Source organism: Geobacillus sp. B4113_201601 (genome assembly GCF_001587475.1).
GTDB lineage: Bacteria > Bacillota > Bacilli > Bacillales > Anoxybacillaceae > Geobacillus > Geobacillus icigianus.
On the sequence record NZ_LQYX01000111.1, the window covers coordinates 1325 to 57344 of the forward strand.

The following is a 56020-nucleotide window of genomic DNA, read 5'->3' on the forward strand; positions in this document are numbered from 1 at the left end:
CAGTTAGAAAAGCCTAGCGAAATCAGCCTTCTTTTTTGGCGATATGTCGCTGATTTGCTCGTGGCAGCCGTTTTTCACCGGCCCTTTAGATGTTCTTGAATTAGGCCCTGAGGAAAGTCCGGCGGATGCGTTGTTATACAATTCTTATACCATTATTTGGCTACCTCTTTCAATGAAATGGGCAATATGGGGAGAAAGAAGTTATGGGATTTGTGTTTTAGGGCTTCAAAATAAGAACAATGGTGCGGATTTATTGCCGATTTTAAAAACTTGGCGTTTTATTGATCAAACAGTTCTATCATGGGTGGCACTCAATTTTGTAAATCAACAAATTCCACAAGAAATTGCTAATACGTTGTTCCTAAATTATTCTAACGGCATCAAGTAATGTGTAACGCGGAGCGATGGGGGAAGCTGGATGTAGACGGGCGGTGACGAAAGGGCACATCATGCTCTCGAGCATCGTTTCTTAAATCGAAAAGCTTTGTAGCATTGGGATCGCTTTTCATACGTTCTTCCCATCGATCAAGGGAAATTGCCGTTTTTCACCGGCCTCTTAGATATATAAAGGCGATGAAACGATCACGCACAATGTGAACGGCAACCGCTTCCAAGACGGCCAGTATCGGTATGAACGGAGCGCCGCTGATCCGCTTGTCGCGATCACCCGAGAAGGCGAAAGCGCACCGTTTGTGACGTACCAATACGATGAAGACGGCCGCCGCTATTTTTTGCAAGCCAAAAACAACCTGAGACAAGAAAAAGCGGCGGAGGAGAGAGAAATTGTTTGGAGAAGACAACCATGATTGAAGTTTCAAGAGGCTGTCTCCAAAGGGCGTAAGGCGATCTTTGGAGGTCAGCCCCTTCTTTTTTGCCGCACCCGACCGTCAGTCAATGCTGCACAGCTCGGGCGGGCAGCCTTCGCAGGCGATCTCATCGCGCAAGTATTGCAAATGGTGGACAAGAATTTTTCCTTTTTGCACGGAGATGACGCCTTTTTTCCGCAAGTCGCCGAGCATGCGGTTGACGACTTCACGGGCGGTGCCGCAAAAGTTGGCAAGCTCTTGGTTCGTAAGAGGCAGGTCGATCAAAATGCCGTCTTCTTTCATCACGCCGTAGCTGTTGCAAAGGCGGATGAGCGTGGAATAGAGCGCCCCTTTTTTGCCATGCAAAATCAAATCGCGGAATTTCGTTTGCGTTTTGCGGAAATGGAGGCTCATCCATTTCATGAACTCGATGGCCAGCTTCGGGTTGTTGGCGAGCTCTTGTTCGAGCGTCTCGCGCTTAATGGCGGAAACGACGCCGTCTTCCAGCACTTTCGCCGTCAACATGTAGCGGGCGCCGGGGCAAAAGAGCGTCAGCTCGCCGATCAAATCGCCCTCGCTGCAAATGCGCAGCGTCAGCTCTCGCCCGTCCATGTCCATTTTGCTGATTTGGATTTTCCCCGATTGAATATAGTAAATCTCGTCTGCCTTTTCCCCTTCTTGAAACAAGTACGTTCCTTTCTCAAGGCGAAGATCATGTCCAAGTGATGGAAGCCATTTCTGCCATTCACGAGATTCAACCTCGTTCATCGGATCACAACCTTGCGTAGAATGTGTCGCTATATAACAGTGTACAGGAAAAAAGAGGGAAGTCAATATAAGGATAGTGGAAAGATTGAAAACTTGTTGAACATTGGTTGAATCTTTCGTGATCGTCTGTACGCTGGAGTCAATGGGGGATGGATAAAAGAATGGATTCTATCAGTGCAGTTAGGGCAGGTTTGGCCGCTCCGTTGGGAGGTGAATGAGAAAGAAAAAAATTCCTCAAAAATTATTAAATATACATTTGATTTTATTTTTATACAGTATTATAATGGGTACTACATGAGGCACATACGGGTGAGGGGGAACGTCATGAAAGTGGCCATCATCGGGGCGACGGGATACAGCGGTGCGGAGCTGTTTCGCTTGTTGCACGGGCATCCGCACGTTGACCGCTGTGACGTCTATTCGTCGTCGCAAGATGGGATTCATTTGTCGGAAAGCTTCCCGCACATCGGTGATATCGATGATGTGGTGTTGCATAAACTGGACATTGAGGCGCTCGCCAAGTATGACGCGGTCTTTTTCGCCACGCCGCCCGGGGTGTCGGGGGAGTGGGCGCCGGCGCTTGTTGACCGTGGAGTGAAAGTGATTGACTTATCGGGTGATTTCCGTTTGAAAGACGGCGCGCTGTACGCACAATGGTACGGGCGTGAGGCGGCGCCGGCCGCGTATTTGGAGCGGGCGGTGTACGGATTGACCGAGTGGAACCGGGAAGCGATCCGCGAGGCCGAGCTTTTATCCAACCCGGGCTGCTATCCGACGGCGACGCTGCTTGGTCTGGCTCCGCTTGTCAGAGAAGGATGGGTCAGCGAAGACTCGGTCATCGTTGATGCGAAGTCGGGCGTGTCGGGCGCGGGACGGAAAGCAGGGCTCGGGACGCATTTTTCCGAAGTCAACGAAAACGTGAAAATTTATAAAGTGAATACCCATCAGCACATTCCGGAAATTGAACAAATGCTCGGAACATGGAACGAGGCGATGGAGCCGATCACGTTCAGCACCCATTTGATCCCGATGACAAGAGGCATTATGGCGACGATGTACGCGAAGGCGAAACAGCCGCTTTCCCTTAGCGATTTACTAGATTTATATAAAACAAGTTACGAAGATTCGCCGTTTGTCCGCATTCGCAAGCCGGGGCAGTTTCCGGCAACGAAAGAAGTGTACGGCTCGAACTATTGCGACATCGGCCTCGCCTATGATGAGCGGACGGGACGGGTGACGGTCGTGGCGGTGATCGATAACTTGATGAAAGGGGCTGCCGGGCAGGCGGTGCAAAACTTCAATTTGATGATGGGGTGGGATGAGGCGGAGGGCCTCCCATCCTTGCCGATCTATCCGTGAGGAAGGAGAACGAACGATGACAATGACGAAACAAACGGCGCAAGTGACGGCGCTTGCCGATGGAACGATCGTCACGCCGAAAGGATTTCAAGCGGCCGGAGTGCAAGCCGGGCTGCGCTATTCGAAAAACGATTTAGGAGTCATTATCTGCGACGTGCCAGCTTCGGCCGCCGCGGTGTATACCCAAAGCCATTTTCAGGCCGCGCCGCTGAAAGTGACGCAGGAAAGCCTTGCGGTCGAGCAAACATTGCAGGCGGTCATCGTCAACAGCGCCTGCGCGAACGCCTGCACCGGTGCGCGAGGGCTTCGCGACGCGTATGAAATGCGCGACCTGTGCGCGAAACAATTCGGCCTCGCGCCGCATCGTGTGGCCGTCGCTTCAACGGGCGTGATCGGGGAATATTTGCCGATGGAGAAAATCCGCGCCGGCATCGAAACGCTTGTCCCGGGAGCGGCGATGGCGGATGCCGAAGCGTTTCAAACCGCCATTTTAACGACCGATACGGTGATGAAGCGCGCTTGTTACCAAACGACGGTGGACGGCAAAACGGTGACGATCGGCGGGGCGGCGAAAGGGTCGGGGATGATTCACCCGAACATGGCGACGATGCTTGCGTTCATTACGACCGATGCCAATATTTCGCCGCCGGTGCTGCAGGCGGCGCTGCGAGCGGCTACGGACGTTTCGTTTAACCAAATTACGGTCGACGGTGATACGTCGACGAACGATATGGTCATCGTCATGGCAAGCGGCTTGGCTGGGAATCACGAGCTGACGCCCGATCATCCGGATTGGGGGAACTTTTACGAAGCGCTGCGAAAAACGTGCGAGGACTTGGCCAAACAAATTGCGAGAGACGGCGAGGGAGCGACAAAGCTTATTGAAGTGCGCGTGCGCGGCGCGAAAACGGATGACGAAGCGAAAAAAATCGCCAAGCAAATCGTCGGCTCCAACTTGGTGAAAACGGCCGTTTACGGCGCAGACGCCAACTGGGGGCGAATCATCGGCGCGATCGGCTATGCGGATGCCGACGTGAACCCGGACAACGTCGATGTTGCCATCGGGCCGATCGTGATGTTGAAAGGGAGCGAGCCGCAGCCGTTTTCCGAAGAGGAAGCGGCCGCCTACCTGAAAAACGACATGATCGTCATTGACGTCGATCTTCATATCGGCGATGGCGTTGGGATCGCTTGGGGCTGCGACTTGACGTACGATTACGTGAAAATTAACGCCAGCTACCGGACATAAGGGGAGAGAGAAATGGGGAACACGGTCGTGATCAAATGCGGCGGCAGCGTGCTTGATGAGCTGTCTCCCGCCTTTTTTGCCAGCGTGAAAACGATGCGCGAACAAGGGATGAATGTCGTCATCGTCCACGGCGGCGGCCCGGAAATAGGGCGAATGTTGAAAAAACTGGCGGTGCCGAGCGAGTTTGTCAACGGCTTGCGGAAAACGACCAAAGACGTGCTTGCCGTTGTAGAAATGGTGCTCTCGGGCCAAGTGAACAAACAGCTCGTCGCCATGCTCACCCAGCGCGGCTTGCCGGCTGTCGGCGTTTCGGGCGTGGACGGGGGGCTGCTCGAAGCGGAACCGATTGACTTGAATCAACTTGGCTATGTCGGCCGGGTGAAAACGGTTCGTTCCCGTCTTTTGCGCACGATGCTTGAAGCGGGCTACATCCCGGTTATTTCCCCGCTTGGCATCGACCAAAGCGGGCAAACGTACAACATTAACGCCGACACGGCGGCCGGGGCGGTGGCAGCAGCCATCGGCGCGAGCCAGCTCGCCTTTGTGACGAACGTGCCTGGCATTTTGCAAGACGGCGCGCTCGTCGAGGAAGCGACAGCGGAGATGGTCGAGCAGTTGCTCGAAGCCGGCGTCATCACCGGCGGGATGATCCCGAAAGTGAAGGCAGCGCTCTCCGCCTTGTCCGATGCGCTGCCGGAAGTGGTGATCGTCAGCGGCAAAACGCCGTTTTATGAGCAAGGGACATGGCACGGGACAACGATTCGAAAAGAAAACGAAGTGGGGGTCTACTCATCATGAGCGCGCTGTTTCCGACATACAACCGCTGGAAGATTGCTGTGCAATCGGCGGAAGGCACGGTGGTGACCGATGTCAACGGAAAACGATATCTCGATTTTGTCTCCGGTATTGCTGTTTGCAACCTCGGCCATCGTCATCCGCACGTCCAACAGGCGATTGAAAAGCAACTCAATCAATATTGGCACGTATCGAATCTGTTTACGATCCCGATTCAGGAAGAAGTCGCTTCCTTGCTTGTCGCTCATAGCGCCGGAGATTGCGTCTTTTTCTGCAACAGCGGGGCCGAGGCGAACGAAGCGGCGTTAAAGCTGGCGCGCAAACATACGGGAAGGCACAAAGTGATTACGTTCCAGCAATCGTTTCACGGCCGGACGTTTGCGACGATGGCCGCGACCGGGCAGGAGAAAGTGCATAGCGGATTCGGACCGCTCCTTCCGGAATTTATCCATTTGCCGTTCAATGATGTGGCTGCGCTGAAAGAAGCCATGAGCGATGAGATCGCGGCGGTGATGCTTGAGGTCGTCCAAGGCGAAGGGGGCGTCCGCCCGGTGGACCCGGCGTTTTTGCAAACGGCGGCCGAGCTGTGTCAAACATACGGCGCGCTCCTGATCATTGACGAAGTGCAAACCGGCATCGGCCGGACCGGGAAGCCGTTTGCTTACCAGCATTTTGGCATTGAGCCGGATATCATGACGGTCGCCAAAGGACTTGGCAGCGGCATTCCGGTGGGGGCGATGATCGGCAAAGCGTTTTTGCAGGAGTCGTTCGGTCTTGGGGTGCACGGATCGACGTTTGGCGGCAACCCGATCGCGATGGCCGCCGCTAAGGCGACGCTTGAGGTCGTGTTCGATCCGGCGTTTTTGCAAGAGGTGCAAGAAAAGGGGAGCTACTTGCTCGGACGGTTAAACGAGGCGCTCTCCCCGCTTGACATCGTCACGGACGTGCGCGGGCTCGGACTGCTGGTCGGTGTGGAATGTCAAATGGATGTCGGGCCGCTGTTGCCTTTGATTCATGAAAGCGGCTTGCTCGTTTTGCCGGCCGGACCGAAGGTGATCCGCCTGCTGCCGCCGCTTGTCGTCACGAAAGCGGAAATCGATCGAGCGGTCGAGATGTTGGCAGCGGTGTTGAAAAACGCGGAGGCGTCGGCCGTGTTGTCACCTGATGGTTGAAGGGGCTCGTTTTTATTCCTGTTCATGCATAAAAATTCCCTAACGGTTATAAAAATCAAACGATGAGGTGGCGCCAATGAAAGCGTACTTGCATCTGGCCAGCGGAAAAACGTTCAGCGGCGAGCTCGCCGTTCCGCTGGCGGAAAAGGTGAGCGGGGAGATCGTCTTTTTCACCGGCATGACCGGGTACCAAGAGGTGCTGACCGATCCGTCGTATAAAAATCAAATGATCGTCTTTACGTATCCGCTCATCGGCAATTATGGCATCAATGAAGAAGACTTTGAAAGCAAGCGCCCGCATGTGGAGGCGGTCATCGTCTACGAGGCGAGCCGTGAAGGGTTTCATTACGGGGCGAAATACAGCCTGGCAGAATATTTGCGGCATTGGAACATTCCGCTGCTCACCCACGTCGATACGCGCGCCCTTGTCAAAGAAATCCGCACCGAAGGGACGATGATGACGGAGTTAAGCTTGTCGTCCGTTCCCTCTGTCTTCCGTGAAGAAGCAGCGTTCCCGGTGCGCGCTGTGTCGACGAAACGAATGGAGACGTATGGCCGCGGGGGGCCGCATATTGTGCTTCTCGATTTCGGCTATAAAAAATCGATTTTGCGCTCGCTCGTTGCGCGCGGCTGCCAGGTGACGGTCGTGCCGCACGATACGACGCCGGAAGCGATTGAGGCGCTCAAGCCGGATGGGCTTGTCCTCTCCAACGGCCCTGGCGATCCGAAACAGCTGCGCCATCAACTTCCCGTTATTCGCCAGCTGATCGATCGGTATCCGACGCTCGCCATCTGCCTTGGCCATCAGCTTGTCGCCCTGGCGTACGGGGCGGATACGGAAAAGCTCCGCTTCGGTCATCGCGGAGCGAATCAGCCGGTGTGGGACGCGGTGAAACAAAACGTCGTCATGACGTCGCAAAACCATAGCTATGTTGTCAAAGAGGACAGTTTGGCGGCCACACCGCTTGCCATTCGCTTCATCAACGTCAACGACGGCTCCATCGAAGGGATGATCCATCGCCATAAGCCGATTTTATCGGTGCAATACCATCCGGAGGCGCATCCGGGGCCGCACGATACCGGCTATATTTTCGATGAGTTTTTGCAAACCGTCGCAAAGGGAGAGAAAGTCTATGCCTAAAGATTCCTCGCTTCAATCGATTCTCCTGATCGGGTCGGGGCCGATCGTCATCGGCCAAGCGGCTGAGTTTGACTATTCCGGCACGCAGGCGTGCATCGCCTTAAAAGAAGAAGGATACCGCGTCATTTTAGTGAACAACAATCCGGCGACGATCATGACCGATGACGTCCACGCCGATGCCGTCTATTTCGAACCGCTCACCGTCGACGCCGTCGAAGCGATCATCGCCAAGGAACGGCCGGATGGGCTGCTGGCCACATTCGGCGGCCAAACCGGGCTCAACTTGGCGTTTCAGCTGCATGAAGCCGGCGTGCTGGAAACATACGGGGTGAGACTGCTCGGAACACCGATTGAAGCCATTCAGCGCGGAGAAGACCGCGAAGCGTTCCGCGCGCTGATGCAAGAGCTTGGCGAACCGGTGCCGGAGAGCGAAATTGTCACAAGCGTCGAAGAAGCGGTCGCGTTTGCCGAAAAAATCGGTTTTCCGATCATTATTCGTCCTGCCTATACGCTCGGTGGGACGGGCGGCGGCATTGCCGACAACATGGAGCAGTTCATTGCGCTGGTGGAAAAAGGCTTGGCCGAAAGCCCGATTCGCCAATGTTTAATCGAGCGGAGCGTCGCCGGATTTAAAGAGATTGAATATGAAGTGATGCGCGACCAATCGAATACGTGCATCACGGTTTGCAATATGGAAAACGTTGATCCCGTCGGCATCCACACCGGCGATTCGATCGTCGTCGCGCCGTCGCAGACGCTGACGGATGAGGAATACCAAATGCTTCGTTCTTCAGCGGTGAAAATCATTTCGGCCTTAGGGATCATCGGCGGCTGCAACATTCAATTCGCCCTTGATCCGAACAGCAAGCAATACTACTTAATCGAAGTCAACCCGCGCGTCAGCCGTTCGTCAGCGCTCGCCTCGAAAGCGACCGGCTATCCGATCGCCCGCATCGCCGCCAAACTGGCTGTCGGCTATACGCTGGCCGAACTCGTCAATCCGGTGACGAAAACAACGTATGCCAGCTTCGAGCCAGCCTTGGATTATGTCGTCGTCAAGTTTCCGCGCTTGCCGTTTGACAAGTTTCCGCATGCGGACCGCAAGCTCGGCACGCAGATGAAGGCGACCGGAGAAGTGATGGCGATCGACCGCAACATGGAGCGAGCGTTCCAAAAAGCGGTGCAGTCGCTTGAAGGCAAAAACAACGGGCTGTTTTGGCCGGAACTTGCGGCGAAAACGAACGATGAGCTGAAACAACTGCTTGTTGACAAAGACGACCGCCGCTTTTTCGCTATCTTGGAATTGCTCCGCCGCGGGGTGACGGTCGAAGACATTCACACATGGACGAAAATCGACCGCTTTTTCCTTCGCTCGTTTGAGCGGCTCGTGGCGCTCGAAAAACAGGCGACAGCTGCGTCAATCGATACGATTGATGAAGCGACCTTCCGCTTTTTGAAAGAAAAAGGATGCAGCGACGCCTTTTTGGCCGAAACGTGGGGCGTGACCGAGCTTGACGTGCGCCGCAAGCGGAAAGAGCTTGGCATCGTGCCGTCGTACAAAATGGTTGACACGTGTGCGGCCGAGTTCCATTCGGAAACGGATTACTACTACTCGACGTATTTCGGCGAAGACGAGCGGAAGAAAGCGAGCGGCAAGGAGAAAGTGCTGATCATCGGCGCCGGACCGATTCGCATCGGCCAAGGGATTGAGTTTGATTACAGCTCTGTTCACAGCGTGTTCGCGTTGCAACAAGAAGGGTATGAGACGGTGATGATCAACAACAATCCGGAAACGGTGTCGACCGATTTTGCCGTCGCTGACCGCCTGTACTTTGAGCCATTGACCTTAGAGAGCGTCCTCGATGTCATGGAAGCCGAACAAATCAAGCATATCATTGTTCAATTCGGCGGCCAGACGGCGATCAATTTGGTCAAAGGACTCGAGGAAGCCGGTGTGCCGCTGCTTGGCGTCACCTACGAGATCATTGACCAGCTGGAAGATCGCGACCGTTTTTACCAGTTGCTTGAGGAGCTTGACATTCCGCACGTCCCCGGCTTGATGGCGAACAACGCCGAAGAGCTCGTCGCCAAAGCGGCCGCGATCGGCTATCCGGTGCTGCTTCGCCCGTCGTATGTGATCGGCGGCCGCGGCATGTTCATCGTCCGGAACGAGATCCAGCTTGCCGCGTTGATCGAACAAGGTGAGTTGACGTATCCGATTTTGATCGATGCGTATTTGGACGGGAAAGAGGCGGAGGCAGACATCGTGACAGACGGAACGGACCTGTTGCTGCCGACGATCATCGAACATGTCGAAAAAGCCGGCGTCCACTCCGGCGACAGCTACGCTTGGCTGCCGGCGCAGACGCTCACAGACGAAGAAAAAGCGAAAATCATCGACTATGCGGGCCGGATTGCCAACAAACTCGGCTTCAAAGGAATCATGAACATTCAATATGTCATTGCCGATGGCCATGTGTATGTGCTTGAAGTCAATCCGCGCGCGAGCCGGACGGTGCCGATCGTCAGCAAAACGACCGGCGTGCCGCTGGCGCAAATTGCGACAAAATTATTGCTTGGGAAATCGCTTGTCGACATGGTCGATGAAAACATGCGTAAATTGGCGGTCATGCCGTACGTTGTGTTGAAGTACCCCGTATTTTCCACGTACAAACTGCCGGGCGTTGACCCGACCGTTGGGCCGGAAATGAAATCGACCGGTGAAGGCATCAGCATCGCCGCGACGAAGGAAGAAGCGGCGTACAAGGCGTTTTACGCCTACTTGCAAAAGAAAGCGAACGCCAATGAAATGTACGTCATCGGCGGCATCGATGAAGCGCTGGCGGCGGAAATCGAAGCGAAACAGCTGGTGATGGTATCCGAGCTCCCGTTTGCTGAGTGGGTGAAACGCGATACGGCGCTGGCGGTGATCGACTTGGGCAAAGAGGAAGGCGAGGCGCCGAAACGAATGGCTGCATTGTCCCGACAATTGCTCGTCTTCACAGAGCCCGAGACGTTGAAGCTCTTCTTGCAGGCGCTCGCTGTCGATCAGCTCGATGTGCAGCCGATTTACAGCTGGCTGGAAAAGAAAAAACAGGCAGAACAGGCGGTGATTTTATGAATGCAGTCATGTCACTGAAAGGAAGAGATGTGTTAACGCTGCTTGATTTTTCCACAGATGAAATTTTCGATTTGTTGGCGCTCGCCGCCGACTTAAAGGCGAAACAAAAAGCAGGGATTCCGTATACGCCGCTTGTCGGCAAAACGATGGCGATGATTTTTGAAAAGCCGTCAACGCGCACGCGCGTGTCGTTTGAAGTCGGCATGATCCAGCTCGGCGGCCAAGCGCTCTACTTGAATGGCAACGACCTGCAGCTCGGCCGCGGCGAAACGATCGCCGATACGGCGCGCGTCTTATCGCAATACGTGGATGTCATGATGATCCGGACGTTTGCCCACGAAAAGGTCGAAGAATTGGCGGAATACGCGTCGGTTCCGGTCATCAACGGCTTGACCGATGACGACCATCCGTGCCAAGCGCTGGCGGATTTGCTGACGATTTATGAAGTGAAAAAAACGTTCCAAGGCCTCAAGCTCGCCTATGTCGGCGACGGCAACAACGTCGCCAACGCGCTCCTAGCAGCCGCGGCGAAAGTGGGCATGGATGTGGCCATCGCCTGTCCGCCCGGCTATGAACCGAAAGCCGCCTATGTGGAGGCGGCGCGCCAAATAGGGGAAAAAACGGGCGCCGCTGTCACGGTGACCCACGACCCGCTTGAGGCCGTGGCGGGGGCTGATGCGATTTATACCGATGTCTGGACGAGCATGGGCCAAGAGAGCGAAAGCGCCGAGCGGCTTCGCGTGTTTCAGCCGTACCAAGTGAATGAAGAGCTCGTCAAAGCGGCCAAACCCGATTACCTCTTTTTGCACTGCCTGCCGGCCCACCGCGGCGAGGAAGTGACCGCCGGCGTTATAGACGGACCGAACTCGTTCGTCTTTGAGCAGGCCGGCAACCGGCTTCATGCTCAAAAAGCGATTTTAGTGTCGATCCTATAGAAAAAGGAATTCCCGCTTCGGGAGTTCCTTTTTCGCTCTTACTAAGGAAAAAGGATTTCCGGAGGGGAACACTTTTTCCTTGTCAAAGGCTTGGCGCTCCGTGTGCGGCGGCCCCATCATTTCCCTTCTTATGAACAGCGGCGAAACCGGGAATGCTAACAAATGCAATCGAAGCAAGGGGGATGAAACCAATGGGTCAACCGCGCCATTTTAAACCGGGAGACAAAGCGCCGAACAACGGCATTTACATTGAGATCGGCGAAACGGGAGACAATGTGAAACATCCAAAAAAGCTGAAACTAAAAGCCGGCGATACGTTTCCGGAAACGTCGAACCATAACCGGCATTGGACGTATTTGCGCAAGCCGTAAGGCCGATGAAACGAAAAGCCATTCCCATCGCGGAGTGGCTTTTGGTTTGCTTACCGGGCGGTGGATCCGCTATAATCATTTATAGTCAAAAAAGGTCAAATGGAGGGAACGGCATGGATGCAAGCCGTTTGACGGAAAAACTGCAAGAGGCGTTCATGGCGGCGCAATCGCTCGCCAAAGAACGGCATCATCAACAGCTCGATGTCGAGCACCTGCTGTTGGCGCTCTTTGAACAAGAAGGCGGCCTGGCGCCGCGGTTGTTGGAGCTTTCGGGCGCTGACAAGGAAAAGGCCGCTGACTGGCTGCGCCACCAGCTTCGTCAAAAACCGGAAGTGCATGGGGCGGACGGGCAGCTGTATGTTGCGCCCGCCTTGGCGCGGCTGCTTGAGGAAGCCGAAGCGGAAGCAAAACGGATGCAAGACGAGTACATATCGGTTGAACATGTGCTGCTCGCGTTGCCTCGCGGCGCCGAGCCGGTCGCCCGGCAGCTGGCGCCGTTTGGGGTGACGCGTGAAGCGCTGTTGGCCGCACTGACAAAAGTAAGGGGGAATCAACGCGTGACAAGTCCGAATCCAGAGGCGACGTACGAGGCATTGACCAAATACGGCCGCGATTTAGTGGCGGAAGCCAGAGCAGGGAAAATCGACCCGGTCATCGGCCGCGACAGTGAAATTCGCCGTGTCATCCGCATTTTGTCGCGCAAAACGAAAAACAATCCGGTGTTGATCGGCGAGCCGGGCGTGGGGAAAACGGCCATTGTGGAAGGGCTCGCCCAGCGCATCGTGCGCAAAGACGTCCCGGAAGGCTTGAAAGACAAAACGATTTTCGCGCTTGATATGAGTGCGCTTGTTGCTGGAGCGAAGTTTCGCGGTGAATTTGAAGAGCGGCTGAAAGCGGTGCTCAATGAAATCAAAAAAAGCGACGGCCGCATCATTTTGTTCATTGACGAGCTGCATACGATCGTCGGCGCCGGCCGGGCCGAGGGGGCGATGGACGCCGGCAATATGTTAAAGCCGATGCTCGCCCGCGGCGAGCTGCGCTGCATTGGAGCGACGACGCTTGATGAGTACCGGCAATACATCGAAAAAGACCCGGCGCTCGAGCGCCGCTTCCAACAAGTATTGGTCCAAGAGCCGAGCGTCGAAGACACGATTTCGATTTTGCGCGGGCTGAAAGAGCGGTACGAAGTGCACCATGGCGTGAAAATTCACGATCGCGCGCTCGTCGCGGCTGCGGTGTTGTCCGACCGTTACATCTCTGACCGCTTTTTGCCTGACAAAGCGATTGATTTGGTCGATGAAGCGTGCGCGACGATCCGCACGGAAATGGATTCGATGCCGTCCGAACTCGATGAAGTGATGCGCCGCGTCATGCAGCTCGAGATTGAAGAGGCGGCCTTAAGCAAAGAAACGGATGAAGCGAGCCGCGCGCGGCTTGCGGCATTGCAAAAAGAACTCGCTGATTTGCGCGAAAAAGCGAACGCCATGAAAGCAAAATGGCAGCAGGAAAAAGAAGCGCTTGACCGCGTCCGCCGTCTGCGTGAGGCGCTCGAGCGGGCCAAACGCGAACTGGAAGAGGCGGAAAACGACTATGATTTAAACAAGGCGGCCGAGCTTCGCCATGGCCGCATTCCGCAGCTGGAAAAGCAACTCAAACAGCTTGAGCAAGAAATCAGTGAGCAAAGTGAAGGGAAATTGCTGCGTGAAGAAGTGACGGAAGAAGAGATTGCCGAAATCGTGTCGCGCTGGACGGGCATTCCGCTCACCCGCCTTGTCGAAGGGGAGCGGGAAAAGCTGCTTCGCCTTCATGAATGGCTGCACAGGCGGGTCATCGGTCAAGAGGAGGCGGTCGGGCTCGTCGCCGATGCCATCTTGCGGGCGCGCGCCGGCTTGAAAGATCCGCACCGCCCGATCGGTTCGTTTTTGTTCCTCGGACCGACCGGCGTCGGCAAAACGGAACTGGCCAAAGCGCTCGCCGAAGCACTGTTTGACAGCGAGGAGCAACTCATTCGTTTGGACATGTCCGAGTATATGGAAAAACACGCTGTCTCCCGCTTGATCGGAGCGCCGCCCGGCTATGTCGGCTATGAGGAAGGCGGCCAGCTGACCGAGGCGGTGCGGCGCAAGCCATATTCCGTTCTGTTGTTTGATGAAATCGAAAAAGCGCATCCGGACGTGTTCAACATCCTGCTGCAGTTGCTCGATGACGGGCGGCTCACCGATTCGCACGGACGGACGGTCGATTTTAAAAACACGGTCGTCATCATGACATCGAACATCGGCTCGCCGCTGTTGTTGGAAAACAACCAGGGCGGCATCGATGAGGGCACGCGCAACGAAGTGCTTGGCCAATTGCGCGCCCATTTTCGCCCCGAGTTTTTAAACCGCATCGACGATATCGTCTTGTTCAAGCCGTTGTCGATGAACGAAGTAAAAGGCATCGTCGACAAATTCGCCCGCGAATTGTCGGGCCGTTTGGCCGATCGGCATATCGAGCTCGCGCTGACCGAAGCGGCGAAGCAATACATCGCCGAAGCGGGCTTCGACCCAGTATACGGCGCCCGCCCGCTCAAACGGTTTATGCAAAAACAAATCGAAACGCCTCTCGCCAAAGCGTTGATCGCTGGGCAGGTGAAAGAACATAGCGCCGTGACGGTCGATGTCGAAGACGGCACAATCATCATCCGGCCGTCTTCGTGAGCGCCGCTGTGGCTCTGCAAGTAAAAGAGGAACATGTGCCTGCCGGAGAAAAAGAAGCCCCAACGGTGGTGGGGGCTTCTTTTCTTCGCCGGGCGGTGGGCGTATAATGGGGAGCGAAAGGAGGGCTTCCGGGTGGCACGGGAACGGAAGATTTCGCTGACAGAACTGTTTGCCCAAACGAAACAACTTCTTCTCGAACACGGGTACGAAGGATTTACGTTCGGCCTGCTCGCTGATCGGCTCGGAGTCGCGCGCAGCGCCATTTACAAATATTTCGAGAACAAAGAGGAATTGATCACCGCCTATATGGTCGACGAAATGGAACAAGTGTTTGAAAAGCTCACCCGCATTCACGATTTTCCAGCGTTTGAAGAGCAATTTCGCTTTTTGCTCGATTTGATTTTATACCACGATGACCTACATGAGATGATTGCCATCGGAAAGAAAATTCCCGAGACTCACCCGAAAGTGAAGGAAAACAAACGCCGTCTCGCGCAATTTCACGAGCGGATGTATGACGAAGTGCAGCCGGTGATTCAGCGAGGAAAACGGGAAGGGAAAATGAAACCGCATCTTCCTGATCGGGTGATTCTGGGGTATATTTTCCAGTCCGCAGCGGTCCCTCATTTTCCCGGTATTTCGTTGGCGGAATGGGCGGAAAGCATTCGCGAAATCATTATGCACGGTGTGTTGAACGGAAATTGACAACAGTGTCACTTTCCCCTTATCATGAAATTGTGCTGAAAGTGACGAATGTGTCACTTTGCGCAAACTAGGAAAAACGGGGGAATGGATATGAGCAGATGGCTGCGCGCTGTCACGGATTGGGTGGCGACAAAAAAAGGCATGTGGTGGACGTTGGCGTTGTGGCTGGCGGCGATCGGGGCATTAGCCGCGTTGGCGCCCAACGTGAAGCAATACGAAGCATCCAGCATCGAAACGGTGCCGAAAGAGGCGCAGTCGATGGTGGCGCAGGCGAAAGTCGATCGGTATTTTCAGGCCGATGACGGCATTCCTGCTATTTTCGTGTTTCGCTCAGAAAAGGAACCGGTCTCTAAAGACGCGCTGCAGCGTTTGCTGATGCAAATTCAACAGCAGCATCAAGAGGCGATTGAAAAGCTTGTTCCGGTCGCTTCTCTTCCGCCGCAAGCGGCCGCCAGCTTTTTCGCCAAGGACGGGAAAACCGTTGTCGTTCCTGTGACGTATAAAGGATCGTTGGAATCGAAAGAGATCGAGGCGTTGAACAAAGACATTCGGCAACTGGTCAACAACAAGAGCGCTATGAAACTGTATATTACCGGACCGGCCGGCATTGCGGCCGATACGCTCGCCTTGTTTTCGCGCGCGGATGTCGTCCTCCTCTTGTCAACGGTCGGATTGATTTTAGTGCTGCTGATCGTCATTTACCGCTCGCCGCTCTTGGCGCTGATTCCGCTTGTCGTCGCCGGGATGGTGTACGGGGTGGTCGGGCAGCTGCTCGGGCTGTTAGGGCGAGGGGGGCTCGTCATCTCGAAACAAACGGTGTCGATCATGTCCATTTTACTGTTCGCAGCAATTACCGATTACTCATTGTTTATTTTTTCCCGCTACCGCGAGGAGCTGAAACGGCATGAGAACAAGCGGGAAGCGATGAGGCAGGCGATGCGCGAAACCGGGCTGCCCGTGTTGTTTTCCGGCGGCACCGTGTTGGCGGCGATGCTCGTGTTGTTTTTCGCGAAATTGGGCGATTACCGCAATTTCGCCCCCACGTTCGCCCTAGCGATGGCCGTCATTATGATCGCGTCGGTGACGTTGATTCCAGCCTTGTTCACGTTGTTTGGGCGCAAAGCGTTTTGGCCGAACATTCCGCGCGTCGGTGAGAACAAAGCGAGGGGAAGACGGACGTTTTGGGAAACAGTCGCTCGCTTTGTCGCCGCCAAGCCGCGTCTGACTGTAGCGGTCATTGGAGCGCTGTTAGTGGTGCTCGCTAGCCATTCGCCTTTTTTGCGTTATGAGTATGATTTGATCAAATCGTTCCCGCAAGATATGCCGTCACGCCAAGGATATGAGTTGCTCGAGAAGCATTTTGCCAAAGGGGAGTTGGCGCCGACAACGGTGTTGTATGAAGGAAAAGAGGCGCTGTCCCCGCAACAGCTTGCCCGGCTGCAGGACGAACTCGGAAAGCAGCCGCTTGTCAGTGAGGTGCGCCCGGCCGGCACGGCGGATGACGGGCGGGTCGTCTCGTTTACGCTGACGTTTCGGGAAAACCCGTACGAGGCGAAAACGCTCGATGCGCTAGAACGGATCATCGACCGGAAAGAAACGATTCTCAACGAAAGCGGGCTTGACGGACGTCTCTATTTTGCCGGAGAGACGGCGGCGAAGGTGGATGAGCGGGCGCTGAACCATCGCGATACCGTTGTCATCGTTTCGCTGGAGACGGTTCTCATTTTCCTTTTGCTGTTCGCGCTGACAAAATCGGTTAAGCGGTCGCTGTATATGATCGGCACGATTCTTGTCTCATTCGCGTCCGCGCTTGGTCTTGGCATTTGGCTCGCCGACGGCCTGTTTGACATCAACGCTGTCAGCGACCGCGTGCCCATTTATGCGTTTGTCTTTTTGGTGGCGCTTGGCATTGACTATAACATCATACTCGTGTCGCGCTTTCAAGAAGAGTGGCGAACCCATTCCGTCAAGGGGGCGGTTGAGCGAGCGGTCGCCCACACTGGCGGTGTCATTTCGTCGGCCGGCCTCATTTTGGCGGCGACGTTTGCCGTGCTGATGACGCAGCCGGTTCAGCTATTGTTCGTGTTTGGCTTTCTTGTGGCCATCGGCATTTTGCTGGATACGTTTTTGATTCGCGGCATGTTGCTGCCGGGGCTGATCGTTTGGTTGGAAAAGGAGCGCACGGAACGTCCGCAGCCCGGAAATAGCTGATCATCCGGCGCGTTTCGCTATAGCCATCCGGATGATTCTGGCCATGTTCAATCGGGCGGCTCGCTTCATCGCCAACTCGAGAAAGGAAGGGAGCGGCCGGAGACGGAAACCGGGGCGTTCGAATATGTGGCTATGAAGAAAGCAGGGAAAAACCGGGTTCCTGTTAGATTTTTCGGCTTCGGATGTAAGAAGGCGGATGGGCTGTTAGGGGCCCATTTGCCAACAAGGGGTCGAACGAAAAGGTGGTCTGCCTTCAAGATCGATACGATCGATCGTGCAGCAGAAACAGTCAGCACGTATATAGAGCAACGAAAGAGGGTATCCCGATCCTTTTGGGATACCCTCTCCTTTGCTCTTGTGCGTTTACAAGCCATAAGGTTAATGATGGTGATTTCCGGCTGGTTCATCCGGAATCAGGGCTGCCACCACAATGATTAGAACTGTCAAGATCACGCCGAGCAGCGCGCCGGTCGCGAAATCGTAGCTGATGCCCTGCATCGAGCTCATGACGTAGGTGGCCATTTGCATGAGCAAAAACGTCCAAAAAAACGTCCAGAATAGGCGCATTTTTTGCTCCTCCCATCTTTGTCTCATTTCCTTGTTCTATCTTATCATAAATGACGCCTATAGGCATATACCCGGACGTTTTTTTTCGCCTGACATATCGTATACTGTACCATTATGCATTGCCAAAACAAGGGTGAATGGAAACGATGGCAGGACAACAGCGGTTTTTTCAACTTGATGAGCCATGGTGCATCGTTCATATACCGGAGCGCCCAAATGGATTTGCCCTTTTTGTCATCGGCGATGGCGACCATTTTGTGAACGAACGGACGAGTTTTTGGCTGGAACATCCGACGCGGCGGCAATGGCTCGAGGAGTGGCTCGAACGCGGGTACACGGTCTTTTCGTCCCATTTGTACGGAAGGCATTGGGGAAGTCCAAAGGCGGTTCGGCTGGCGCGCCAGCTCGTTTACTCCGTGCTGAAAAGTGAAATTGTCAATTCGCGCATTTATCTCGTCGCGGAAGGAATGGGCGCGCTCATCGCTTCGCAGCTGCTCAGTGTCATGCCAAGGCAAATGCGGGCGGTCGCCATGATCAATCCTTGCCTTGATGTTCGCGCCCAGCTTGATCATGAACGGGACCATCCGCTCATGTACCGGCGGATGGTGAAAGAGATCGCCTTCGCGTATGGCATGAAAGAAGAAGAGGTGCCGGAGGCCGTTCCCGCCCTGTTCTTGAGTCCGCACGATGTTCCTGTGATCATTTGGCAACTCTCCGGTGTGAGCCCGTATCCATTTGCCTTGCACGGCCGAAGATATGAGCAATGGATGAAAGCGACCAACCGCCATGTGCGCATCATCGATGAACTGCCGGAAAAGCGGCCCCAACTTGCGGCGCAAATCGCTCGCTTTTTTCATCAGCACAATGAGCTTCCGTGATCAAAGAGCGCACTGGATGGGAAAATACAGACCGGTGCGGAGAACAGCCGGCCAACGTTGGGCCGCTTTTTGAACAGCGACCAATCGGGCTGAAAGGCTGTCCATTTTATAAAGAAGAGAAAGGCCCCGAAAACGGGAGAGGAACGGGAAGGGAAAAAGGGTGACCCGCTGCCAAATAGTGGGCACCTTTTGAATTATTTTTTGAATAGCTCAACAAGCGATGTCATTTTTCTCATCAGCGGTTTCAGTTGCTGCAGCGAATCGGTCAGCGCGCCAACTTGATCAAACAGCTTCACCCAGTCAATGTCAGGCAGCGGGAGCGCTTCATTTTCCCCCGTCTCTTCCTGCCGCTCTGCTCGCCGCGGCGGAAAAGGTTGAAACATCAGGCGGGAAAAACGATCGGTCGCCTTGTTGGATGGTTTTGACGCTGGGCTGTCGGCCATGCGTATCTCCTCCTTTTTCGATGATCGTCTTACCGTTATCGTATGGGAAAGCGGGAAAAACGGTTTGGACCATCGTCCTAGGGGGATGGTGATGAAAGCGCGCACACCGCTTCCTAGCATCGTTTCTCAAATAGAAAAACCGGTTGCATCAGCTTCTATGTTCACGCGTTCCATCATCGATCGAGGCAAACAGCGATTTTTCACCAGCCTTCTAGGAGTCTGGTGATTTCATCATGGATACGGCTTTGCCACGTCATTTCTCAATTCGAAAAACCTTGTTGCATCGATCCTGCTTTTCGCCCATTCCCCCATTGAGTAAGGGAGCCGGCCGTTTTTCACCGCCCTTCTAGCTGTTGTGTCCAACCGCGCTGTTTTTTGGTTCGTGGTGGCGGGCTGTTTCCGCATGGAGAACGTGCGTCAGAAGGGGGCGAACGGGTTCCATCCCTTGGCGGACGGCGTTTTTCCTATTGCATTGCCGCCCTCTTTCCGCTAAAATTAGTACCAAGTAATAATAATTGGTGATGTGGATTGATCGTACATGCTCATTCGTTCGGCAATGGGGGATATTTTGGAAAGAAAAAGGAGATGGATGGTATGGGAGCAGGAATTATCGGTGTCGGCCGTTACGTGCCGGAGCGGGTGTTGACCAACTTTGATCTTGAACAAATGATGGATACATCCGATGAATGGATTCGGACGCGTACAGGGATTGAGGAGCGCCGCATTGCCCCGGATCACATCGATACGTCCGATATGGCGTATTTTGCTGCGGAGCGGGCGCTTCGTAACGCCGGCATTGAGGCGAAGGACATCGATTTGATTATAGTGGCGACCGTTACACCGGATCGGCCGTTTCCGTCTGTTTCTTGCATGATCCAAGAGCGGTTGGGAGCGGTGAAGGCGGCAGCGATGGATTTGAGCGCCGCCTGCGCCGGATTTATGTACGGGATGGTAACGGCCGCTCAATTTATTGACACGGGAGTGTATCGGTATATATTAATAGTGGGAGCAGACAAATTGTCGAAAATTACCGACTGGAGCGACCGCAACACCGCTGTGTTGTTTGGTGACGGGGCTGGAGCAGTTGTCATGGGACCGGTGTCGTCGGGGCGCGGCATGCTGTCGTTTGAATTGGGGGCTGATGGGACAGGAGGAAAATATTTATACAAGGACGAATATATTGTCATGAACGGCCGAGAAGTGTTTAAATTTGCGGTCAGGCAAATGGGGGAATCGAGCGTCCGCGTTCTAGAGAAAGCGGGACTGGCGAAAGAGGATGTCGATTTTCTCATTCCGCATCAAGCGAATATTCGCATTGTTGAAGCGGCTCGACAGCGCTTGGAGCTGCCGGAAGAAAAAATATCGACGACGATACGCCGCTATGGAAACACATCGGCGGCTTCGATTCCGATTTCGCTTGTCGAGGAGCTCGAGGCAGGCCGCATTCATGATGATGACGTCATCGTCATGGTCGGTTTCGGCGGCGGGCTGACGTGGGGCGCGATCGCCTTGCGTTGGGGGCGATGAGCTCACAAACATTTTGCGTAGGGACAGTGGAACGGTCGGACGGTTTCCCTTTCTCGAACGTTGAGCTCGCGAACATTTTGCACAAAGGAGAGACGGAGAGATGGAAAAAAAACGAGTCGTCGTGACCGGGCTCGGGGCGGTTACCCCGCTTGGAAACGATGTGGAAACAACGTGGAAAAACATTGTTGCCGGCCAGTCGGGCATTGATATCGTCACTCGTGTGAATCCGGATGACTTTCCGGCCAAAGTGGCAGCGGAAGTGAAAGATTTTGACCCGTCGTTGTTCATCGATCGCCGGGAAGCGCGGAAGATGGACCGCTTTACCCAATTCGCCGTCGCGGCGGCGCTTATGGCGGTGAAAGACGCCCGACTGGAAATCAACGAACAAAACGCCGAGCGAATCGGCGTCTGGATCGGTTCAGGCATCGGCGGCATGGAGACGTTTGAACAGCAGTTTGAAATTTTCCAGCAGCGCGGCTATCGGCGAGTGAGCCCGTTTTTCGTGCCGATGATGATTCCGGATATGGCGGCCGGACAAGTGTCGATCCTCTTGGGCACGAAAGGGATCAACTCCTGCACGGTCACCGCTTGTGCGACCGGAGCCAACTCGATTGGCGATGCGTTTAAAGTCATTCAGCGCGGTGACGCCGATGTCATGATCGCCGGCGGGACGGAAGCGCCGATTACGAAAATGTCATTCGCCGGCTTTTGCGCGAATACGGCTCTCTCCACCAATCCAGACCCGAAAACAGCGAGCCGTCCGTTTGACAAACATCGCGATGGGTTCGTCATGGGAGAGGGGGCCGGCATCGTCGTTCTTGAGGAATTGGAGCACGCGCTGCGCCGCGGTGCGAAGATTTACGCGGAAATTGTCGGCTACGGCGCGACCGCCGATGCGTACCATATCACCGCGCCGGCGCCGGGCGGCGAGGGCGGCGTGCGGGCGATGCGCCAGGCGCTGCAAGATGCCGGCTTGAAGCCCGAGGACATCGATTACATCAATGCCCACGGCACGAGCACGGAGTACAATGACAAATATGAGACGGCGGCGATCAAGGAAGTGTTCGGCGATCATGCGTATCGGCTGGCGGTCAGCTCGACCAAATCGATGACCGGTCATTTGCTCGGGGCGACGGGCGCCGTGGAGGCGATTTTCTCCGTATTGGCGATCCGCGACGGCGTCATTCCGCCGACAATCAACTATGAAACGCCCGATCCGGAATGCGACCTCGACTATGTGCCGAATGAAGCGCGGAAACAAGAGGTGCGGGCGGTGTTAAGCAATTCGTTTGGATTTGGCGGCCATAACGCGACATTGATTTTTAAAAACTATCGGTAATTGAGAAACGGAGAGCCTGAACGGAGCGGAACTGCCAAGCCTGATGAACGGCGGTCCGCTTCACCGTTAGCGAACGCGAAATCGAACCGTTTTGGCGCTGCTACATCGCCCCCAACCCGGACGTTTCCGCCTCGCATCCGCTTAGCGCCCGGCTTTTGTACGGGCTTGGCTCGTATCCGAACATGGGCGGCTATGCGGTGGGGTACGCCATCGTTCGCCGCTGTCTTGAGCGAGGGCATTTGTTGACGGAGTTAATGGGGATAGAAGCAAGGCAAATCGCTGCCTTAGCTGGCTTTGCCGACGCTGAATAAACAGGTTGTCCATCGGAGCGGCAAACGAACAGTCATGTTGTCCACAAAGCCGACATATATGTAAAACGAGGAAAGTGGACAAGAAGGAAGGGAAGCCCGATGGTCCGCCTGTTTTTTTATTTGGTCGGCTTCGGTTTTTCCGTCGTCGGCGGCATGATGGCGATCGCCTATTTAAACCTCCTCACTCCTGAGCGCGGCTTTTGCGACTATTGGGTTTACATTGCTAGGCGGCCCGAATGTTATTTGCTGCCGATCGGCCTGCTTTTCATCTGGGGAAGTTTATCGTTTCCAAGCCGCGGCTCGTAGTGGGGAAAAGAGGACGAAATGGAATAAAATTCTGCCCCTCTGCCTATACTGATGGACAAACACGTCTGGAAGTGAGGGGTATCACATGCTTTGCTTGCATGACATCTGGGTGAACTGGTTTGAAGGCGAAGAGAACGGATACAACGTCTGCCATTTTCACGAATGGCGCAAGGACGATCAAATCGAGCTGCTCGACCAAGTGCCGCTGCTAAAAGTGACCCCGGCTCTGTTCCATTATATCGAAAACAGTCTGTCTGATCTTCCCAAACCATTGCTAGATGATGTGTATCAAAAAGCGTATGTGCGCAAAAACCATGAGCGCATTCCGTTAGATTATTGTTTCATTGTGACCGATGGGGCCGGCATTTTGGCGGTGGATACGATCGGCTACCATATTCCGATTCGCAAAAGCCGCCTGATCCCCCGGCAGGAACAACTTGTCTATGAGATGGTGGCCGAGGCCGAAGAACGGGACTATCCGCTGCCCGAATACAACAAAGAATACCATATTTTATCTCCCGCGCCGGAACTGATGTGGGGGTTAACGCGCAAGGAGCGACAGCTGAAGCAGCTGCTGTTTATGGCGCTTGATCAGCTGTATTCGACAAAAAACGGCGCCGAAGTGCGGTATTGGTATACGGAATGGGCGCCGGAAAAATACGCCGATATTCAAAAAATGTCGTTTGAAGAAGCGTGGACGCGGCTGTATGAAGAAACGAAGCACGGTTGGTCCAAGCGCCACGAGCAGCTATGCGAACACTTGATCAAGGGACAGCCGTTTTTCGAAAAGTTGTGGGAAATGGAGCAAGAACCAAAGGTGAATTAAAAACGGGCGAAGGCGCTTAGCGCCCGCCCGTTTTTTGTCCGGCGTTACCGCCGACGCCCAAGCCCCATGGCTTGCTCCATTTTGCGCACCATTTCCGCTGCCACCCGATTGGCTTTTTCCGCCCCTTCGTCCAACACGTGGTCAAGCTTCTCGCTTTCCATCCATTGGTGATATCGCTCTTGAATCGGCCGGAGCGTCTCGATGACCACTTGAGCGAGGTCGGCTTTAAAGACGCCGTACCCTTTTCCTTCGTATTGCCGCTCCAACTCCTCGATCGGCTGGCCCGATAACGTTGAATAAATATGGAGCAAGTTCGAAATGCCCGGCTTTGCCTCTTTATCGTAGCGGATCGTCCCTTCCGAGTCGGTGACGGCGCTTTTGATTTTCTTCTCGATCGTTTTCGCGTCGTCAAGCAGTGTAATGTACGCTTTCGGGTTCGGGTCGGATTTGCTCATTTTTTTCGTCGGCTCGACGAGCGACATAATGCGGGCGCCGACTTTCGGAATGCGCGCCTCGGGAATCGTGAACAGCTCGCCGTACCGTTTGTTGAAGCGCTCGGCTAGATCGCGCGTCAATTCAATATGCTGTTTTTGGTCATCGCCGACCGGGACGATGTCGGTGTTATAAAGCAAAATGTCGGCGGCCATCAGCGGCGGGTACGTGAGCAGCCCGGCGCTGACCGCCTCTTTGCCGGCCGATTTTTCTTTAAATTGCGTCATCCGTTCCAGTTCGCCGACATAAACGAGGCACTGCAGCATCCAAGCCGCTTGAGCGTGCGCCGGCACTTCGGACTGGATGAACAGCGTCGCCTGCGCAGGGTCGATGCCGACCGCCAAATAGAGGGCGGCGAGGCGGCGAATGTTTTGCTGCAATTGGTCGGGGTCTTGCGGAACGGTAATGGCGTGTTGATCAACGATGCAAAAATAGCAGTTGTATTCATGCTGCAGCTCGACAAACTGCCGCAGCGCCCCGATGTAATTGCCAAGGGTGATGACGCCGCTTGGCTGAATGCCAGAAAAAATCGTTTTCATCGCTTTTCACTCCCTTAAGACAAAAATAAAAACGGTCCTTTCCCTCCCATGGATAGGGACGGTAGGACCGCGGTGCCACCCTACTTATTGCGCCCATAGCGCAATCGCTTAGCCCATGCCTCACGCATGGCCTCCTGTAACGTGGAGGAACGTCCTCGCCTACTGCGTCGCCGGTTCGGCGGGAAGCTCGAAAGCCCATTCCATATGGCTAGCCGCTTGTTCGCACCGTCCACAAGCTCTCTGAAGGCATCGCCATATGTACTTTTCTTTCTCATCGCCCGATTGGTTTTCGATTTGCTTTATATTATACGGAAACCATTCAGCTGTTGCAACCTTTATTGCACGGCGTATCCGGCGGCGATCATCGCGAGAAACAGAAGGAGTCCGGACAAAAGAAGCGGATAAGTGACCGCAAAACGCCGCGGGCCGGGCGGTTGTGCGAATTCCTGCTCCGCGGCCGCTTCTTCAAGATACCGCTCCGCCTTTGTCCCGGCGCTTTTGCGCCATTTTTGGAATCCATACGCAAATCCGCTGAAAAACCCGCGTTCATAAACAAACAAAAGCCCCCCCAATGACAGCGGCACCAAAGAGAGCAAAAAGGTGGCGTTAATGAAGGCGACAGCCGTCCATGCCCCTTGCCAAGCGACGATGAGCGCACCGGCTGCCATCATGGCGGCGATGAGCCATCCGGTTCGAACCGCAGTCTGTTTCATCCATCCTTCCCCTCGCCTTGTCGGTCGTTGTCCTTATTTTATCATATCCCGCGTTCGTTTGGTTCGCGTTCGAAATAAGGTGGTCAACTTGGTTGACAAAATTATATCAAAAAACAGAAAGAAAAATAAAAACGGTCGAATCAGTCTGAATCAAGCGTTCGCGGCAGCCGGAGAAAAGTTATATTGTAAGCGCTTTCCTAATCATTGACAGAAATTTTTTATTTACAAAGGGGACAAAACTAGGTACAATCCATCTTGGTAAGGATGCGGTGCTTCTTTATTGGATTACAAGTAATTCGAAAATTTTTATTTAAGAAAATAAAAAAATTCTTTTCAAGTATACTAACACGAGGTATAATAAAGCATGTAAGTACAATCTTCTGAAATCGAATCGTTCAGAAGATTTGTAATACACTACATAATCTTTAAGGGGGGGTTTTAGTGAAGAAGCGATTTTCATTCTTCGTCGTCCTGCTTCTCGCGCTGTCGACGTTTTTAGCGGCGTGTGGCGGCAAGGACAACAACAATGCCCAAAGTGGTAAGGGCGATGAAAAACCGGCGGCAAAGAAGGAACAAGTGCTGAATTTGCTTGAAAATCAGGAGATCCCGTCGCTTGATTCGGCGCTCGCTACCGACCAAGTATCGTTTATCGTTTTGAACAACGTCATGGAAGGCTTGTACCGCTTAGGCAAAGACAACAAACCGGTGCCGGGAGTAGCGGAAAGCTATGAAGTGAGCAACGACGGCAAAACGTACACGTTCAAGCTTCGCAAAGACGCGAAGTGGTCGAACGGCGATCCGGTGACGGCGCACGACTTCGAATTCGCTTGGAAGCGCGTGCTCGATCCGAAAACGAAATCGGAATACGCGTACATTATGTACGGCATTAAAAACGCGGAAGAAGCCAACACAGGCAGAGTGCCGCTTGACCAAGTCGGCGTCAAAGCTCTTGATAACTACACGCTCAAAGTTGAGCTGAAAAACGCTGTTCCGTATTTCGTCGGTTTGACAGCGTTCGGCACGTTCATGCCGCAAAACGAAAAGTTTGTGAAAGCACAAGGCAAAAAATACGGTCTTGAAACCAACACAACGCTGTACAACGGCCCGTTCGTGTTGAGCGAGTGGAAGCACGAACAAGGATGGGTTTACACGAAAAACCCGAACTATTGGGACAAAGACACAGTGAAGCTCGAAAAAGTCAATGTCAAAGTCGTCAAAGACACAGCGACAGCCGTCAACTTGTATGAAACGAAACAAGCGGACCGCGTCGTCCTGACCGCGGAGTTCGTTGACAAGTACAAAAACGACAAAAACTTCCACACGAAATTGGATCCGTCGCTCTACTGGCTGCGCATGAACACGAAAAAAGAACCGATGACCAACCTCAACGCCCGCAAAGCGATCGCGATGGCCATCGACACGCAAGCGATGGTTGATACGCTGCTGAACAACGGTTCGATCCCGGCGAAGTTCGCCGTCCCGAAAGACTTCGTCACTGGTCCGGATGGCAAAGACTTCCGCGATGTGAACGGCGATTTGGTCAATTACAATCCGGATGAAGCGAAAAAACTGTGGGAGCAAGCGAAAAAAGAGCTGGGCAAAGACAAATTCACAGTCGAGCTGCTGAACTATGACACCGACAACGCGAAGAAAATCGGTGAGTATGTAAAAGAACAGCTCGAGAAAAACTTGCCGGGCTTGACGATCAACATCAAACAGCAACCGTTTGCGCAAAAGCTGAAGCTTGAAAGCAATATGCAATATGATTTGTCGTACTCCGCTTGGGGTCCGGACTATCAAGACCCGATGACGTTCCTGCAGCTCTGGACATCGACAAGCCCGCACAATGAAACCGGCTGGTCGAATGCCGAGTATGACAAGTTAATCAAAGACGCGCAAACAACGATTGCCAACGATCCACAAGCTCGTTGGGATGCTATGCTGAAAGCCGAGAAAATCGTCTTTGAAGGAATGCCGATCGCTCCGCTGTATCAACGCAGCACTGCGTATGTGCAACGTGAATACGTCAAAGATTTCGTCACGCACCTAGTCGGCGCCGACTACAGCTTGAAATGGGCGTATGTCAAGTAATCCATTGTTCTCTTGAAAATGCGGAGGAGAGTATATGCACAAGGCATATACTCTCCTTTTGCCTGCCAAAGCGAAAAATGTCGAAAAACAGCGAAGATTATAGAAAAAAGCGCGCAGGTCATGAAAATGATGACAAACGGCGTGGGGAGGTCAAAGAAACGTCTCATGGGCAACGTCTTGCCCTGCCCCAACATCGAAACGATTGATGAAGGTATGGGCGGTTTTCACTGAACGTTCCATGGGCAGTGTGATTTGCCCTCCACTCGGGGATGAAAATCAACGCTTGCCGAGGGGATTTTCACAGAAAAGGCCCATGGGCAACATTTTGCCCTCCACCCGGGGGATGAAAATCCCGCGCCCGTGCGGCATTTTCACAGAAAGATCCATGGGCAGCGAGCTGCCCTAAACCAGGGGTTGAACATCCTTATTACCGTTGTGTGTGGGATTTTCCAAGAAAAGCAGAGGAGGTGCGTCCATGGCGCGATATACGCTTCAACGGTTCGTTTATATGGTCGTTACATTGTTCATTATCGCCACGCTGACGTTCTTTTTGATGAAGCTGCTGCCCGGCTCGCCGCTGCAAAACCAAGAAAAGCTGACGCCGGAGCAAAAGGCGTTGATTTTAAAAGAATACGGATTGGATAAGCCTGTTCCTGTTCAGTACATGCTCTATTTAGGGAATTTGCTCAAAGGCGATCTCGGCGTATCGTTCCAATATGACAACCGTCCGGTGACGGAACTGATCAGCGACCGAATCGGCCCGTCGGCCCAGCTCGGGTTTCAGGCGATCGTTTTTGGGACGATCGTCGGGTTGATTCTCGGAATTGTCGCGGCGATTCGCCACAATCGCTGGGAAGATTATACGGCGACAGTTATTGCCGTATTGGGCGCCTCCATCCCATCGTTTGTGCTTGGGGGATTTTTGCAATACTTTATCGCTGTGAAATGGCAGTTGCTCCCGGTAGCGTTTTGGGAAGGCTTCAAATATACCATTCTTCCGACCTTGGCGCTGTCTGTCGGGGTCATCGCCAGCATCGCCCGCTTTATGCGCACCGAGATGCTTGAGGTGTTGAGCTCTGATTATATTTTGACCGCTCGAGCGAAAGGGATTAGCCAAGCGGGGGTTATTCTCAAACATGCCATTCGCAACTCGCTCATTCCTGTCATTACGATTTTAGGCCCGATGACGGTCAATTTAATGACTGGAACGTTGGTGATTGAGAAATTGTTTGCTGTCCCTGGCCTTGGGGAGCAGTTTGTTCGCTCGATCGAACTGAACGATTATCCTGTCATTATGGGCACGACGTTGTTTTATTCGGCTTTGTTGATTTTGGCTGTCTTTATCGTTGACGTGTTGTATGGGATTGTCGATCCACGCATCCGGTTAGCGGGAGGGAAAAAATAATGGCGAAACAAAACTATGAACAACTTTCATCGGATTGGTTTCAGCCCGCCCCGCCGAACGTCGGTGAGCAGGAGAAGATCAATCGTCCGAGTTTGACGTTTTGGCAGGATGCTTGGCTTCGCCTTCGCGAAAATAAAGCAGCGATCGTCGGGCTTGTGATGATTATCATTCTGACGCTCATGGCGATCATCGCCCCGATGGTGAGCGACCGGACGTACAAGGAGCAAAACTTGCGGCATGCGAAACTTCCGCCGAAAATCCCGGTGCTTGAACATGTTCATTGGCTTCCGTTTGACGGCCGGGATGCAAACGGCGTTGATGTGTATAAACAGCGCGGTGTCAAAGAGTATTATTGGTTTGGCACGGATGACTTAGGGCGCGACTTGTGGGTGAGAACGTGGTACGGCACGCGCATCTCCCTTTATATCGGCTTGCTGGCCGCATTGATCGACTTATTGATCGGGATTGCGTACGGCGGCATTTCCGGCTACTATGGCGGCCGCGTCGACAATGTGATGCAGCGAATTATCGAAATTTTAAACGGTATTCCGTATTTGATCGTGGTCATTTTGTTCATTTTGATTTTTGAACCCGGAATCATTTCTATCACTTTGGCGATGGTTATTACCGGTTGGACGACGATGGCGCGGATCGTGCGCGGGCAAGTGTTGAAATTAAAGAACATGGAATATGTGTTGGCGGCACGGACGCTCGGGGCGCCGACATCGCGGCTTATTTTCAAACATTTGATTCCGAACGTCATCGGCCCGATTATCATCACGACGATGTTCACGATTCCATCAGCCATCTTCACCGAGGCGTTTTTGAGCTTTATCGGCCTTGGCATCCGCCCGCCGGAAGCATCGCTCGGTTCGCTTGTCAACGATGGGTATAAGTCGATTCAAACGTATCCGCATTTGATGATCATTCCAGCGGTCGTCATCAGCTTGCTCATTTTGAGCTTCAACTTGGTGGCTGACGGAATCCGCGATGCGTTGGACCCGAAAATGCGCAAATAAGGAACGGAAGGGGTGAAACCGATGGAGAAAATTTTGCAGGTAAACAATTTGCATGTTTCTTTCGACATCCACGCCGGCGAAGTGCAAGCCGTCCGCGGGGTCACCTTCGACTTGTATAAAGGGGAAACGTTGGCGATTGTCGGCGAGTCGGGGTCTGGGAAATCAGTGACGTCCAAAGCGCTCATGCGCCTGTTGCCAACGCCGCCGAGCCGAATCAAGCAAGGGGAAATTTTATTTGAAGGGAAAGACTTGACGAAGCTGTCGGAGAAAGACATGCAATCGATTCGCGGTGCGAAAATTTCAATGATTTTCCAAGACCCGATGACATCGCTCAATCCGACGATGACGATCGGAAAGCAAATTATGGAAGTGATTTTAAAACACCAAAAGCTGTCAAAAGACGAAGCGCGCAAACGGGCGATCGAACTGTTGCAGCTGGTCGGCATTAAAAACGCCGAGCTGCGCATAAAGCAATACCCGCACCAATTTTCCGGCGGGATGCGCCAGCGCGTGGTGATCGCCATCGCCTTGGCGTGCAATCCGAAAATTTTGATCGCCGATGAACCGACGACCGCGCTGGATGTGACGATTCAGGCGCAAATTTTGGAGCTGATGAAAGACATTCAAAAAAAACTCGGCATGTCGATTATTTTCATCACCCACGACTTAGGGGTCGTCGCCAACATGGCCGATCGCGTTGCGGTCATGTACGCGGGCAAAATCGTGGAAATCGGCACGGTCGACGAAATTTTTTATAATCCGAAACACCCGTACACATGGGGACTGCTCGCCTCGATGCCGAGCCTTGACCATAAAGATACAGAGCTGTATTCGATCCCGGGTTCGCCGCCCGATTTGTTAAATCCGCCCAAAGGCGATGCGTTCGCGCCGCGCAATCCGTACGCGCTCAAAATTGACTATGAACTTGAGCCGCCGATGTTTCAGGTGTCGGACACTCACTATGCGGCGACATGGCTATTGCATGAGATGGCGCCGAACGTCGAGCCGCCGGCGATCGTGCGCGAGCGGATGAAACGGTTCGCCGAGATCGTCGCTCGGAAAGGAGGAACCCCGCGTGGCTAGACAAAAGCTGTTGGAAGTGAAAAATTTAAAGCAATATTTCCCGGCTGGCCGCGGTGAAGTCGTCAAAGCGGTCGACGGCGTGACATTCGATATTTACAAAGGCGAAACGTTCGGATTGGTCGGCGAGTCAGGCTGCGGCAAGTCGACGACCGGGCGGACGATCATCCGGCTGTATGAGGCGACGGAAGGGGAAGTGCTGTTTAACGGCGTCAATGTGCACGGCAAGAAATCCAAAAAAGAGCTCAAAGAGTTAAACCGGAAAATGCAAATGATTTTCCAAGACCCGTACGCCTCGCTCAATCCGCGGATGACGGTCGCCGATATTATCGCCGAAGGCATTGACATTCATGGGCTGGCGAAAACGAAAGAAGAGCGGATGCGGCGCGTCTATGAGCTGCTGGAGACGGTCGGTTTAAACCGTGAGCACGCGAGCCGCTACCCGCACGAGTTTTCCGGCGGTCAACGCCAGCGGATCGGCATCGCTCGGGCGCTGGCCGTCGAGCCGGAGTTCATCATCGCCGATGAGCCGATTTCCGCGCTTGACGTCTCGATCCAGGCGCAAGTCGTGAACTTATTGAAGCGGCTGCAGCGCGAAAAAGGGTTGACGTATTTGTTTATCGCCCATGACTTGTCGATGGTCAAATACATCAGCGACCGGATCGGGGTCATGTATTTCGGCAAAATGGTCGAACTGGCCGAATCAGAAGAGCTGTACCGCAACCCGATCCATCCGTACACCAAGGCGCTGCTTTCCGCCATTCCGCTTCCGGATCCGGAAACGGAGCGAACGCGCCGGCGGATCGTTTATGATCCGTCTCAGCATGGCTACAAAGACGGTGAAGAGCTCGAATTTCGCGAAATTACACCGGGGCATTTTGTGCTTTGCTCCGAAGAAGAATACAAACGATACCGGGCGATGTACGCCTAAACGGTCGCCCGGCAGGCGAGCGCCAAAAAAAAGCGCCGTCTCTGCGCCGCAAGGAAAGCGGTGGGAGACGGCGCATGTGCGCGCGCTACCTCGAGAACGGTTATTTTTTCCCGCCGACAGCGTTCCAGCCTTGCTGAATGTGACGGGAGGCCTCAATGTGTGCTCTTCTTTTGTTTCGACCAAACAAACGCTCTCCCATCGTACGGCTGATGTTTCCCATCAACGCCGTGCCCCCGACGATCAGCGCCGCCACGATGACAAAATCGAGGAAATAGCCGGCCATTCGTTTTTCCTCCCTTTTCCTCTTCTTCTTTCATTGTAGACGATTTTTAGAGCGCTGGAAAGTAGAACGAAAGAAAATTCCATGGTTGATGGAAAAACTATATCTTTCTTTGCGGATTTATTGTATAATATATCATGTTAAAGTCATTTCAATTTGCAAACGATTGGCAACCCTGCTGACGGCCGCATCGGCGGGTGTAGGCCGTACCGCTATGCCATCGAATGCTTCGCATGATGCCTGTCCTCGCGTAAAGGGGACAGATGGAGCAAGGGATTCCTTGTGAAAAGGAGTGATCAAAGTGGTCAAGCTATACACATCACCGAGCTGCACATCGTGCCGGAAGGCGAAGGCGTGGCTCGAGAAGCATGATATTCCATATGTCGAACGCAATATTTTCTCCGAGCCGCTAACGGTTGAGGAGATTAAGGAAATTTTGCGGATGACGGAAACGGGGACGGATGAAATCATTTCGACTCGTTCAAAAGTGTTCCAAAAGTTGAACATTAATTTGGAAACTTTGCCGCTTCAAGATTTATATGAGCTCATTCAAAAAAATCCGGGCATTTTGCGCCGACCGATCATCATTGACGAAAAGCGGCTGCAAGTCGGTTACAATGAAGATGAAATCCGCCGCTTTCTGCCGCGCAAAGTGCGCGCGTATCAGCTGCGCGAAGCACAGCGGCTCGTCAACGGCTGATAAAAAACTTCTACATGGTTCGCCATGTAGAAGTTTTTTATCATGATCTGTTCCGTGAACATGTCGCACTGGCGCCTGCTTCTTCCCCCCTTGGGGGAAGGGCAGATTGTGGCCCATGCAACTTTCGTGAACATACGCATCGGTGAGCGATCGTTTTCGTCCTCCTAGGTGAAGTCGCTGCCCATGGAACTTTCGTGCCTGTACGCCTTGGCGAACGATGATTTTCATCCTCGGGTGAAGGGCAAGGCATTGCCCGTGGATCGTTTTGTGAAAATCACGCGCCGACAAGCGGCCAGTTTCCTTCCTAGCTGGAGGGCAAGGGATTGCCCATGGAGCGTTTCGGGTTATGCGGCGCGCGATCGATGGTTGGCCGCAAAGCCAAGCAAAACGACAAGAACGGCCGCTGAAAGCGGGAAGAGGAGTTCCCAGCGCGGGTCATAAAACGGGCGCAGCCGTTCTTCGGCGGCGATCATTTTTCCGGCTGTATACGCGAGCAAGGCGCCGCCGACATAAATGAGAAACGGGAACCTCTCCAAGGCATAAAGGATGAGTTTGCTGCCTACAATGATGATAGGAACCGAGCAGAGAAAGCCGAAGATGACAAGCCCGATATGACCTTGGGCAGCCCCGGCGATGGCGATGACGTTGTCAAGGCCCATGGCCACGTCAGCGGCAACGATGGTTCGAACGGCCTTCCAGAGAGAGGGTTCGGCTTTGATGACAGCCGATGTTTCTTCTTTTTTCCCAATCAGCTTGAGCGCGATCCAAAAGAGAACGATGCCGCCCGCCAGCTGCAAGAACGGCACGGTCAACAGCCAAACAACGGCTGCGGTCAAGACAATGCGAACAGCGATGGCGAGAGCGGTGCCGAGAATAATGGCGGCGTTGCGTTTTCGTTCCGGCAAGTTGCGGCTCGCCAAGGCGATCACAACAGCGTTATCCCCACCGAGAATGACATCAATGCCGATAATGAGCAAAATCGAAACGATATATTCGTCCATCATCGCGTCCCTCATTCCGTCCGTGTTCATCATCATTATAGTAGGACATGGCCGGTTTCATAACCAATTTTTAAAAACGCGTTTTTTTATTTCCCTTCCTCTGTTTTTTATCATAAAATAAAAGTACAAGATATGCAGTTTGGCATAGTCTTTGGGGGTTTGGATCCCTTCCCTTTTTATTTCTCTTGTGTAGAAGGGAGAGTTGAGAAAGATGGAAATGGAACGTATTAACGAGCATACCGTGAAATTTTATATTTCTTACGTTGATATAGAAGAGCGCGGCTTTGACCGTGAGGAAATTTGGTACAATCGCGAACGGAGCGAAGAATTGTTTTGGGAAATGATGGATGAAGTCCATGGGGAAAGCGACTTTTCGCTCGAGGGCCCGCTTTGGATTCAAGTGCAGGCATTGGAAAAAGGGCTGGAAGTGGTGGTGACGAAAGCGCAGCTGTCCAAGGATGGAAGCAAGCTGGAACTGCCGCTTCCGGAAGAAAAATGGCGCGAGTTTACGCTGTCCGCTGATGAAAAAATGGAATCGCTGTTCGGCCATCATTTCCATTTCGGGGCCAAGGCGGCTCTGGAAGATGGCGGTGAACAAGATGTCCTGCAATTTATCCTTTCCTTCAACGATTTTGAGGATATCCTTTCGCTGGCGTACCGCGCTGACTTTTCTGGATTGTCGAACCGTTTGTTCCAATTTGAGGGGCGGTACTACTTGTTTGTCGAATTTGGCGACCATTACTCTGAACACGAAGTCGACAATGTGCTCAGCCTTCTGCTGGAATACGGAAGCGACTCGCAGCTGACGATTTATCGCCTTGAAGAGTATGGAACAGAAATCATGGGCGATAATGCGCTCGAAACGTTGAAAACGTATTTTCCCGCTCGATAAGGTTCTTTCGCCGATTTCGCGCCAGAAATCGGCGTTTTCTGCGTCAATGGCCAAAGTCAGCCCGCGGGGCGGGGAAACAAAGAGAAATTAGGCGGCTGCTTATGAAAAGCAGGTGGGGGGGTCTTTTTGAGAAATTCATCTAGAGTCGCCATTCTTGTTGTCGTTGTCGGTGCGCTGCTGACCTTGACACATGGATTTTGGGAAGGAAAGCTGCTCGGTATTTTCAGCGTGCTCATCTCTTGTTCGGTTGTCTTTATTGCGTTTGTCATTTCATTGGAAAATCGCCAGCCGGCGCAAACGATCGCTTGGCTTGCCGTGCTGGGCAGCTTCCCGCTCGTCGGCTTTTTGTTTTACCTTTTGTTTGGGCGTAACTATTGGCAGCAGCGCCGTTTCAAGAGAAAAGCAGACTTTGATGAAGCGGTGCTGCTTCGGTTTCAAGAGCCGTCGCCGTTTGCCGTCGAGCGGCTGCCGATGGCGCCTCATCAGCAGCCGTTGTTGCGCTTGGCCTATCGCATCGGTCAGCACCCGGTTTCGCTCGCATCGCAAACCGCGGTGCTGACCAATGGGGACGAGACGTTTGCCGCCATTTTTGCGGAGCTGGAAAAAGCGGCTCATCATATTCATTTGGAGTATTATATCGTCCGGCATGATGAGATCGGTCAACAATTGCAGCGATTGTTGATTAAAAAGGCTCGCCAAGGGGTGCGAATCCGCTTTTTATACGATGCGGTCGGAAGCTGGAAATTATCTAGCGACTATATCGAGGAGCTGCGCGCCGCCGGTGTCGAGATGATCCCGTTTTCCCCCGTGCGCCTGCCGTTTTTGAGCAATCAAATCAACTTTCGCAACCATCGCAAGATTATCGTCATCGACGGAAGCGTCGGATTTGTCGGCGGGCTGAACATTGGGGATGAATATTTGGGGAAGAACGAATATTTCGGGTTTTGGCGCGATACGCATTTAGTCATCCGCGGGGAGGCTGTCCGAACGCTGCAGTTGATCTTTTGGCAAGATTGGTATTATATGACGGGTGAGCGGCTGTTGACGCCAGACTACTTGTCACCGCCGTTGATCGACGAAGAAGGACAAGGCGGGGTGCAGCTGATTGCTGGCGGTCCCGATCAGAAGTGGGAGGTCATCAAGCAGCTGTATTTTGCCATGATCACTTCCGCCAAGCAGTCGATTTGGGTGGCTTCGCCGTATTTTGTGCCGGATGAAGACATTTTAACGGCGCTGAAAGTGGCGGCGTTGAGCGGCATCGATGTTCGTCTCTTGGCGCCGAAGCGGCCGGATAAAAAGATCGTTTTTTACGCCTCGCGCTCCTATTTTCCTGAGCTGTTGGAAGCGGGGGTGAAAATTTATGAGTATGAAAAAGGATTTTTGCACAGCAAAGTCATTGTCGTTGACGGTGAGCTCGCGTCGATCGGCACCGCGAACATGGATATGCGCAGCTTTCATTTAAATTTTGAAGTGAACGCGTTTTTGTATTATACTGACAGCATTCAAAAGCTCGTCCAAGATTTTCTGGAAGACTTCCGCCATGCGACCGTGCTCGATTATGAACAGTTTCAGCGGCGCCCGTTTCGCGTTCGCCTTGCTGAATCGGTGTCCCGGCTGTTGTCTCCGCTCTTGTAACGCGCTGTAAGGAACACCTGCTCATTCGGGCAGGTTTTTTTGCTGCGCCATGGGCAGGAAAAAGGACGGGGGCTGGCGAATACAAAACGCGTAAACCAGCAACCGCGGAAGGCGTGATGACGCTTTCGGCATATCCGTTCGTTGCGTGGCACGGGAAGCTTGTCATTTTTCGTTCGCAATCGAAGGGAACGAACCGTTGTCTTGACGGGAACGAGTGCTGTCCGTCGTGGTGTGTCGGATTGGCGTTCGCCCCCTGTCTAGAAGGCTGGTGAAAAACGGCTGATTCCCTTCATCAATAGGAGAATGAGCGAAAAGCAGGACCGATGCAACGAGGCTTTTCTAGTTAAAAAATGACAGTGTAAAGCTGTATCCATGATGAAATCACCAGCCATCTAGTTTTGATGGACAAAGGAGTGATGCGGTTGTTCGTTGCTCTTTTAGCGGACGGAACAGTGTTGTCGCTTGTCGGAGCGGAACGGTGGAGCGAGGAGCGGCTGGCTGGTTGGAAGCGCCGCGCGCCGTTTTTTTGCCCTGCCTGCCGCCAGGAAGTCGTGCTGCGGTCCGGCCCCCGTCGCTTGCCGCATTTTGCTCATCGGAAAGGAACGGCTTGTCCGGCTGAGCATGAACCGGAATCGGAGCGGCACTTGATCGGAAAACGCGACTGGTTTGTATGGCTTACCACCCAAGGCATCGAAGCGAAGCTAGAACCGTATTTGCCTGCGATTCGCCAACGCCCCGATGTGCTGTTCCGCCATCAGTGGCATCTCTATGCCCTCGAGTATCAGTGCTCGACGATCGAGGAATCCGTGTTTTACGAGCGCAATGACGGTTATCGCCGCCTCGGCATTCGCCCGCTTTGGGTGTTGGGCGCTCATCATTTGCGGCGCTTGTCAACGCCGGCGGGAGATGTCGCGCTTTCCCGCTTTCAATGGCTGTTTGCTCATCGCTTTTCCTCCTCCTCTCTTCCTCATATATGGTACTACAGCACCGAAACGAAACGATTCATCCGTCTCGTCCGCCCCTTGCCATTGTCTGTCCGCCGCGCGTTGGCCACGATTGACTCTGTTCCGCTTTCCTCGCTCGATTTCACCGCTTTGACCGCCGCTTGCCATCCACCGCTTCCCCCGCTGTTTTGGGAGCAATGGCTCGAAAAGAAAAAACAGTGGCGCCGGACGTTTCCGCTTTACCCGAATCGGGCGACTCGCTTGATTTGTTCCGACTTTTACCAATTGGGGATCGTGCCGGCGCTGTTTCCGGTCGAAGCGGGCTGGCCGCTGCCGCGCGGCTATTTATGGGAGACGTCTCCGTTCATTTGGCAGACGTACATGCTGCTTCCATTTCTTCGCGCGCCGGGACAGACGATGACGATGGCCCAGCTCTTGCGCTGGATGGATGAAAAAATCCGCACCGGACGGCTTGTCCCCCGCCGCTTGCCGCTTGTCGGCCGCGACAACTACCGGCAGGCTGTCGCTGAGTATGTGCATTGGCTGCGGCTGCTCGGCTATCTTCAGCGCGAAGCTGGGGAACGGCTTCGCCTCGTCAAGCCGCTCACGTTTCCGGCCACCGTGGAAGACATGCTGCGGCAAGAGGGGAGACTTCTCGAAACGATCCGCGACACGCCGGCACTGGCGGCGTATTGGCGGGCGCTCGAGTTGGCGCCAAGCGGAAAACATGAGCAAAAAACAGGAAAAGAAACAAGAAATGGAGAATAATAATACATGTATCAATCATATGAAGGAGGACGATGACATGGTGGAGGAAAAAAAGACAAAGAAGTCGCTGCCGTCGCGCAGCGAGATTCCGATTGAAGAGACATGGAGGCTAGAAGACATTTTTCCAACTGATGAGGCGTGGGAGCAGGAGTTCCGTCAAGTGAAAGCCATGATCCCGAAGCTCGGGGAGTACAAAGGGCGGCTTGGCGAATCGCCGGAACTGCTGTATGAGGCGCTGCAATATCAAGACGAAGTATCGATGCGGCTTGGCAAGCTGTATACATACGCCCATATGCGCTATGATCAAGACACAACCAACTCCTTTTACCAAGGGCTTGACGCTCGGGCGAAAAGTTTATACAGCGAAGCGTCCAGCGCGATGGCGTTCATCGTTCCGGAAATTTTGGCCATCGATGAGGCGACGTTGCGCGCCTTTTTGGAACAGTACGAGCCGCTTCGATTGTATGCTCATGCCTTGGATGAGATTACGCGCCAACGCCCGCACGTTCTCTCGGCTGAGGAGGAGGCGCTGTTGGCGCAGGCGGCCGAGGTGATGCAGTCAGCGTCCAACACGTTCAGCGCGTTGAATAACGCCGATTTGACCTTTCCGGCCATCGTCGATGAAAACGGTGAGGAAGTGGAAGTCACGCACGGGCGTTTCATCCGCTTTTTGGAAAGCGCGGATCGCCGTGTTCGCCGCGATGCGTTTTACGCGGTGTACCAGACGTACGATCAATTCCAACACACCTTTGCCAATACGTTAGCCGGCGCGGTGAAAAAGGATAACTTTTTTGCTCGCGTCCGCCGCTATGAATCCGCCCGGCAGGCCGCGTTGGATGCGAACAACATTCCTGAGAGCGTATATGACAACTTGATCGCTACCATCCACGAGCATTTGCCGCTGCTGCATCGCTACGTGCGGCTGCGCAAACGAGCGCTCGGGCTCGATGAGCTGCACATGTACGACTTATATACGCCGCTAGTCAAAGAGGTAAAAATGGAAGTGACGTATGACGAAGCGAAGCAGTATATGCTGGAAGGGTTGGCGCCGCTCGGGGAGGAATACATCGCCATTGTCAAAGAAGGACTTGAGAATCGCTGGGTTGATGTCCGCGAAAACCGAGGAAAGCGGAGCGGGGCCTATTCCTCGGGAGCGTACGGCACACACCCGTACATTTTGCTCAACTGGCAGGACAACGTCAACAATTTGTTTACGCTCGTTCATGAGTTCGGCCATTCGGTTCACAGCTACTACACACGCCGAACGCAGCCGTATCCATACGCCCATTATTCGATTTTTGTCGCCGAAGTGGCGTCGACGTGCAACGAAGCGCTGTTGAATGATTATTTATTGAAAACGATCGATGATGACAAAAAGCGGCTGTATTTGCTCAACCATTACCTTGAAGGATTCCGCGGCACCGTCTTTCGGCAGACGATGTTCGCCGAGTTTGAGCATTTGATCCATTTGAAGGAGCAGCAAGGGGAGGCGCTGACGGCAGAGACGCTGACATCGCTGTACTATGACTTGAATCAAAAGTACTTCGGCAGCGACATGGTGGTCGACAAAGAAATCGGCTTGGAATGGGCGCGCATTCCGCATTTTTATTACAACTACTACGTGTATCAATATGCGACTGGTTTCAGCGCGGCGACGGCGCTTAGCCGGCAAATTCTTGAAGAGGGTGAACCGGCGGTGAAGCGGTACATCGACTTTTTAAAAGCGGGCAGCTCCGATTATCCGATTGAAGTGCTGAAAAAAGCCGGGGTGGATATGACGAGCGCCGAGCCGATCCGCCAAGCGTGCCAAGTGTTCGCCGAAAAACTGGAAGAATTCGAGCGGCTGCTTGGGAACTGAAACGAATGCGGCTACAGCCGCATTCGTTTCGATGGCAATCCCTTAAACTGATGACGGCGGTTCCAAGTCGATACGAGCCCAAGGAGACAGCAAAACAGCAGCGGCATTGTCGTCCAGAGCGGAATGAGCCGCATGAATCCGAGCAAGTTCAAGATGAATGCGACGATGACGGCCGCCGTCCAAAAGAAAAAAGCGATTCGCCCTTTCATGAAGACGCCCCCCTTGTTAGGCTGTCTTCCTTCATTATATGCTGTCCATCTATGTTGCAGGCCGGCGGATGAAAAAAGAGCGGCTTCGCTGATTTGAGTGGGGAAACGGGGCAGGCTGGTGAAAAACAACCGATTCGCTCGATTGGTGAGAAATCACAAGGAATGAAATGATGACATTGCAAGGTTTTCCGTTTGCGAAACATTGTTGGAGAGCAGTATTTCCCCTTCAATCACTGGCCTCGAAGCGAAGGAAGCGGCCGAAATTATGACAATCATGTGAACAAACGAGCAAAGGGGTTGTCAATCGATTCGTCCATTTGGTAAGATAAAAGCGTGAACGGAAGACAAAAACCTGATACCCCTTTGTTTGACCGTGAACAATTTCTCCCATCCCCTTTGTTGTCTTGACAACACAAAAGAGCCCGGCGAATGCCGGGCTCTTTTGTGTCATGGTTTGAGTTAAGGTTCGGACTCTTCGATATAACGCCAAAACGTTCCGTGCTTCACAGGCACCCGCTCGACTTTTTGCTTCAACTGCAGTTTTTTCATTTCCGTTTCCGCTTCTTGGATCGTCCAATTGTACACAACGGCAACTTCTTTTGTGGCGACGAATTTAAAATGACCTAAAAATGATTCCAGCGGAGGGGGAGGGGACGGCTCGGGATGGAAGCCGAGCATTTCGGCGATCAACTCGGCGTAAATCTCGTACGGGTAGCATCCGGAAATTTTAATGCCTTCATCCTCGATATTTTCATTAAACAAAACGAGCGTCGGGGTTTCTTCCACATCCATTTCCGACGTGATTTTTAAATCACATTGGAACGCTTTTGCCGCTCCGGGCGAGTGCATATCGCGCAAAAATTCATCGACGTCAAGCCCGGCTTCTGCCGCGCATTCGGCCAACACTTCCAAATCGGCGACGTTTTGCTTTTCAAGAAACAGCTGCTCTTGCAGTTTGCGCAAAAAGCGGAGACCGGCCCGTTTTCCTTGCATTTCCGCCGCTTTAATGGCGAGCGACGGGGCAAACGGGCTGGAAATCCGGTTTTCGAGCCACACGCTTCCATCACATGACATGCCAGATCGGTTCGCTATCCATTCCCACGCTTTTGCTAACGCTTCGGCCTTCGTCCCTTTCGCGCGCCATGTCGCCCATTTTCCGCTCAATATGTGCCGCAGTGTAAAAAAACGGCCGTATTCGATCGTCAGCTTTTTTACAATGGGCTCAAGCCCCCAGCATTCCGGGCATAAAGGATCGATAAAGAGATACAGCTCAAGCGGTTTCTTCGTGTTGCCTAGCGGCTGGGAATCGGCACAGGCCGGCGCCGTTTTCCCAGCGAACTTCTCATTCAAGGGAATGCTCCTTTCTGTCCTGAGAATCTGGAGTGTTGACCATATGATGGGCCGTGAGCACAAGCCGATGGTAGAACTGTTCGCGCGCTGGACCGGACAGGCCGATTTCATCCATCGCTGCCCGCATGCAAGCAAGCCACGCTTGTGCCCGCGTTGGCGTGATTTCAAAGCGGAGATGGCGCGCCCGCAACATCGGGTGGCCATGCTCCTCCGTATAAAGCGGTGGCCCGCCTAAGTATTGCGTTAAAAATTGTTTTTGCTTCCGGGCGGTTTCTGTCAAATCGTCAGGAAAGATCGGCTTTAAGTCCGGGTGCACAGCTACGCGCCGATAAAACGCTTCGACAAGCCTAGCGACCGTCTTCTCTCCACCAATCGCCTCATAAAGAGTTTGCCATTGCTCTCCCATCGCGGATGCTCCTTTTGCTTGAAGATCATACGTTGTCGCTTGATTGCTATTTTATCAGCAACGGCCGCCCAGCTCAAACAAAGCGACTTGACCGCCGTTTAGATGCGCCAGCGGTCGAGCACGCGTCTAACATACGCTTGTGTTTCGGCAAACGGCGGCACTCCGCCGTAACGATCGACGTTTCCGGGGCCGGCGTTGTACGCGGCTAAGGCGAGCGTGACATCACCGTTATATCGGTCGAGAAGCTGGCGCAAGTATTTCACTCCGCCGTCGATATTTTGCGCCGGATCAAGCGGATTCTCCACGCCCAGCATTTTGGCGGTGCTCGGCATCAGCTGCATCAATCCAAGCGCTCCCGCTCGACTTTTCGCGTCAGGACGAAAGCCGGACTCCTGGTGAATCACAGCGCGGATCAGATGTGGATCGACATCGTACTTTTCCGCGGCCGCCGCAATAAGCTGATCAATGGAAGATGCCCCGGAGAACGGGACCGTTTCCTTGTTCGGCGCGCTGGCATTGGCGCGCCCTGCATCCGGAGTCGAAAGCGTTTCCGCCGCCTCGGCTTGGTTTTTCATATATTCGGCCAAGAGGCTCGAAAACAGCGAAGGGACGGGCGACGAGAGGCTGGAACGATTAGGCGAAAACGAGGCGAGCGCCTGCCATTCCACAAGCAATTGCAACGGTGAAATCGTCATTCCTTTTCCCCCATTTCATCCTTTTGAGCATAAAAGCGGGCGATTTTGTTCGGCGCCGGACGGCGGGGAATGCCAAGCGCAGCGAGCAGGCGCAAAAACCGGTCCTCACCCGCCACGGCGTCATCGGTTTCATATTCGAGTTCATAATCTTCACAATGCAAGTAGCGGTTATGGTCAAGGCATAACGTACCGCCTTCGTATGGCCATTCGGCGCGATCGGTGACGAGGGAGCCGAAACAGCGCAAACGATGCGGATCGATGCCCAAATTTACTAGCAGCGATGCGATTCCGCCGCGCGGGGCGGCTCCGTTGAGAAGCGCGCTCGCTTCAGACGGCGTCAGCGGCTCGTGCGTTTCCAGCAGCGTCCCGTCCGTTTGCGTTTGTTTCAGCGTCAACATCAGGCGACCGTCTTTGGCGCGAATGCGCAGAGCCGCTCCTTGTTGTTTCAAAGCAAACGAAGGGGTGTCGAAGTAATAGTTTTCTTGGCGGCGGAAAGCGTCGTCATCCAAGCCGAAAGCGGCCCGGATGGCAGCGAACTCTTCCCGCGTCAGCAAGTTTTTCCATTCCCTCTCTACTTCTTGGTGCATCGTTGTTCTCCTTCTTCGGACATCGTCTCTTTCTATTATCGTTTGTTTTTCGCTGAATATCAATTATTTCGTTTGCAGAGGGTGAATATGGTAAAATAAAGGGCGGAGGTTTGGTTGAGGTGGAAGGAGAGAAAGCATGAACGAGAAAGTGACCGTTCATCACGCGGAGCGGAAAGCGGGGCGGCTCTGGCTGCGCGCTGATCTTCCCGTTTCGCTCGCCGATGTGGCCCCGAAGCGCCATATGCTCGTGGATTCCGACGGGTTGGCGTTTGTTTACCTTTTGGAAACGAATGACCGCTTTCTTTACGTCGCCATTCCCCGACAATGGTGGCGGGAATTGAAAGCGATGCTAGCCGCCAAGGAGCCCGTTTGGCTGCAAAGCGGAGAGGAAGCCGTCGAACTCGAACAGTTTGACGAGGAACTCGCTTATTTGCTCGATAACATTCGCGGCAATGCCAATTATGGGGAAGAGCTGGAACAGGCCGTGCAAGAGGTGTTTTTTACAGAAAAGATCCATGGACAGTGATCTGCCCTCGACCCGGGAATGAAAATCCGCGTCAGTTCGGCATTTTCATGGTAAGCGATGTAACATCGCCCCGGGGATGAAAGTGACCGCTTGCTGACAGGATTTTTTGTAGAGAAGTTCCATGGGCAGTGATCCGCCCTCCACCCGGGGATGAACATCGCGCGTCAGTTCGGGACTTTCACGGAAACGTTCCATGGGCGGCGTTTTATCCCTATCCGGGGATGAAAAATTCGCGTCAGTTCGGGATGTTTACCGAACAAGAAGTGCGGCTCTTCGTCTGGCTGGAAAAGAGGACGACAGCGGCGTTCCTTGTGGGTTGGCACCGAGCCGCGGGAAATGCAAACGTATAGAGGCAGGTGGTACGATGGTGAATCATTGGGATTTGTTTTTAGCCCCGTATAAGCAGGCTGTCGAGGAGCTGAAAGTGAAGCTGCGGGGCATTCGCGCCCAGTTTGAGATGATCGAGGCGCACTCGCCGATTGAATTTGTCACCGGGCGAGTGAAACCGATTGCCAGCATTTTGGATAAGGCGCAAAAGAAAAACATCCCGCTTGACCGTCTTGAAGAGGAGATGCAAGACATCGCAGGGCTGCGCATCATGTGCCAGTTTGTCGACGACATCAAGACGGTCGTTGAACTTTTGCGCCAACGAAACGATTTTACTATCGTTGAGGAGCGCGACTACATTACGCAGAAAAAGGAGAGCGGCTACCGTTCGTACCATATTGTCATCCGCTATCCGGTGCAGACGATCCGCGGTGAGAAACAGATTTTGGCGGAAATCCAAATTCGCACGCTGGCGATGAACTTTTGGGCGACGATTGAGCATTCGCTAAACTATAAATACAGCGGCCGTTTTCCGGAAGATATTAAAGCCCGGCTGCAGCGGGCCGCCGAGGCCGCTTACCGTCTTGATGAGGAAATGTCTAAAATCCGTTTTGAGATTCAAGAGGCGCAGGCGGCATTTTCCAGAAAACAAGAGGCAAAAGGAGAAGGACAATGACAAGAACGGACGCCCCGCTCGCGTTTGCCATTACGTCCAAAGGCGATGACGTCTCGAACGCCTTGGCGCAAAAGATGAAAACGTATTTGCTCGATTTTGATCTGCGCTGCGACGAAGAGGAGCCTGATTTGGTCATTTCCGTCGGCGGGGATGGAACGCTGCTGTATGCGTTCCACCGCTACTGCCATCGGTTGGATCAGACGGCGTTCGTCGGCGTTCATACAGGCCATCTCGGTTTTTACGCCGATTGGGTGCCCGAGGAGATCGAAAAGCTGGTCATCGCCATCGCTAAAACGCCGTATCAAGTCGTCGAGTATCCGCTCCTTGAAGTGACCGTGCGCCATATTAGTGGCGAGAAGGAAACGAAATACCTTGCTCTTAACGAATGCACGGTGAAATGCGTCAGCGGGACGCTCGTCATGGACGTTGAGATTCGCGGCGATTGGTTCGAACGGTTTCGCGGTGACGGGCTATGCATCTCCACGCCGACCGGCAGCACGGCTTATAACAAGGCGCTCGGCGGTGCCATTTTGCATCCGTCGCTTGAAGCGATTCAAGTGACGGAAATGGCGTCGATCAACAATCGCGTCTTTCGCACGATCGGCTCGCCGCTCGTGCTGCCGGCGCACCATACGTGCTTGCTCAAGCCGGTCAATCATGTCGATTTTCAAATTACCATCGACCATTTGTCGCTGTTGCACAAAGAAGTGAAATCGATTCAATGCCGGGTGGCGGATGAAAAAGTGCGTTTCGCCCGCTTTCGCCCGTTTCCGTTTTGGCGCCGGGTGCGCGACTCATTTATCACGGAGTAGAAACGTTTCTGTTCCTAGGAGGCTGGTGATTTCGTGCAAAATACTACTGCTTCCACCTATTTCTCAATTAGAGAAACCTCGTAGAAACAGGCTTCTTTTCTGAATGAAAGTGCGATCATTGGTGTGTGACAGCGGTTTTTCACCAGCCTTCTAGGCGGAGGGCGCGACTCCTTCACAACGGAGTCGAAGCCTTCAGCGTAAGGCTTAGGAAAGGGGCCAACCGCTGGCGTCGATTTGTAGCTTCAGCGTCACGTTGGCTGGGAAAGCCCAGCATTGATAACGGAGTTGAAAGCAAGCCATCTTCTGATTTTGGAAGCAGAAAGGTGACAAACTGTGCCGCCGTTGACGATGACGTTTTTGATCGATGAACAGCATGACGGAAAGCTGCTGCGTCAGTTTTTGCAAGAGAACCACATTTCGCGCACCGCGCTTACCGATATCAAATTTCACGGCGGGGCGCTGCTTGTGAACGGACAGCCGGTGACCGTCCGCCATGTGCTCCGCGCCGGCGAGAGGCTGTCCGTCGTTTTTCCGCTGGAGCGGACAAGCGATTGGATGGAGCCCGAGGCGATGCCGCTTGACATCGTGTATGAAGATGACTACGTCCTTGTCGTCAACAAGCCGCCCGGATTGGCGACGATTCCGTCGCGCCATCACCCAGGCGGGACGCTGGCGAACGGGATTCTTCACCACTATCGGCAGCAGCAGCTCGAGTCGACCGTTCATGTGGTGACGAGGCTTGATCGCGACACATCGGGGCTTGTGCTGGTGGCCAAACACCGCCATGTGCACCATTTGCTGTCGGCGCTGCAACAAAAAGGGCAAGTGACACGCACGTATGAGGCCATCTGCCATGGCGTCATCATCGAGGAAGAAGGGACGATTGACGCGCCGATCGGGCGGCGGAGCGACAGCATCATCGCCCGCGAAGTGCGGGAGGACGGGAAACGGGCCGTTACTCACTTTCGCGTGCTGCGGCGGCTCTTTGGCTATACACATGTTGCCCTTCGGCTTGAGACCGGGCGCACCCACCAAATCCGGGTTCATATGGCCTATCTTGGCCATCCGCTGGCCGGCGATGAGCTGTACGGCGGAAGTCGGGAAATGATCGGCCGCCAAGCGCTTCATAGCCGAGCGTTGTCGTTTGTTCATCCGCTCGAGGGAAAGCTGTATACGTTCGCCGCTCCGCTTCCCGATGATCTCGTTCGTCTGATCAAAGGCGCGGGCGGATGAACAAACGGGGGCTGTTACGAGAACGCCCGGAATTTCTCCGGCACGTACGGCATGGATGACGGCACAGAGACGGTATTCATTTCCGGATAACGAAACGCGGTCAACGCGCCGCCGAATACGCAGCCGGTATCGATGTTGACCGTTCGGCCGACAAAGCGCGGGACTGGAACGGGCGTGTGTCCATAAACGACCCAGGCATCGCCGCGGTATCGCTTGGCCCAGTCGCGGCGCACCGGTGTTCCGTCATCGTTCGTCTCGCCGGTGATGTCCCCGTAAAGGACAAACGTTTTCACTTTTTTGTCCAACCGGCCGATATGATCATGACGAATGCCGGCATGGGCGATGACAAGCCGCCCTTCGTCAAGCACGGCATAAAGCGGCGCCCCTTCATATAAGCGGATGAACGTGCGGCGAATTCTCTCTTGCTCGCTTGGCGGCAAGGCGCGGTATTCGGCGACCGTTGTTTCTAAACCGTGGGTGATTTGCACGTTTCGGCCCAGAAAAAAGCGGTACAGCTTGTTGCAATGATTGCCCGGCACATAATACGCAAGGTTTCGTTCCACAAGCGCTGAAACGACCTCGATCATTTTCAGCGACTCCGGCCCGCGGTCGGTTATATCGCCGACAAACCCTAGTTTTCGTCCGCCGGGATGAACCGGCACTCCCTCCTCCCATCGGTAGCCGAGTCGTTCGATGAGCGCTGCGAATTCACGAAAACAGCCATGAATGTCACCGATGATGTCCAGCATCATATGGGAAGGCCCCCTTTCGATGGATGATGGAGATAAAACTAGTATATCCGTTGTCGTCGGAAATCCTCGGACGGGGGATTGAAGGGTGCAAGCCGCTTATTCAGCTCGTTTTTCAAATAGAAAAGCCCTGTCGCATCAGCACCGGCCACCTAGGAGCTGGATTGGCCAAAACCGCGGCTAAGTTCAGAGGGGCGGTGATTTCGGACAAAATCCTGCGATTCGATCGATTGCTCAGTTAGAAAAGACCGACGAAATCAGCCTTCTTTTTTGGCGAAATGTCATGGATTTGCTCGTGGCAGTCGTTTTTCACCGGCCTTTCAGACGGACTTTGGATAAAACAAAACCGCCTGCCGAGCGGCGGCAAGCGGTTATTCCTCGCTTGCGAACATAAATTTTTTGGTTCGCGAATGGACGTTTAAGACGAGGCCGATCGCCAGCATATAAGTCGCCAGCGAGCTTCCCCCATAGCTGATAAACGGGAGCGGCAGCCCGGTGATCGGCAAAAGCCCGATCGTCATTCCAATGTTTTGAAATACTTGAAACGTAATCATGCCCGCTACGCCGGCGCATAAATAGCTGCCGTACAAATCGTTGCTTTCAAGCGCAATATGAACAAATCGATAGATAAGCAGGAAAAAGAGCGAGATGACAATGCTTGAGCCGACAAACCCAAATTGTTCAGCGATGACGCCGAAAATAAAGTCGGTATGCGCTTCCGGCAAATACACTTGCAAATGACCAAGCCCTTTTCCATACAGTTCTCCCGATCCGATCGCCATCAGCGAGCGAATGAGCTGAAATCCTTGGTCGGTCGAGTACTCATAAGGCGCAAGCCAACCGTAAAAGCGGTTGAGCTGATAGTCTTCCTCAATAATATAGCGATGGAAAAAATCAGGGAAGTAGAAGTAAATGAATACGACAGACGCTACCACCGCCACACCGGAGAAGACGATGCCGAAAATGATGCGCCAGCGGATGCCGGAGACGAGCACCAACGTGCTAGTAATGGCGAGAAATACCATCGACATCCCCATGTCCGGCTGTTTGGCAAGCAAAAAGAGCGGCGGCAAAACCGCGGCGGCGATTTTGCCAAGCAACTTGAAGTCATCCCTGATCGTCGGTTCGGGATATTTTTCCCGATGGTTGACAATGATGCGGCCAAGGACGATGATCATAAAAATTTTCATCAGCTCGGATGGCTGAAAGTTTCCTCCTGGTAATCTGTACCAACTTGTTGCCCCCTTGATGGTCACCGATCCGGGAACGTTCAACTCCAAGCCAAGCAGCAGCAACATCCCGAAGCCATATAAATACCAGGCGATTTGAAACAATCGGTCGTAATCGATAATCATCGTCAAAGCGATCACCACGGCGCCAATGGCGTACCACTGCAGCTGTTTCGAAGCGAAATTGACGTTTTGCAGCTTTTCGGGCAGCATCGGTTCAGCGCTATGAATGGCGATGGCGCTGACAATGGCCAATAAGAACAAAAGAAACAACAAATGGTAATCAAGTTTCGAACGGGATAAACGGTCATGATCCATAGAACGATCCTCTCCATATGAGCGAAATTTGCCAGAAAACTCTCCTCTCTCAAAAAACGGGCATGGTGATCGTCTAGAGAGAGGCAAAAGAGGGAAGCGTAAAAGGGTTTGAAGATGCCCGCTTCCCGTTGCCGATCTGCGAGGCCGGTGATTTCATCCTAGAAGACCGGTGATTTCGTGCAAAATACTGCTGAGTTCCACCCATTTCTCAATTAGAGAAACTTGGCAGAATCAACTTTCTTTTTTTGAATGAAAATGCCGTTGATTGGTGTGCGGCAGCGGTTTTTCACCAGCCTTCTAGATACGGCTTTGCCATGTCATTTCTCAACAGGAAAAACCTTTTTGCATCGGTCTTGCTTTTCGTGCGTTCCTCCCATTGATGAAGGGAATCAGGTGTTGTCACCAGTAGCCCAGTCTGCCCCCACATGTCGGGTCCGCTTGGATGAAGGGAATCAGTGTTTTTTCGCGAGCCTCCCGCGCTCCGCTTCAACGGGAAGCAGGGGCGTAGGAAGGCAGGTACCATATACCATATTAGCGAATCTGTTCGGTTTTGCAAAGTGGGAAAAACCGTCGTCATTCAGAAAGAACGGAAAACGCAACACTCATTTACATTACCGCCGGCATCCCCTATAATAGAATTAACACCTGGTGCTAAGAATAAATGATAATTGGGAGGATGGACGAATGGTTTTATCATTGGAAGGGCGCACGTACGTTGTCATGGGGGTGGCGAACAAGCGGAGCATTGCTTGGGGAATCGCCCGTTCCCTTCATGCGGCCGGAGCTCGGCTTGTGTTCACCTACGCCGGGGAGCGGTTTGAAAAAGAAGTGCGGGCGCTCGTGGACACATTGGAAGATGAACGCTCGCTTTTATTGCCTTGTGACGTGACAAGCGATGACGATATTGTCCGCTGCTTTGCGCAAATCAAAGAGCAAGTTGGCGTCATCCACGGTCTCGCTCATTGCATCGCCTATGCCAATAAAGACGATTTGAGCGGCGAATATATGAACGTTAGCCGCGACGGCTTTTTGCTCGCCCATAACATCAGCGCCTATTCGCTCACCGCGGTGGCGCGCGAGGCGAAAGAGCTGATGACAGAAGGCGGCAGCATCGTCACCCTTACGTATTTAGGCGGCGAACGCGTCGTGCAAAACTACAACATCATGGGCGTGGCGAAAGCGGCGCTCGATGCGAGCGTCAAATATTTGGCGAACGATTTAGGCAAATACGGCATCCGCGTCAACGCCATCTCTGCCGGTCCGATTCGCACGCTGTCGGCCAAAGGGGTGAGCGATTTCAACTCGATTTTAAAACAGATCGAGGAGCGCGCTCCGCTCCGCCGGACGACGACCCAAGAGGAAGTCGGCGATGCAGCGCTGTTTTTGTTCAGCGACTTGTCGCGCGGCATCACCGGGGAAATTATCCACGTCGATTCAGGGTACCACATTTTAGGATATTAATTACGGCAGCCGTCCCGATGCGAGGGGCGGCTTTTCTGTTTGGGATTAAGCAATTTTTTGCCCAACCCGTGCATACATATATAAGGCAAGCAGAGAGAAAGGAGGAGAGCCATTGAGCCGAGAGAAAAAACTGATGGAGACCGAACCTTTGCTTTACATCGTGCAGCCGAAACTTCGTCCTCCAACCGCTTCGATGCAGCAATCCTTTGTTCGACGTGGAAGGGAGTCTGTTCTTGTGGAGAAAGAAGAGGAACAACAGCCATTCGAACCGGAATGGCAACCGTCGTTTTCGCAAATGACCGTTCCGGAGCAATTGGCGTTTTTAGCTTCCTTGCCGAGCCACTTGCCGCCGGTGAAATGTCTTTTGGAAACGAAATCGACCCAACCGCTCGAAGGAATTGTCACCGAATGGGAGGAAGGACGGGTAAAAATCGCCACGAACGAAGGGGAGCGTCAACTGAACGCCGATGACGTGCGGCAAGTTATTTTGATTGGATTTACACGGAAAGGGGAGCCGTAACGAGTGCCTTTGATGGATATGTTTCTCCTCGTTTTCGCCGCTTTCCGTCTCACCCGCCTTCTCGTTTATGATCAGATCACTGCTCCGTTGCGACGTCCTTTTTACGAAGCGGTAGAGGAAGTGGGGCCCGATGGGGCGAAGGAAATCGTGTGGTATGTGAGAAAGGAGCCAGTCCGGCGATTTGTCGGGGAGCTGTTGTCCTGCTATTGGTGCACAGGCATTTGGAGCGCTGGTTTTTTATGGCTGGGGTACGTATGGTGGCCAGCGTTGTTTCAGCCAGTATGTTCCATCTTGGCCGTTGCGGCATTGGCGGGACTGGTGCAATGGGGAATGGATCAGTGGGAACAAAGGAGGCAAAGCTAAAAAGTTACGGAAGGTGTCAAACAGGCGTCCCATTGCGTTGCCGGGACGCCCGTTTTCTTTTATAAAATGTCGACGAAGACAAGCAACGCCAACAGCAGCTGCAGCATAATTTGGATATTGATCGCGGCCTGGGTGTCTGTCGTTTCAACGGTGACATTGCGGGAATTTTCAATGACCGTTTTTTGGCGCGACACTTGTTTGACTTTCACAGCTTGCAGCAGTTCAGCGGCGACTTCTTCCGCTACTTCGCTGTCAGCAATCGAGATTTGCAGCAACACGATGATGGCTAGCTGCAGCGCTACTTGCAAGTTGACAGCCGCTTTCGTATCGGTAGTGGATACTTTCACTTCGCAAGAATCTTTAATGTAAATCCATTCTTCTGACAATTGGTATTCCGCTGCCTTTTGTTCGGCGTCTGCTCCAATCGTCGCGTCCTCACAATTGAAAACCGGGTGGGTCATCGTGGGATCGGTGGCGCACCAGCGCCGCGGTTCGTGAGCAGCTGTCTCCATCAATGGATAGGCGCGGTTATACATCACTTGGCTCATGTCCAGTCCCTCCTTTAGTCGTTGTAGTATATCATACGGTTTGTGGCATTCGGTGTGTAGGCCAATAGACAAGGGGAGTGGCCCGTTTTTGATTCCATGGATGCCGTCGTTACTTTTTCGTCTTTCTCCCTTGCTTCTTTGTTGGGGTATGGGTGTTCGGATCGACATCATGTTCTGTGACGCGCTGTTCTAAGCTTTCCAAGTACTGTTGCACTTGGGCTTGCAATTGCTGGACCATTTGCCGAATTTGTTCTTTTTCTTCTGCTGTCAGCTGTACTTGCTTCGCAGTGACGCCATGTTTTTTCAATGTCTTTTCGACCAACAGTTGCAGCAGCTGCCGTTGGGGAAGATCGGGCGAGAAGGACGGTTCCGTCATTTCCAGCTCCCTCCTTTCTTGGCGAAGATGCTTTCTTGGCTACCGGTGAAGATCAGCCGCGTTCTCGCGATGATCGCACTGCCGAATTCGCCGCACAGGGGATTGAACAGAGAAGCAGCTTTGGCCGGAGATGCTCCTTCACCGGAGCTGAGAAGGCTGGTGAAACACGGCTGTTTCCCTTGACTACTAGGGAACGTGTGTACCGGCGCTACAGGTTTTTTCTATTTGCGAAACGAGGCGAGAAAGCGGTCTGTTCCCTTCCATCACCAGCCTTAGATCTTGGCATTACTACTGTATGAACAGCGAGGCGGAAAGGAAAGGGACAAATATGGAGTTTTGCCTCTTGGCCAGAACTCGTCCGTCTAGAAGGCTGGCTAAACACGGTTATTTCTTTTGAGCAATGGGGGATCGTTTGAAAGGCGATCCTCATGCCACAGGGCTTTTCGATTTGAGAAACGAGGCTGGTAAGCAGCCTGTTTCCTTCCATCACCGTCCCTTTAGGAGAGCGGCTGAATGATCAGCGGATTGACGGCTTCGATCCCTTGTTCCGATTGCGCGCAATACACGGTGGCCGCTACACGGAGCGGTGCAGACAGCGGATGGTTCACGCGAATTTGAAACGAAGGAAATATAAGCGATTCCCGTGGCCCGAGGGAACGATGGGCGACAGGACGAATCCAATATTCTCCCTTTTCACGAACGAAACGTTGCCAATCGGAATGAACGAAAACCCATCCCGGTTGCTGGTCTGGATCACTCAGCGAAGAAGAAGCGATTTTTCCGCTTAAGGAGCCAGCTTGTTTAGGAGTGACGGTTAGGCAAATCGAGGCAATATCTGCAGCGGCCGTTCCGATGTTGTCCATGATGAGATCGCCGATGATCCAAATCGGCTCTTCCAGATGCGAAGGGAGCATGACGGAAAAGCGAAAAAAGGCATGGAGACGCAGTTCATCGGTCGTGAAAGAAGCAGGCTGGTGCGCTTGTTCCTCGAGTGCGACTTGACAGCGCAACAGCTCTTGTTGGAGAACAGCGATAGTTTGTTCATACTCGTTCAAGACGGAAGTTTTCCACTCTTTTGCTTTTTGTCGCCAATACTCGGTGCGAAGCCGTTCTTTTTCTAGCTGTTGTTGCAGCTCGATCCAGCGTTGTTCCCACTGAATCAATTCCGAACGATAATGAATGAGTTTTTGCTGCAGCTGGAGTTCTCGATCCGAACGGTGATGAGCCATTTGTTTGCCCTCCTTATCGTTCGCTTTGCTAGAAGGCCGGTGGAAAACGCTGCCGCACACCAATTGGAGGCATTTAAGCTGATTCTGCAAAGTTTCTCTAATTAAGAAATGGGAGCGATCAGCAGCAGTTTACACGAAATCACCGGACTCCTAAGACGCGGGTTGTTACCATGCATATGTAAAAAGGCAGCGAAACATGTATGGCATCCGTGAGGCAGAAAAAGCTTTTTGGTCGGAGAGTTTATCGAAAGCGATCCGTTCAAGCTTCCGAATCCGTGAGGTAGAAAAAAGCTTTTCTGCCAGCCGAGCGAGAAAGGCTCGCTGGGGCAGAAAAGCCGTTCATTAATGAGCGGGGAAGACTTCCGGGCATTGCGACGGAAACTTGGCTGTCGGGCAAAGGGTCGCTTCTGCCAGCTCTTCGCGCGGTTGGCACAGCCGGGCTTCGACTTCGATTTTGACGTCTGCTTCCATTTGCACTTCTAAGCAAAGCGTGATGGAGACGTCGAGCTGCGAGAAGTTGTCGGTGCAGACGAGGCTGGAGTCGCATTCGAAGAAGGAAATGTGTCCGACCAGTTCCGTGCCTTCAGGAGCGCAAAGGATGAACGTTTGCGCTGTCGCAAACGGGATCGGTTTCGACTCGCAAACGACAACGCCGTTTCCACTCACAATTTGGACGACGACATGGCCTTTGATGAGAGCTTTGACCTTTTGCAATGTGACGGTGTCGCCGGATGGCAGTGTGATGTTGACCGGCTGGCGCCCTTGGGGCTGAACAATTTCTTGGAAAATGAGCGCATCTTGGTCAACGACCGGGTCAATCCGATTTCCTTGAGCGTCAGAAAGGAAGCAACGAATCGTTAATTCGGACGGATCAAGTCCCCGCTCGGCGATGCAGTCGCATAGCAGCCCTTGACGCGGGCATTTGCTCGTTGGAAAGATGTCTTCCAGTTCCGGCCCGTTGAAGCTCCGCAACGGAACGTCAATTTGTCGAGTGACCCAGTCATAGACTTTGCGAGTTCGAATGCACAGCCGTTCTTTGTCGTGACGATGATGGTAATGACCCATTTGGTATCCTCCTATCCTTCGATCGTTTTTCCCCGTTCCTTTGATTGGGTGGGGCTACTGTATACTATGAACCCTCTAGGTAAGTGTGTTGGGACAAAAGCGGATTTTGTCAACATCTATGGCTTTTTACCAAAAGTTGTGCTTGATTCTTCTATCACACATCTTACTTATGCATCCACAAATGATGAACGACATCTATGTCAGACAAGGAAAAAGAAGGGAAAGAGAGGAAAACCGAGCATGGAGAAAGGTAAAAAAAAATGGATGGAGTTGTGGCGCCGGTTGAAAGAGATGGAAGCGGAAAATATCGTTTTGCGCGAGTTGGCCCATCAAAGCGAACAACGTTATGAACAAGTGAAACAATTGACAAAGGAAAATGAAGAGCTGCGCCGCCGGTTGGAGCAGCTGCTCGAGCCGGAAAAGGCCGGCAGCCCCGAAGAGGAGCGGCTGGACAGCTGGTTTTTCCGCACGTTAAGGCAAGAAAAAGCGATGTCATCCCGCCACGGGCAAGACAAAGAAAAATAAGCAGCACCCTTGGCTTAAACGGTCATACACTAAAAATAGCCTTACATTTTTGCCAGATGGGGGGATGAAAGCCATGATGAAGCCTGTTCGAACGAACCCCGTATCGCCCAAACCGACGACATGGGCGCTTTCCTCGACCACTCAGCCAGTACGGCGCCCGCGGGGCTGCGGCTGCGGCCGACCGCCGATGGTAAAGAAATGAAGCTGATCCGTGAGAGATGCCCATACTCCAGAGCTTTTCCGTGCATAGTCTAACAATGCCACTAGGCGAAAGGAAGGGGGGAATGGGGATGTCGGATCGGAAAAAAGGGAAGGTCATTCATGTGGATAAGCTGATCATTCACGCCGATGACGTCATCATTGTACCGCGCGGTCGCATCCGTGACCCATGGTTGTTCCCGCATCGGGCAGACGCGGTCGAAGCCATGGAGGACGTGCGGGAAGAGAAAGGACACGATGAAGGCGAGCACGGCCGGGACGAAGGAGAACGGAGACCGTTCTCGTGGATTTAAGCGATAAGGAAAAATGGGGGACAGAAGCGGTGGAACGTTTTAAAAATTACGGACTCTGGCTAGGAATCGGGTCTTTTGTCGTCTTGGCGCTCGAAACGTTTGGTGTGGATATCGATCTCGGCAAATACGAGCAGCTGTATCACGCCTTGTTGAGCATTTTCGTGATGGCCGGCATTTTAAACAATCCATCGCTTGGCCGCGGTTATTCCGACAAAGTCGGTCCCAAGCCATAAACAAGCAAGAGGGGGCTGTCCGATCAGTCCCTAAAAGGAAGCAAGTGGAGAAAAACCTTTCGTTTCTCTCCACTTGCTTTTATCTTTTTCCAGCTGTTAGTGATGTGAAGAGGTCAAAGGTTTTACAAAAAATTACAATTATAATTTGGCGGCGAAACCTCATTCTAATCACTGTCAGCGTCCATTTTCACCGC

At 53.3% G+C, this 56020-nt stretch carries 56 protein-coding genes, 2 pseudogenes and 1 other annotated feature; of the genes and pseudogenes, 40 read left to right on the forward strand and 18 right to left on the reverse strand.

What is annotated here, in order from left to right:
- The first annotated feature begins 43 nt into the window (after window positions 1–43).
- Together B4113_RS19140 and B4113_RS21295 are read left to right on the forward strand one after the other, a co-directional pair.
- The gene (locus tag B4113_RS19140; RefSeq protein ID WP_197055016.1) at window positions 44–388 is read left to right on the forward strand and encodes a hypothetical protein; all 345 of its coding nucleotides are present in this window, start codon (window positions 44–46) and stop codon (window positions 386–388) included.
- A gap of 181 nt (window positions 389–569) precedes the next feature.
- Window positions 570–725: pseudogene (locus tag B4113_RS21295) on the forward strand (type IV secretion protein Rhs); the annotation flags it as partial.
- Window positions 726–887: 162 nt separating this feature from the next.
- Here B4113_RS21295 and B4113_RS15220 read toward each other — a convergent pair.
- The gene (locus tag B4113_RS15220; protein WP_033843283.1) at window positions 888–1574 is read right to left on the reverse strand and encodes a Crp/Fnr family transcriptional regulator; all 687 of its coding nucleotides are present in this window, start codon (window positions 1572–1574) and stop codon (window positions 888–890) included.
- Window positions 1575–1898: 324 nt separating this feature from the next.
- On the opposite strand from B4113_RS15220, the gene argC reads away from it, so the two are divergent.
- The 11 genes from argC to B4113_RS15275 all read left to right on the forward strand — a co-directional run bounded on the left by argC (window position 1899) and on the right by B4113_RS15275 (window position 17332).
- Window positions 1899–2933, forward strand: coding sequence for an N-acetyl-gamma-glutamyl-phosphate reductase (gene argC / locus B4113_RS15225; protein ID WP_033843284.1), 1035 nt, complete (start codon window positions 1899–1901; stop codon window positions 2931–2933).
- 16 nt (window positions 2934–2949) lie between these two features.
- Window positions 2950–4182, forward strand: coding sequence for a bifunctional ornithine acetyltransferase/N-acetylglutamate synthase (argJ, locus tag B4113_RS15230; RefSeq protein WP_033843285.1), 1233 nt, complete (start codon window positions 2950–2952; stop codon window positions 4180–4182).
- Window positions 4183–4194: 12 nt separating this feature from the next.
- Window positions 4195–4980, forward strand: coding sequence for an acetylglutamate kinase (argB, locus tag B4113_RS15235; protein WP_033843286.1), 786 nt, complete (start codon window positions 4195–4197; stop codon window positions 4978–4980).
- Window positions 4977–6149 (forward strand): acetylornithine transaminase, encoded by a 1173-nt coding sequence (locus B4113_RS15240; RefSeq protein ID WP_061912644.1) that lies wholly within the window; start codon window positions 4977–4979, stop codon window positions 6147–6149. The genes argB and B4113_RS15240 overlap by 4 nt, the downstream gene beginning before the upstream one ends.
- Before the next feature lie 76 nt (window positions 6150–6225).
- The gene (locus tag B4113_RS15245; protein WP_033843288.1) at window positions 6226–7290 is read left to right on the forward strand and encodes a carbamoyl phosphate synthase small subunit; all 1065 of its coding nucleotides are present in this window, start codon (window positions 6226–6228) and stop codon (window positions 7288–7290) included.
- Window positions 7283–10411: a carbamoyl phosphate synthase large subunit gene (locus B4113_RS15250; protein WP_033843290.1), complete on the forward strand. Its 3129-nt coding sequence runs from the start codon at window positions 7283–7285 to the stop codon at window positions 10409–10411. The genes B4113_RS15245 and B4113_RS15250 overlap by 8 nt, the downstream gene beginning before the upstream one ends.
- Window positions 10408–11346: an ornithine carbamoyltransferase gene (gene argF / locus B4113_RS15255; protein ID WP_033843291.1), complete on the forward strand. Its 939-nt coding sequence runs from the start codon at window positions 10408–10410 to the stop codon at window positions 11344–11346. Before B4113_RS15250 ends, argF begins: the two co-directional genes overlap by 4 nt.
- A gap of 191 nt (window positions 11347–11537) precedes the next feature.
- Entirely contained in the window at window positions 11538–11717 is a 180-nt protein-coding gene (locus B4113_RS15260) for a YjzC family protein (protein WP_031405116.1), read from the forward strand.
- Between the two features lie 113 nt (window positions 11718–11830).
- On the forward strand, window positions 11831–14416 hold the full coding sequence (gene clpB / locus B4113_RS15265; RefSeq protein ID WP_033843292.1) for an ATP-dependent chaperone ClpB: 2586 nt from the start codon (window positions 11831–11833) through the stop codon (window positions 14414–14416).
- Window positions 14417–14548: 132 nt separating this feature from the next.
- A complete protein-coding gene (locus B4113_RS15270) occupies window positions 14549–15121 on the forward strand; it encodes a TetR/AcrR family transcriptional regulator (RefSeq protein WP_033843293.1) in 573 nt (190 codons plus the stop codon).
- A 90-nt stretch (window positions 15122–15211) separates the two neighbouring features.
- A complete protein-coding gene (locus tag B4113_RS15275) occupies window positions 15212–17332 on the forward strand; it encodes an MMPL family transporter (protein ID WP_061912656.1) in 2121 nt (706 codons plus the stop codon).
- A 378-nt stretch (window positions 17333–17710) separates the two neighbouring features.
- Here B4113_RS15275 and B4113_RS15280 read toward each other — a convergent pair whose 3' ends face one another.
- The gene (locus B4113_RS15280; RefSeq protein ID WP_033018509.1) at window positions 17711–17899 is read right to left on the reverse strand and encodes a YjzD family protein; all 189 of its coding nucleotides are present in this window, start codon (window positions 17897–17899) and stop codon (window positions 17711–17713) included.
- A 137-nt stretch (window positions 17900–18036) separates the two neighbouring features.
- On the opposite strand from B4113_RS15280, the gene B4113_RS15285 reads away from it, so the two are divergent.
- Window positions 18037–18777 carry a hypothetical protein gene (locus B4113_RS15285; RefSeq protein ID WP_061912645.1) on the forward strand — a complete coding sequence of 247 codons (741 nt, stop codon included), beginning with the start codon at window positions 18037–18039 and terminating at the stop codon, window positions 18775–18777.
- Between the two features lie 194 nt (window positions 18778–18971).
- Here the strand turns inward: B4113_RS15285 and B4113_RS15290 are convergent, their stop codons facing one another.
- The gene (locus B4113_RS15290; RefSeq protein ID WP_033018512.1) at window positions 18972–19220 is read right to left on the reverse strand and encodes a hypothetical protein; all 249 of its coding nucleotides are present in this window, start codon (window positions 19218–19220) and stop codon (window positions 18972–18974) included.
- Window positions 19221–19311: 91 nt separating this feature from the next.
- Here B4113_RS15290 and B4113_RS21045 point away from each other — a divergent pair, with 91 nt between their 5' ends.
- From B4113_RS21045 to B4113_RS15310, 6 genes and pseudogenes are all read left to right on the forward strand, one after another.
- Entirely contained in the window at window positions 19312–19446 is a 135-nt protein-coding gene (locus tag B4113_RS21045) for a hypothetical protein (protein WP_255358738.1), read from the forward strand.
- A 368-nt stretch (window positions 19447–19814) separates the two neighbouring features.
- Window positions 19815–20747, forward strand: coding sequence for a beta-ketoacyl-ACP synthase III (locus tag B4113_RS15295; protein ID WP_033018513.1), 933 nt, complete (start codon window positions 19815–19817; stop codon window positions 20745–20747).
- A 100-nt stretch (window positions 20748–20847) separates the two neighbouring features.
- On the forward strand, window positions 20848–22086 hold the full coding sequence (fabF, locus tag B4113_RS15300; RefSeq protein ID WP_033018515.1) for a beta-ketoacyl-ACP synthase II: 1239 nt from the start codon (window positions 20848–20850) through the stop codon (window positions 22084–22086).
- A gap of 77 nt (window positions 22087–22163) precedes the next feature.
- Window positions 22164–22397, forward strand: a pseudogene (locus B4113_RS19150) (DUF2268 domain-containing putative Zn-dependent protease); the annotation flags it as partial.
- A gap of 99 nt (window positions 22398–22496) precedes the next feature.
- Window positions 22497–22703 (forward strand): hypothetical protein, encoded by a 207-nt coding sequence (locus B4113_RS15305; protein ID WP_033018516.1) that lies wholly within the window; start codon window positions 22497–22499, stop codon window positions 22701–22703.
- Window positions 22704–22788: 85 nt separating this feature from the next.
- Window positions 22789–23529, forward strand: coding sequence for a YjbA family protein (locus tag B4113_RS15310; RefSeq protein WP_033018518.1), 741 nt, complete (start codon window positions 22789–22791; stop codon window positions 23527–23529).
- Window positions 23530–23573: 44 nt separating this feature from the next.
- Here the strand turns inward: B4113_RS15310 and trpS are convergent, their stop codons facing one another.
- Window positions 23574–24560, reverse strand: coding sequence for a tryptophan--tRNA ligase (gene trpS / locus B4113_RS15315; protein WP_061912646.1), 987 nt, complete (start codon window positions 24558–24560; stop codon window positions 23574–23576).
- A 51-nt stretch (window positions 24561–24611) separates the two neighbouring features.
- Window positions 24612–24844, reverse strand: a binding site (T-box leader).
- Between the two features lie 51 nt (window positions 24845–24895).
- Window positions 24896–25273, reverse strand: coding sequence for a DUF3899 domain-containing protein (locus B4113_RS15320; protein WP_033023703.1), 378 nt, complete (start codon window positions 25271–25273; stop codon window positions 24896–24898).
- A 441-nt stretch (window positions 25274–25714) separates the two neighbouring features.
- Here B4113_RS15320 and B4113_RS15325 point away from each other — a divergent pair, with 441 nt between their 5' ends.
- The 5 genes from B4113_RS15325 (at window position 25715) to B4113_RS15350 (ending at window position 31799) form a co-directional block, all read left to right on the forward strand.
- The gene (locus tag B4113_RS15325) at window positions 25715–27364 is read left to right on the forward strand and encodes a peptide ABC transporter substrate-binding protein (RefSeq protein WP_061912647.1); all 1650 of its coding nucleotides are present in this window, start codon (window positions 25715–25717) and stop codon (window positions 27362–27364) included.
- A gap of 475 nt (window positions 27365–27839) precedes the next feature.
- Window positions 27840–28769, forward strand: a complete 930-nt coding sequence (gene opp3b, locus B4113_RS15335; RefSeq protein WP_033018856.1) for an oligopeptide ABC transporter permease — start codon at window positions 27840–27842, stop codon at window positions 28767–28769.
- The gene (gene opp3C, locus B4113_RS15340; RefSeq protein ID WP_033018855.1) at window positions 28769–29788 is read left to right on the forward strand and encodes an oligopeptide ABC transporter permease; all 1020 of its coding nucleotides are present in this window, start codon (window positions 28769–28771) and stop codon (window positions 29786–29788) included. Before opp3b ends, opp3C begins: the two co-directional genes overlap by 1 nt.
- A 21-nt stretch (window positions 29789–29809) precedes the next feature.
- Window positions 29810–30871: an ABC transporter ATP-binding protein gene (locus B4113_RS15345; protein WP_033018854.1), complete on the forward strand. Its 1062-nt coding sequence runs from the start codon at window positions 29810–29812 to the stop codon at window positions 30869–30871.
- On the forward strand, window positions 30864–31799 hold the full coding sequence (locus B4113_RS15350; RefSeq protein WP_033018853.1) for an ABC transporter ATP-binding protein: 936 nt from the start codon (window positions 30864–30866) through the stop codon (window positions 31797–31799). Before B4113_RS15345 ends, B4113_RS15350 begins: the two co-directional genes overlap by 8 nt.
- Window positions 31800–31899: 100 nt before the next feature.
- Here B4113_RS15350 and B4113_RS15355 read toward each other — a convergent pair whose 3' ends face one another.
- The gene (locus B4113_RS15355; RefSeq protein WP_033018852.1) at window positions 31900–32082 is read right to left on the reverse strand and encodes a hypothetical protein; all 183 of its coding nucleotides are present in this window, start codon (window positions 32080–32082) and stop codon (window positions 31900–31902) included.
- A gap of 298 nt (window positions 32083–32380) precedes the next feature.
- Between B4113_RS15355 and spxA the strand changes: the two genes are divergently transcribed.
- A complete protein-coding gene (gene spxA, locus B4113_RS15360; RefSeq protein ID WP_033018851.1) occupies window positions 32381–32779 on the forward strand; it encodes a transcriptional regulator SpxA in 399 nt (132 codons plus the stop codon).
- A gap of 344 nt (window positions 32780–33123) precedes the next feature.
- Here the strand turns inward: spxA and B4113_RS15365 are convergent, their stop codons facing one another.
- Entirely contained in the window at window positions 33124–33783 is a 660-nt protein-coding gene (locus B4113_RS15365; protein ID WP_033018850.1) for a TerC family protein, read from the reverse strand.
- A gap of 208 nt (window positions 33784–33991) precedes the next feature.
- Between B4113_RS15365 and mecA the strand changes: the two genes are divergently transcribed.
- The 4 genes from mecA to pepF all read left to right on the forward strand — a co-directional run bounded on the left by mecA (window position 33992) and on the right by pepF (window position 39877).
- Window positions 33992–34672 carry an adaptor protein MecA gene (gene mecA / locus B4113_RS15370; RefSeq protein ID WP_033018849.1) on the forward strand — a complete coding sequence of 227 codons (681 nt, stop codon included), beginning with the start codon at window positions 33992–33994 and terminating at the stop codon, window positions 34670–34672.
- A 126-nt stretch (window positions 34673–34798) separates the two neighbouring features.
- Window positions 34799–36307, forward strand: a complete 1509-nt coding sequence (gene cls / locus B4113_RS15375) for a cardiolipin synthase (protein WP_033018848.1) — start codon at window positions 34799–34801, stop codon at window positions 36305–36307.
- A 416-nt stretch (window positions 36308–36723) separates the two neighbouring features.
- On the forward strand, window positions 36724–38019 hold the full coding sequence (locus B4113_RS15380; RefSeq protein WP_081897180.1) for a competence protein CoiA: 1296 nt from the start codon (window positions 36724–36726) through the stop codon (window positions 38017–38019).
- A gap of 37 nt (window positions 38020–38056) precedes the next feature.
- Complete coding sequence (pepF, locus tag B4113_RS15385; protein ID WP_033843311.1) at window positions 38057–39877, forward strand: oligoendopeptidase F; 1821 nt, start codon at window positions 38057–38059, stop codon at window positions 39875–39877.
- 11 nt (window positions 39878–39888) lie between these two features.
- On the opposite strand, the gene B4113_RS15390 is transcribed toward pepF, so the two are convergent.
- The 5 genes from B4113_RS15390 to B4113_RS15410 all read right to left on the reverse strand — a co-directional run bounded on the left by B4113_RS15390 (window position 39889) and on the right by B4113_RS15410 (window position 43124).
- Window positions 39889–40086: a hypothetical protein gene (locus B4113_RS15390; protein WP_033843312.1), complete on the reverse strand. Its 198-nt coding sequence runs from the start codon at window positions 40084–40086 to the stop codon at window positions 39889–39891.
- A gap of 459 nt (window positions 40087–40545) precedes the next feature.
- Window positions 40546–41436: a ClpXP adapter protein SpxH gene (gene spxH, locus B4113_RS15395; protein WP_033843313.1), complete on the reverse strand. Its 891-nt coding sequence runs from the start codon at window positions 41434–41436 to the stop codon at window positions 40546–40548.
- On the reverse strand, window positions 41429–41842 hold the full coding sequence (locus B4113_RS15400) for a globin (protein WP_033018842.1): 414 nt from the start codon (window positions 41840–41842) through the stop codon (window positions 41429–41431). The genes spxH and B4113_RS15400 overlap by 8 nt, the downstream gene beginning before the upstream one ends.
- Window positions 41843–41940: 98 nt before the next feature.
- Complete coding sequence (locus tag B4113_RS15405; RefSeq protein WP_033843314.1) at window positions 41941–42537, reverse strand: lytic transglycosylase domain-containing protein; 597 nt, start codon at window positions 42535–42537, stop codon at window positions 41941–41943.
- A complete protein-coding gene (locus B4113_RS15410) occupies window positions 42534–43124 on the reverse strand; it encodes a CYTH domain-containing protein (protein WP_033843315.1) in 591 nt (196 codons plus the stop codon). Before B4113_RS15410 ends, B4113_RS15405 begins: the two co-directional genes overlap by 4 nt.
- A 136-nt stretch (window positions 43125–43260) precedes the next feature.
- Between B4113_RS15410 and B4113_RS15415 the strand changes: the two genes are divergently transcribed.
- The 4 genes from B4113_RS15415 to B4113_RS15430 all read left to right on the forward strand — a co-directional run bounded on the left by B4113_RS15415 (window position 43261) and on the right by B4113_RS15430 (window position 46698).
- Window positions 43261–43650 carry a hypothetical protein gene (locus B4113_RS15415; protein WP_033843316.1) on the forward strand — a complete coding sequence of 130 codons (390 nt, stop codon included), beginning with the start codon at window positions 43261–43263 and terminating at the stop codon, window positions 43648–43650.
- A gap of 364 nt (window positions 43651–44014) precedes the next feature.
- Window positions 44015–44653: a GTP pyrophosphokinase family protein gene (locus B4113_RS15420; protein ID WP_033018860.1), complete on the forward strand. Its 639-nt coding sequence runs from the start codon at window positions 44015–44017 to the stop codon at window positions 44651–44653.
- A complete protein-coding gene (locus B4113_RS15425) occupies window positions 44650–45465 on the forward strand; it encodes an NAD kinase (RefSeq protein ID WP_033018836.1) in 816 nt (271 codons plus the stop codon). Before B4113_RS15420 ends, B4113_RS15425 begins: the two co-directional genes overlap by 4 nt.
- Before the next feature lie 333 nt (window positions 45466–45798).
- On the forward strand, window positions 45799–46698 hold the full coding sequence (locus B4113_RS15430) for an RluA family pseudouridine synthase (RefSeq protein ID WP_033843317.1): 900 nt from the start codon (window positions 45799–45801) through the stop codon (window positions 46696–46698).
- A 14-nt stretch (window positions 46699–46712) separates the two neighbouring features.
- Here the strand turns inward: B4113_RS15430 and prpE are convergent, their stop codons facing one another.
- Together prpE and B4113_RS15445 are read right to left on the reverse strand one after the other, a co-directional pair.
- A complete protein-coding gene (prpE, locus tag B4113_RS15435) occupies window positions 46713–47450 on the reverse strand; it encodes a bis(5'-nucleosyl)-tetraphosphatase PrpE (protein ID WP_033018833.1) in 738 nt (245 codons plus the stop codon).
- Window positions 47451–47818: 368 nt separating this feature from the next.
- Window positions 47819–48994: an FtsW/RodA/SpoVE family cell cycle protein gene (locus B4113_RS15445; protein ID WP_033843319.1), complete on the reverse strand. Its 1176-nt coding sequence runs from the start codon at window positions 48992–48994 to the stop codon at window positions 47819–47821.
- Window positions 48995–49678: 684 nt separating this feature from the next.
- Between B4113_RS15445 and fabI the strand changes: the two genes are divergently transcribed.
- The 3 genes from fabI (at window position 49679) to B4113_RS15460 (ending at window position 51338) form a co-directional block, all read left to right on the forward strand.
- Window positions 49679–50455, forward strand: a complete 777-nt coding sequence (gene fabI, locus B4113_RS15450; protein ID WP_033018829.1) for an enoyl-ACP reductase FabI — start codon at window positions 49679–49681, stop codon at window positions 50453–50455.
- Between the two features lie 112 nt (window positions 50456–50567).
- Entirely contained in the window at window positions 50568–50975 is a 408-nt protein-coding gene (locus B4113_RS15455; RefSeq protein ID WP_051962639.1) for a CotO family spore coat protein, read from the forward strand.
- Between the two features lie 12 nt (window positions 50976–50987).
- Window positions 50988–51338: a DUF1360 domain-containing protein gene (locus tag B4113_RS15460; protein WP_033844816.1), complete on the forward strand. Its 351-nt coding sequence runs from the start codon at window positions 50988–50990 to the stop codon at window positions 51336–51338.
- A gap of 59 nt (window positions 51339–51397) precedes the next feature.
- On the opposite strand, the gene B4113_RS15465 is transcribed toward B4113_RS15460, so the two are convergent.
- From B4113_RS15465 to B4113_RS15480, 4 genes are all read right to left on the reverse strand, one after another.
- Window positions 51398–51850 (reverse strand): spore coat protein, encoded by a 453-nt coding sequence (locus tag B4113_RS15465; protein ID WP_033844817.1) that lies wholly within the window; start codon window positions 51848–51850, stop codon window positions 51398–51400.
- Window positions 51851–51995: 145 nt separating this feature from the next.
- Window positions 51996–52262: a hypothetical protein gene (locus tag B4113_RS15470; protein ID WP_033018824.1), complete on the reverse strand. Its 267-nt coding sequence runs from the start codon at window positions 52260–52262 to the stop codon at window positions 51996–51998.
- A 497-nt stretch (window positions 52263–52759) separates the two neighbouring features.
- A complete protein-coding gene (locus tag B4113_RS15475; RefSeq protein ID WP_033843320.1) occupies window positions 52760–53491 on the reverse strand; it encodes a hypothetical protein in 732 nt (243 codons plus the stop codon).
- A gap of 342 nt (window positions 53492–53833) precedes the next feature.
- Entirely contained in the window at window positions 53834–54556 is a 723-nt protein-coding gene (locus B4113_RS15480) for a hypothetical protein (RefSeq protein ID WP_033018820.1), read from the reverse strand.
- A gap of 240 nt (window positions 54557–54796) precedes the next feature.
- Here B4113_RS15480 and B4113_RS15485 point away from each other — a divergent pair, with 240 nt between their 5' ends.
- The 3 genes from B4113_RS15485 to B4113_RS15495 all read left to right on the forward strand — a co-directional run bounded on the left by B4113_RS15485 (window position 54797) and on the right by B4113_RS15495 (window position 55826).
- Window positions 54797–55081 carry a hypothetical protein gene (locus B4113_RS15485; protein ID WP_033843321.1) on the forward strand — a complete coding sequence of 95 codons (285 nt, stop codon included), beginning with the start codon at window positions 54797–54799 and terminating at the stop codon, window positions 55079–55081.
- Between the two features lie 290 nt (window positions 55082–55371).
- On the forward strand, window positions 55372–55593 hold the full coding sequence (locus tag B4113_RS15490) for a hypothetical protein (protein WP_033018817.1): 222 nt from the start codon (window positions 55372–55374) through the stop codon (window positions 55591–55593).
- 29 nt (window positions 55594–55622) lie between these two features.
- Window positions 55623–55826, forward strand: coding sequence for a hypothetical protein (locus B4113_RS15495; RefSeq protein ID WP_033844819.1), 204 nt, complete (start codon window positions 55623–55625; stop codon window positions 55824–55826).
- Window positions 55827–56020: the final 194 nt, after the last annotated feature.

What these genes read in the sequence shown, in the direction of transcription:
- B4113_RS19140 (WP_197055016.1), top strand. Translation starts at nt 44, where the DNA reads ATGTCGCTGATTTGCTCGTGGCAGCCGTTTTTCACCGGCCCTTTAGAT.
- B4113_RS15220 (WP_033843283.1), bottom strand. Translation starts at nt 1,574, where the DNA reads ATGAACGAGGTTGAATCTCGTGAATGGCAGAAATGGCTTCCATCACTT.
- argC (WP_033843284.1), top strand. Translation starts at nt 1,899, where the DNA reads ATGAAAGTGGCCATCATCGGGGCGACGGGATACAGCGGTGCGGAGCTG.
- argJ (WP_033843285.1), top strand. Translation starts at nt 2,950, where the DNA reads ATGACAATGACGAAACAAACGGCGCAAGTGACGGCGCTTGCCGATGGA.
- argB (WP_033843286.1), top strand. Translation starts at nt 4,195, where the DNA reads ATGGGGAACACGGTCGTGATCAAATGCGGCGGCAGCGTGCTTGATGAG.
- B4113_RS15240 (WP_061912644.1), top strand. Translation starts at nt 4,977, where the DNA reads ATGAGCGCGCTGTTTCCGACATACAACCGCTGGAAGATTGCTGTGCAA.
- B4113_RS15245 (WP_033843288.1), top strand. Translation starts at nt 6,226, where the DNA reads ATGAAAGCGTACTTGCATCTGGCCAGCGGAAAAACGTTCAGCGGCGAG.
- B4113_RS15250 (WP_033843290.1), top strand. Translation starts at nt 7,283, where the DNA reads ATGCCTAAAGATTCCTCGCTTCAATCGATTCTCCTGATCGGGTCGGGG.
- argF (WP_033843291.1), top strand. Translation starts at nt 10,408, where the DNA reads ATGAATGCAGTCATGTCACTGAAAGGAAGAGATGTGTTAACGCTGCTT.
- B4113_RS15260 (WP_031405116.1), top strand. Translation starts at nt 11,538, where the DNA reads ATGGGTCAACCGCGCCATTTTAAACCGGGAGACAAAGCGCCGAACAAC.
- clpB (WP_033843292.1), top strand. Translation starts at nt 11,831, where the DNA reads ATGGATGCAAGCCGTTTGACGGAAAAACTGCAAGAGGCGTTCATGGCG.
- B4113_RS15275 (WP_061912656.1), top strand. Translation starts at nt 15,212, where the DNA reads ATGAGCAGATGGCTGCGCGCTGTCACGGATTGGGTGGCGACAAAAAAA.
- B4113_RS15280 (WP_033018509.1), bottom strand. Translation starts at nt 17,899, where the DNA reads ATGCGCCTATTCTGGACGTTTTTTTGGACGTTTTTGCTCATGCAAATG.
- B4113_RS15285 (WP_061912645.1), top strand. Translation starts at nt 18,037, where the DNA reads ATGGAAACGATGGCAGGACAACAGCGGTTTTTTCAACTTGATGAGCCA.
- B4113_RS15290 (WP_033018512.1), bottom strand. Translation starts at nt 19,220, where the DNA reads ATGGCCGACAGCCCAGCGTCAAAACCATCCAACAAGGCGACCGATCGT.
- B4113_RS21045 (WP_255358738.1), top strand. Translation starts at nt 19,312, where the DNA reads ATGAAAGCGCGCACACCGCTTCCTAGCATCGTTTCTCAAATAGAAAAA.
- B4113_RS15295 (WP_033018513.1), top strand. Translation starts at nt 19,815, where the DNA reads ATGGGAGCAGGAATTATCGGTGTCGGCCGTTACGTGCCGGAGCGGGTG.
- fabF (WP_033018515.1), top strand. Translation starts at nt 20,848, where the DNA reads ATGGAAAAAAAACGAGTCGTCGTGACCGGGCTCGGGGCGGTTACCCCG.
- B4113_RS15305 (WP_033018516.1), top strand. Translation starts at nt 22,497, where the DNA reads ATGGTCCGCCTGTTTTTTTATTTGGTCGGCTTCGGTTTTTCCGTCGTC.
- B4113_RS15310 (WP_033018518.1), top strand. Translation starts at nt 22,789, where the DNA reads ATGCTTTGCTTGCATGACATCTGGGTGAACTGGTTTGAAGGCGAAGAG.
- trpS (WP_061912646.1), bottom strand. Translation starts at nt 24,560, where the DNA reads ATGAAAACGATTTTTTCTGGCATTCAGCCAAGCGGCGTCATCACCCTT.
- B4113_RS15320 (WP_033023703.1), bottom strand. Translation starts at nt 25,273, where the DNA reads ATGAAACAGACTGCGGTTCGAACCGGATGGCTCATCGCCGCCATGATG.
- opp3b (WP_033018856.1), top strand. Translation starts at nt 27,840, where the DNA reads ATGGCGCGATATACGCTTCAACGGTTCGTTTATATGGTCGTTACATTG.
- opp3C (WP_033018855.1), top strand. Translation starts at nt 28,769, where the DNA reads ATGGCGAAACAAAACTATGAACAACTTTCATCGGATTGGTTTCAGCCC.
- B4113_RS15345 (WP_033018854.1), top strand. Translation starts at nt 29,810, where the DNA reads ATGGAGAAAATTTTGCAGGTAAACAATTTGCATGTTTCTTTCGACATC.
- B4113_RS15355 (WP_033018852.1), bottom strand. Translation starts at nt 32,082, where the DNA reads ATGGCCGGCTATTTCCTCGATTTTGTCATCGTGGCGGCGCTGATCGTC.
- B4113_RS15365 (WP_033018850.1), bottom strand. Translation starts at nt 33,783, where the DNA reads ATGATGGACGAATATATCGTTTCGATTTTGCTCATTATCGGCATTGAT.
- mecA (WP_033018849.1), top strand. Translation starts at nt 33,992, where the DNA reads ATGGAAATGGAACGTATTAACGAGCATACCGTGAAATTTTATATTTCT.
- B4113_RS15380 (WP_081897180.1), top strand. Translation starts at nt 36,724, where the DNA reads ATGCGGTTGTTCGTTGCTCTTTTAGCGGACGGAACAGTGTTGTCGCTT.
- pepF (WP_033843311.1), top strand. Translation starts at nt 38,057, where the DNA reads ATGGTGGAGGAAAAAAAGACAAAGAAGTCGCTGCCGTCGCGCAGCGAG.
- B4113_RS15390 (WP_033843312.1), bottom strand. Translation starts at nt 40,086, where the DNA reads ATGAAAGGGCGAATCGCTTTTTTCTTTTGGACGGCGGCCGTCATCGTC.
- B4113_RS15400 (WP_033018842.1), bottom strand. Translation starts at nt 41,842, where the DNA reads ATGGGAGAGCAATGGCAAACTCTTTATGAGGCGATTGGTGGAGAGAAG.
- B4113_RS15405 (WP_033843314.1), bottom strand. Translation starts at nt 42,537, where the DNA reads ATGACGATTTCACCGTTGCAATTGCTTGTGGAATGGCAGGCGCTCGCC.
- B4113_RS15410 (WP_033843315.1), bottom strand. Translation starts at nt 43,124, where the DNA reads ATGCACCAAGAAGTAGAGAGGGAATGGAAAAACTTGCTGACGCGGGAA.
- B4113_RS15415 (WP_033843316.1), top strand. Translation starts at nt 43,261, where the DNA reads ATGAACGAGAAAGTGACCGTTCATCACGCGGAGCGGAAAGCGGGGCGG.
- B4113_RS15420 (WP_033018860.1), top strand. Translation starts at nt 44,015, where the DNA reads ATGGTGAATCATTGGGATTTGTTTTTAGCCCCGTATAAGCAGGCTGTC.
- B4113_RS15425 (WP_033018836.1), top strand. Translation starts at nt 44,650, where the DNA reads ATGACAAGAACGGACGCCCCGCTCGCGTTTGCCATTACGTCCAAAGGC.
- prpE (WP_033018833.1), bottom strand. Translation starts at nt 47,450, where the DNA reads ATGATGCTGGACATCATCGGTGACATTCATGGCTGTTTTCGTGAATTC.
- B4113_RS15445 (WP_033843319.1), bottom strand. Translation starts at nt 48,994, where the DNA reads ATGGATCATGACCGTTTATCCCGTTCGAAACTTGATTACCATTTGTTG.
- fabI (WP_033018829.1), top strand. Translation starts at nt 49,679, where the DNA reads ATGGTTTTATCATTGGAAGGGCGCACGTACGTTGTCATGGGGGTGGCG.
- B4113_RS15460 (WP_033844816.1), top strand. Translation starts at nt 50,988, where the DNA reads ATGGATATGTTTCTCCTCGTTTTCGCCGCTTTCCGTCTCACCCGCCTT.
- B4113_RS15465 (WP_033844817.1), bottom strand. Translation starts at nt 51,850, where the DNA reads ATGGAGACAGCTGCTCACGAACCGCGGCGCTGGTGCGCCACCGATCCC.
- B4113_RS15470 (WP_033018824.1), bottom strand. Translation starts at nt 52,262, where the DNA reads ATGACGGAACCGTCCTTCTCGCCCGATCTTCCCCAACGGCAGCTGCTG.
- B4113_RS15475 (WP_033843320.1), bottom strand. Translation starts at nt 53,491, where the DNA reads ATGGCTCATCACCGTTCGGATCGAGAACTCCAGCTGCAGCAAAAACTC.
- B4113_RS15480 (WP_033018820.1), bottom strand. Translation starts at nt 54,556, where the DNA reads ATGGGTCATTACCATCATCGTCACGACAAAGAACGGCTGTGCATTCGA.
- B4113_RS15485 (WP_033843321.1), top strand. Translation starts at nt 54,797, where the DNA reads ATGGAGAAAGGTAAAAAAAAATGGATGGAGTTGTGGCGCCGGTTGAAA.
- B4113_RS15490 (WP_033018817.1), top strand. Translation starts at nt 55,372, where the DNA reads ATGTCGGATCGGAAAAAAGGGAAGGTCATTCATGTGGATAAGCTGATC.